The sequence below is a fragment of the Janthinobacterium sp. SUN026 genome (genome assembly GCF_030397625.1).
GTDB classification, from domain to species: Bacteria; Pseudomonadota; Gammaproteobacteria; order Burkholderiales; family Burkholderiaceae_D; genus Janthinobacterium; species Janthinobacterium kumbetense.
The window spans coordinates 1,642,905-1,698,743 of the sequence record NZ_JAPQNU010000001.1; the positions used below are offsets into that span (position 1 = coordinate 1,642,905).

Consider the following 55,839-nt stretch of genomic DNA (forward strand, 5'->3'; position numbering starts at 1 on the left):
GTGAAACCGCCGTCGACGAAGGCACGCTTGGCCACGTCGTATTCGCGCACCACCTTGGCGTCGCCGCCGCCGCGCGACAGGGAAATGAGGCAGCGTTCGCCCTTCGGATACAGGCAGGAAGCGCCGCCCCAGACCCAGTTTTCACTCTCGCCGGCGGCCAGCTGGTCGAGGTCGATCACGGTTTCCCACGCGGGTTCGGCCTGCTGGTACTGCGCCAGCGTGGTACGGCGCCAGATGCCGCGCACGTGCTGGGCGTCGCGCCAGAAGTTGTAGTAATACTCGCCTTCCTTGCTGACGTAGGGAATGCGTTCCTTGGAATTGAGGATGGTTTTCAGGCGCGCCTGCAGGGCCGAAAAGCCGGGCTGGGCTTCCAGTTCCTTGGTGGTGACGGCATTGTGCTGCTTGACCCAGGCCAGCGGCTTGTCGCCGAGGACTTCTTCCAGCCACAGGTGGGGATCGGTGTTGGCGGCGGCGGGCGCGGGGGCTTGTGCATGGGCGATGCCCGCTGCGGCCAGGCCGAGCAGCATGCTGCTGGCGAGAATGCGATATGACGACATGTAGGGTTCCTGGTTGGTCCGATGGAGGCCGCGTTGCAGGCAAAACGGCGCATCCATGGTGCCATGGATTGCTGTAAGGAACCAGTGTCTATGGGCGACTACTTAAAAAATAGCATGCTTTTCCAATATTGTTTGCTGGAATGGACGCAGGCCGCAGAATCTGCGGCGTGTCGCGCCTTTCAGCATATGCCAGGCCCGATCAGCGAGGTCAAGGTGAGCTGCGTCGGTTCAACATCGCCGCCGTCGCAGTGATAGATCCACAGTGCATCGTTGTCGCGGCTGTCGATGAACAGGATGCGCGTATTTTCCTCGCCGATGGCCAGGCAATCCGCCAGTTCGGCAAGGCTGAACGGTGCTGCCTGCTTCGACCCCGTTCCCGCCGCTTGCGCCAGGGCCTGCGCAAAGCCGGCCAGTTGCCGGACTGCCAGGTACCTGGTTCCATCCACATCAACGTCCTGGCACAGCGCGTCCAGGCTGTACAGCGTGAAGGGCTCTTCGTCCTTGAAAATCGCCACGCCGGGTAGTGACTTTGCGCTGCGGAGGTGCGCGAGATAGGCCGGGGGCACGATTACTTGTTCCCTGGCCAGCAATTTTTCCAGCTGCTTGCCGTTTTTCTTCGCGACCCTGGCAGCCTTGGGTGCGGCGGCTTCGCAAGCCTGCGCTATCCAGGCGACCGGATTGAACTGGAACATCCTTGCACATGCGGGACAGTGCAGGAACATGAACGTCATTTTCTTGCCGATAGCCGTGTTTAAAAACGCAGCATCGGGGGCATCCATGGCGCTGCTGTCGAAGCGGCGCCCGCAGTCGCCGTCGTAGGGACAAGTAATCTCGGTCATGGCGTAGCGTGTTTAGGCATTGAAGTATTTCTCCATCCGTAAAGCGATTGCTTCTTTTTCTTCGGGAAAAGAGGCACCGGGATTTTTCTTCCAATAGGCAAGGCCCTCGTTCAGTGCCCACAGGGCTTTTTCCTGCTGGCCCGCCATCAGATAAAAATCGCAGGCCCTGGCATGCGCGTCTTGCGCTTCGACCAGGCTCAGGGCGGCATTTTCCCAATTGGACAGGCGCTCACAAGCCAGGGCAGGGCCAATGCTTGCAGATTATGCCGCAGGCAGTGCATGACTGTCGCACTCTGGGCCGGATCGACGAGCTGGTGATGCGCTTCGCCGTCCACGCTCGCGCATTGCCAGTTCGGAATATTCCAGTCAGCCACGGCGCCAACGATGTGATTGGCAGGTTCGTGACCGTAACGCGTCTTGTGCCATGAGGTGTAGGATCTGGATGAAACCTGATAGTGGCTCCAGAATGCCACACAGACATGCTCTTCATTATGGCGGTTGGCCTGGAAATGGATGGCCTGGACGAATTCGTTCCGCGCGCGTTTGAAGGTCAGCTGGCCTGGCGAGAACTTGAAGCCCGCTGTGGTCAGCGGTTCCAGCAGGAACGCTTCAATATTGGCGATGATCAGCGCTTTTGGCTTCATTCCGTTTCCTGGTATTCGTCGGTTGCGCCGCCTGCGGTCAAAACGGCGCTGCCATGTTGCCATAGATCAGCGCCAGCGCACCTTGCGGCGGGCAATCGTGCGAGGGAAAACCTGCCGCTATTTTTCCTGCACGCTTCCTGGGGCTGTGTGCTGGCCAGGCAGCCTGGCCACCACCTTGATCTCGAACTGGAAACCATACAGCCACGTCACGCCAACGGCCGTGACGGTGGGGTGGGGAGCTTCGCCCCAGTAACCGGCTTGCACGATATCCCAGATGCGCTGGAAGTTGGCCTGCGGGTCGACGATAAAGATGGTCACGTCCTGCACGTCGTCGAACGAGCAGCCGGCCGCTTGCAAGATGGCATTCAGGTTGTCGAAGGCGCGCCGGACCTGGGCTTCGAGCCCGGGTTCGGGCGAACCGTCTTCGCGGCTGCCGACCTGTCCCGACACGAACAGCAGGCCGTTGGCGCGCACGGCGGGCGAATAGCGGTTCTGCTCATACAGGGCTTGGCGGCCCGGAGGGAATACGACGTCGCGTTTCATCAGCTTTCCTTTGTCGATGCAGCGAAGTTGCTGCCTGGAGAACACTTTATCTGCTGCCAGCCTGCTGATAAAGCGGCCAGAATCGCCTGCACTGTTTGTATAATCCAAACAATCGGGTGGCGGAGGTGTGGATGGACAAGTTGGATACGATGCGGGCATTCGTGCGGGTGGTCGAGACGGGCAGTTTTACGCGGGCGGCCGCGACCTTGCATATGAGCCGCACCACGGTGACGCAGCTGGTGCAGCAGCTCGAGGCGCGGCTGCGCCTGAAGTTGCTGAACCGCACCACGCGCAAGGTCAATGTGACGGCCGATGGCGCCGTCTACTACGAGCGCATCGTGCAGGTGCTCGACACCCTGGAAGAAATCGAAACGAGCTTGCCGCATGCCGCTGCCTTGCCGCGGGGCCAGTTGCGCGTGGACGTGCCCAGTCCGCTCGCCGCTTTGCTGCTGGTGCCGGCGCTGCCCGGGTTTCATGCGCGGTATCCCGATATCGTGCTCGACATGGGCGCCAGCGACCGCATGGTCGACGTGATCGGCGACAATGTCGATTGCGTGATACGCGGCGGTGACATCACCGACCAGTCGCTGATGGCGCGCAAGCTGGCCGACTTGCCGCTGGGCGTGTATGCGGCGCCTGCCTACCTGCAACGGGTGGGCACGCCCTTGCATCCGCTGGACTTGCAGGACAGCGCGCACCGCATCGTGCGCTTTCGCTGGGGACGCGGCGGCAACGGCTTTCCGTACGTGATGCACCGCGAGGGCAAGAGCGTGAAGATCCATGGCCAGTACGTGCTGTCGATCGACGATGGCAACGCCTACCTGGCGGCCGGGGTGGCGGGGCTGGGCGTGCTGTGGCTGCCCGATTATATGGCGCGGCCGCACGTGTCCAGGGGCGAGCTGCTGCCGCTGTTCCCCGCATGGACGGTCGACGCCATGCCGCTCTATCTCGCCTACCCGCCGAACCGTCATGTCAGCAAGAAACTGCGCGTCTTCATCGACTGGGTGGCCGAACTGATGGCCCGGCATGCCGCCCCCGCTGTCACCGTCACGGCAACTGATTGACCCACACGGGCGCCGACCAGACGATATTGCCGTCGTCCTGCGTCAGCCGCGCGTAATAGAAGTGGGGGCCGGGCGCGGGCGTGAGGGTGAGTTCGGCCTGGTCCGATACCTGTGTGACGGAGCCATTGCTTCCCGGCACGCCGTGGAAGATGGCGATGACGGCCGCTTGCCGCCCCGCGCTGTTGCTGAAGCTGACGGCCAGGTGCAAGGGACCGTGGTTGTCGAAGCGCTCGCCCATCAGCTTGCCGTTGGCCGTGAACAGCAGTTGCGCGTGCTTGTCCATGGTGGCAAACACGCGGCGCGCGCGCAGCGCGTCGAGGAAGCCGTCGCGTGACACGGGCATGCCGGCGGCGGCCGGGCTGGCCACCAGCACGGCCGTGCGGTTGCCGTAAGCCGCACCCCAGTTGGCGCAGTGGTTGTCCTGGTTGCTGCTGAAGGCCACGTGGTAGCCGGCCGCCAGAGCCCGGTTGCAGGCCGCCTCGTAGTTGCTGCGCCGCGTTTCCGTTTCCTCGTCGTTGGTGGAAAAAGCGGACGTGTTCATGACTTCGCACAACACCATGGCCGCGTCGCCATCCGGCGTGTAGCCCAGCGGCTGCCCATCGACGAGAAACTGTCCCGCATAGGCTGGGTGGTTGAACTGCCCGATCCAGCCCCGTTCGCGCATCAGCGCGTACAGGCCAGCGTAATCGCTTTTCGGCGTTTCCACGTCGGCCAGCAGCTCGCCCAGGGCATTCCTTTCCCAGCCCAGCAGCTGGTCGCTATTGAAGATGTTCAGGTGGCCGCCCTTGTTGATGACGCCCCATTCCATGCCGTACAGGGCCAGGAAGCCGGGATGGGCGGCCGTATACGCGGCCGCTTCGGCCAGTCCCGTCTGGTACAGGGCTGTCGCTTCGGCCGGGATGGCAGCGGCGTTGGTGCCATCGGAACCGTCATACATATGGTTGTGTTCGGATGTCAGCAGGGCGTCGAGCCCATGTTGCTGCGCATATTTGTAGGCATCGATGGGGCCGAAGGGCGCCGTTTGCGGTTCCTGCGCGCCATGGCAGGCATCGAGCGCCGCGCCGCCGTCGCTGTGGCGCGTCTGGCTGTGCAGATTGGCGTAGACGATGCGGTACGCAAGCTGGCCATCCAGGCTGGGCAGCTGCTGCAAGCCGGCCTGGAAGGCGGGCACCCTGGGCGGCGCGCCGGCCCCCCGCTGCACCTGGATGTGCCATTGCTGTTCCATCTGCGCTTCCTGCGGCGTGCCCGCATCGGCCACGGCCAGCAGGCGCAGTTCATATAAACCGTCCGGGACCGGCACGCGCCGTGCGCGCGCATCGGCGTCGGCGCGGCCATCCCAGGGCAAGGTGACGCTCTGGACGCCGGCCCCCACCTGTTCCGTGCCCGACCAGTGCCGCAGCACGGCGCCTTGCGGCCCCGGGCCGGACAAGGTCAAGGTCCAGCGCACCGCATGCGCGCGCCCCGCGTCAGGATAGGCTAGGCGGATCAGAAAGGTGCGCGCCTGCGTTGTCCGTGCACCGAGCGCGGCGCGGAAGGGCGCGACGACAGTGGCGTCGAGTTCGCTGTGCTCCTTCGGCTCTTGCGCGGCGACACTGTTGCTCCACGTTATGAGCAACACGCCGGCACACACGCAAGCGAGCCATGGCGGCCAAGGCGGCCGCCAGCGGCGCAGTGTCTTGAGCATCGTGGCCTCCCGCAACTGATTCAGATGGTAAGTTAGACAAGAGTTGCCACGTGCCGGTTCCCGCATGCACCAGCAAGTGGCGCGCTTGCACCGTGATTGGCCATGATCTGGCGCAAAGCCAGTGCAAATGGTGCCGCGTACCCCTGAAAAAGCTGGCACGGCGCTTGCTACACAAGAGATACGGATCAACGGCGATCCCCTGAATAAACGCACAACGGTCCAACGACGGACCACATGGACAACGGCGTCCGCCCAGGCTGATTTTTTTGATCGGCGGGGGCGGGCGCCGTTTTGTTTTATCAACGGGATACTTCGGGAACCATCATGGCCAGCCAAAAAGCAACGCGCATCGCGCTCTTCTCCCTCGCCACGCCGCCCATGCGCGCATTCCACCTGACGTGGATGGCATTTTTCGTGTGTTTCTTCGCCTGGTTCGCCTGCGCACCCCTGATGCCTGTCATCAAGGGCGAGTTCGGCCTTTCCTTGGCGCAAGTGGCAAATATCAATATCGCGGCCGTCGCCATCACCATCCTCGTGCGCCTGATCGTGGGGCCCTTGTGCGACCGCTACGGCCCGCGCAAGACCTACACGGGTTTGCTGCTGCTGGGCGCCATACCCGTGCTGGGCGTGGCCGCGTCGCAAAGCTATGAAAGCTTCCTGTTCTTTCGCCTGGGCATCGGCGCCGTCGGCGCCAGCTTTGTCATTACGCAATATCACACCTCCGTGATGTTTGCGCCCCGCGTGGTCGGCACAGCGAATGCGGCTGCCGCCGGCTGGGGCAATGCGGGCGGCGGCGCGGCGCAGGCGCTGATGCCCTTGCTGCTGGGCGCCGTGCTGATGCTGGGCGTGTCCGAATCGCTGGGCTGGCGCATCGCGCTGCTGGTGCCGGGCGTGCTGATGCTGGTGATGGCTGCCCTCTACTGGCGCTATACGCAGGATTGCCCGGAAGGTAATTACGCGGACTTGCGCGCCGCTGGCGTGGCTATCGAGGGTGGAAAGAAAGGTGGCTGGGACAGCTTCAAGGCCGCCAGCAGCAATTATCGCGTGTGGCTGCTGTTCGTCACCTACGGCGCCTGCTTCGGCATCGAGATTTTCATCCACAACATCGCCGCCGTGTACTACGTCGACCATTTCGGCCTGTCCTTGAAATCGGCGGGACTGGCCGCCGGCAGCTTCGGCTTGCTGGCCCTGTTTGCCCGCGCTTTGGGTGGCTGGATGTCGGATAAATTGGCCCTGCGCGGCAATTTGAACAGCCGCGTGACCCTGCTGTTCATGCTGATGATAGGCGAAGGCGTGGGCCTGCTGTGGTTTGCCAAGGTCGACAGCGTCACGTATGCCGTCATCGCCATGCTGGTCTTCGGCCTGTTCACCCACATGGCGTGCGGCGCGACCTATGCGCTGGTGCCCTTTATCGACAGCCGCGCGCTGGGCGGCGTGGCCGGCATCATCGGCGCGGGCGGCAACGTGGGCGCCGTGGCGGCCGGTTTCCTGATGAAGGGCACGGGCGACATCCGCCAGACCTTGATCATCCTCAGCGCGCTGGTGGTGATCTCGGCCCTGTGCGCCATCGCCGTGCGCTTTACCCGCGAAGCGGCCGAACCGAATATGGCCGCGGCCTGAGGAGACAGCAATGAACCACCCCTTGAACATCGTCGTCCTTGGCCATGGCATGGTCGGGCATAAATTCCTCGAACGCCTGGCCCTGGAAAACGCGCCGCACCTGCACGTCACCGTGCTGTGCGAAGAGCCGCGCCCCGCCTATGACAGGGTGCACCTGTCGGAATTTTTCAGCGGCAAATCGGCCGAGGACCTGTCGCTGGTGGCGCCCGGCTTCTTCGACAAGGGCAACGTCGTGCTGAAGCTCAATGCGCGGGCCGTGTCCATCGACCGCGCGGCGAAAACCGTCACGGCCAGCACGGGCGAAGTCTTGATCTACGACAAACTCGTGTTCGCCACCGGCTCGACGCCGTTCGTGCCGCCGCTGCCGGGCAAGGAGCGCGACGGCTGCTTCGTCTACCGCACCATCGAAGACCTGGAAGCCATGCTGGCCTGGGGCGGCAAGTCCCGCACGGGCGTGGTGATCGGCGGCGGGCTCTTGGGCCTCGAATGCGCGAAGGCCTTGCGCGATTTGAAGCTGGACACCCACGTGGTGGAATTCGCGCCGCGCCTGATGGCCGTGCAGGTCGATGAAGGCGGCGCGCGCGTCCTGCGCCGCAAGATCGAGGAACTGGGCGTGACCGTGCACACGCAAAAGAATACCTTGGCCATCGTCGACGGCGAAGCGGCCACGCACCGCATGCAGTTCGCCGACGGCAGCCACCTGGAAGCGGACATGATCGTCTTCTCGGCCGGCATCCGCCCCCGCGACGAGCTGGCGCGCGCCTGCGGCCTGGAGGTGGGGCCACGGGGCGGCATCGCCATCGACGACAGCTGCGTCACCTCCGACCCGGACATCTACGCGATCGGCGAATGCGCGCTGTGGGGCGGCCTGGTGTTCGGCCTGGTGGCGCCCGGCTATGAAATGGCACGCATCGCGGCGCGCCATGTACTGCAGGAGGAGGAAGGAGAAGCGGGCGAAGCGTCGTTCAAGGGCGCCGACATGAGCACCAAGCTCAAATTGATGGGCGTGGACGTGGCCAGCCTGGGCGACCCGCACGGCAATGCGCCGGGCAGCCGCTCCTACCAGTTCATGGACGAGCGCAAGCAGATCTACAAGAAAATCGTCGTTTCCGACTGCGGCAAGTACCTGCTGGGCGGCGTGATGGTGGGCGACGCCAGCGAATACGGCACCTTGCTGCAGATGATGCTCAACAAGATAGAGCTGCCGGCATCGCCCGAATTCCTGATCCTGCCGCAGGCGGACGGCCAGCAAAAGATCGGCCTGGGCGTGGATGCCTTGCCCGAATCGGCGCAGATCTGCTCGTGCAACGACGTGTCGAAGGGCGCGCTGTGCGCGGCCGTCGCCGGGGGCGCCACCACCATAGCCGCGCTGAAAAGCTGCACGAAAGCGGGGACGGCCTGCGGCGGCTGCGTGCCGCTCGTGACGCAGATCATGAAGGCGGAAATGCAGAAGCAGGGCCTGGCAGTCAACAACCACGTGTGCGAACACTTTGCGTACTCGCGCCAGGAGCTGCACCACTTGGTGCGCGTGGGCAAGATCCGCAGCTTCGGCGCACTCCTGGGCGCGCATGGCCAGGGTTTGGGTTGCGACGTGTGCAAGCCCGTGGCGGCAAACATCCTGGCATCGTGCTGGAACGATTTCGTCCTGTCTCCCGTGCACGCCAGCTTGCAGGACAGTAATGATTATTTCCTTGGCAATATTCAGAAGGATGGTACCTACTCCGTCGTACCGCGCATGCCGGGCGGCGAAGTGACGGCCGACGGCTTGATCGCCGTGGGCATGGTGGCGAAAAAATACGGTCTCTACACGAAAATCACGGGTGGCCAGCGGGTCGACCTGTTCGGCGCACGCGTCGACCAGTTGCCAGCCATCTGGGAAGAACTGATCGCGGCCGGCTTCGAGTCGGGTCACGCCTACGGCAAATCCTTGCGCACGGTCAAATCTTGCGTCGGCTCTACCTGGTGCCGCTACGGCGTGGCCGACAGCCTGGGCTTTGCCATCCAGCTGGAAAACCGCTACAAGGGCTTGCGCACGCCGCACAAGATCAAGTTCGGCGTTTCCGGCTGCACGCGCGAATGCGCCGAGGCGCAAGGCAAGGATATCGGCCTGATCGCCACGGAAAAGGGCTGGAATCTGTACGTGTGCGGCAATGGCGGCATGAAACCGCGCCATGCGGAATTGCTGGCGTCTGATCTCGACGAAGCCACCCTGGTGCGCTACGTCGACCGCTTCCTGATGTTTTACGTGCGCACGGCCGACCGCCTGCAGCGCACCAGCGTGTGGCGCGACAACCTGGAAGGGGGCCTCGATTATCTGAAGTCCGTCGTCGTGGCCGACCGCCTGGGCATCGCCCACGAACTGGAGGCGGACATGCAGCACGTGGTCGACACCTATGCGTGCGAATGGAAAGCGGCCGTCACGGACCCCGCCGTGCGCCAGCGTTTCCGCCATTTCGTCAACAGCGAAAAGAACGATGAAAACGTGGTGTTCGTCGAAGAGCGGGGCCAGATCCGGCCCGCCACGCTTGACGAACGCCGCGGCACCGTGATCCCCATCCTTGCCGTGGAGGCTTGAGCCATGAATGCGATGAATGAACTTTCCGGCGCCACCGCCGACAACTGGGTGGCCATCTGCCCCTTGACCGACATCGTGCCCGACACTGGCGTGTGCGCCTTGCTCAATGGGCGCCACGTGGCCGTGTTCCGCGTCGGCGATGCCGCGCCGCGCGTGTACGCCATCGACAATATCGACCCGAACGCGGGCGCTTCCGTGCTGTCGCGGGGCCTCGTGGGCAGTATCGGCGAGCGCGTCGTCGTCGCCTCGCCCATCTACAAGCAGCATTTCGACCTGGCCAGCGGCGAGTGCATCGAAGCGCCGGAACACTCGGTCGCCGCCTGGCCGGCGCGCGTGTTTGCGGACATGGTGTGGGTGGCCCTGTGAATCCGCCAGTCAGGGCCACTGCGCGTCCCTCGCTGGTCGTCGTCGGCAACGGCATGGCCGGCATGCGCACGGTCGAGGAACTCTTGAAACTCGCGCCGGACCTGTACGACATCACCGTGTTCGGCGCCGAGCCGCACGGCAATTACAACCGCATCCTGCTGTCTCCCGTGCTGGCCGGCGAAAAAACGGTGGACGATATCATGCTGCATACGCGCGACTGGTATGCGCACAACGACATCACCCTGCACGCGGGCGACCCCGTCGTGCGCATCGACCGCCAGGCGCGCACGGTACAAGCGCTGTCCGGCATCACGGTTGCCTATGACCGCCTGCTGCTGGCCACCGGTTCCACGCCCTTCATCGTGCCCGTGCCGGGCCACGCGCTGCCCGGCGTGATCGGTTTTCGCGATATCAGCGACGTCGACACCATGCTGCAGGCGGCGCGCACGCACCGCCACGCGGTGGTCATCGGCGGCGGCTTGCTGGGGCTGGAAGCGGCCAACGGCTTGCAGCGCCAGGGCATGGACGTCACGGTGGTGCACATGAGCGGCGCCCTGATGAACCAGCAGCTGGACGCACCCGCCTCGATGCTGCTGAAAACGGCGCTGGAAGCGCGCGGCCTGCGTTTCCTGATGCAGGCGCAAACATCCTCCATTCTGGGCAGCACCCGCGTGGAAGGCGTGCAGTTTGCGGACGGCAGCAGCATTCCCGCCGACCTGGTGGTGATGACGGCCGGCGTGCGTCCTAACATCGCCCTGGCGCAAGCGGCCGGCCTGCACTGCGAGCGGGCCATCGTCGTCGACGATTGCCTGCAAAGCTATGACCCGCGCGTGTACGCCGTGGGCGAATGCGTGCAGCACCGGCGCGCCACCTTCGGCCTGGTGGCGCCCATCTGGGAACAGGCGCGCGTGTGCGGCGCGCACCTGGCCGGCGCGGGCCACCGCCGCTACGTGCAGCAGGCCAGCGCCACCAAATTGAAAGTGACGGGCATCGACCTGTATTCGGCCGGCGACATCATCGGCGGCGAAGGCAGCGAAGACCTGGTGCTGCGCGATCCGCGCCGCGGCGTCTACAAGCGCCTGGTGGTGCAGGGCAGCCGCCTGGCCGGCGCCGTGCTGTATGGCGACGTGCAGGACGGTCCCTGGTATTTCGACCTGATCCAGCAGCGCCGCGACATCAGCAAGCTGCGCGCCCATTTATTGTTTGGCCAGGCGCTGTGCGCCCTGGCCGCCTGACAGCGACCAACAGGATACTTTCATGACTAGCTGCACGCCCGTGAAAACCACTTGCCCGTACTGCGGCGTCGGCTGCGGCGTGGAAGCGACACGCCTGCCCGACGGCGCCATCCGCATCGCCGGCGACACGGCCCACCCGGCCAACCAGGGCCGCCTGTGCGTGAAAGGCTCGGCGCTGGGCGACACCCTGGACCTGGACCAGCGCCTGCTGCAGCCGCAGGTGCGCGTCGACGGCGTGCTGCGGCGCGCTTCCTGGGACGCTGCGCTGGACCAGGTGGCCGGCGGCTTGCGCGCCATCATCGCCGAGCACGGCTCCGACGCCGTGGCCCTGTATGTCTCGGGCCAGCTGCTGACGGAAGATTATTATGTTGCCAACAAATTCATGAAGGGTTACGTGGGCAGCGCGAATATCGACACCAATTCTCGTCTTTGCATGTCGTCGGCCGTGGCGGGCCACAAGCGCGCGTTCGGCGAGGATATCGTGCCCGGCTGCTATGACGACCTGGAACTGGCCGACATGGTGGTGCTGGTGGGCTCGAACACGGCCTGGTGCCACCCGATCCTGTTCCAGCGCATCGCCCGCATCCGCGAAAACCGGCCGCACATGAAACTGGTGGTGATCGACCCGCGCCGCACGGCCACCTGCGAGCTGGCCGACCTGCACCTGCCCGTGAAACCGGGCACCGACGTGTGGCTGTTCAACGGCTTGCTGTGCTATCTGGCGCGGGAAGGCGCGATCGACGACGCTTTCGTCACGCAGCACAGTGCGGGCCTCGACGACGCGCTGGCGGCCGCCCACGTGGATTGCCGCGACCCCTTGCAGGTGGCGGCCATCTGCAAGGTCGACCCGCACGCCTTGCTGGCGTTTTACCAGGCGTTTGCCGCCACGCGCAAGGTCGTCACCGCGTTTTCCCAGGGCGTGAACCAGTCATCGAGCGGCACGGACAAGGTCAACAGCATCATCAACTGCCATCTGGCGACGGGACGCATCGGCCAGCCCGGCATGGGGCCGTTTTCCCTCACGGGCCAGCCGAATGCCATGGGCGGGCGCGAAGTGGGCGGCCTGGCCAACATGCTGGCCGCGCACCTGGAGCTGGACAAGCCGCTGCACCGCGAGGTCGTACAAACCTTCTGGGACTCGCCGCGCATGGCAAGCAAGCCTGGCCTGAAGGCCGTGGAACTGTTCCACGCGATCGAATCCGGGAAGGTCAAGGCCGTGTGGATCATCGCCACCAATCCGCTGGTCAGCATGCCGGACGCGGACCAGGTGCGCCGCGCGCTGGCCAAGTGCGAACTGGTGGTGGTGTCGGACATCAGCGCCGGCTCGGACACGAACGTCCATGCCGACGTGCTGCTGCCGGCCCTGGGCTGGGGCGAAAAGGATGGCACGGTGACCAATTCCGAGCGCCGCATCTCGCGCCAGCGGGCGTTTCTGCCGGCGCCCGGCGAAGCGCGCGCCGACTGGGACGTGCTGTGCGACGTGGCGCGACGCATGGGTTATGCCGGCTTCTATTTCGCGTCGCCGCAGGCCATTTTCGACGAACACGCGCGCCTGTCCGCCTTCCGTAACGAAGGGGCCACACAGCGCCTGTTCAATCTGTCGCACCTGGCGGCGCTGAGCGCCACGCAATACGACACCCTGGCGCCGCAGCAGTGGCCGCAGGGCCAGGCGCGCCTGTTCGGCGACGGGCGCTTCGCGCATGCGGACGGGCGCGCGCGTTTCGTGCCCACGGCGCCGCGCGCGCCGCGCAACATGCCCGACGAAGATTATCCGCTGATCCTGAATACGGGCCGGGTGCGCGACCAGTGGCATACGATGACGCGCACGGGCAAGGCGGCGAAACTGTCGGGGCATATTGCCGAGGCCTTCATCGACCTCCACCCGCAGGATGCGCTGCTGTACAGCGTGCGCGAAGGCGAACTGGCGCGCATTTCCAGCGCCTGGGGCGCGATGGTGGCGCGCGTCGTGCATGGCGGCGGCATCGCGCGTGGCCAGGTCTTCGTGCCCATCCACTGGAGCGACGCGAATGCGTCCGACGCGCGCGTGGGCGCCGTCGTCAATCCGGTCGTCGACCCCGTCTCGGGCGAACCGGAATTCAAGCACACGCCCGTGCGCATCGAGCAATTCCGCGTGCACTGGCATGCGTTTGTCCTGAGCCGCACGCCCTTGAACCTGGACGGCGTGGCGCACTGGACGCGCATCCAGGGCGAGCAATTCCTGCGCTACGAACTGGCCGGCCGCCAGCGCATCGAGGACCTGGGCGCCTGGGCGCGCGCGCTGCTGGGCGTGACGGACGAGAATGCCGACTGGCTCGATTATGCGGATGCCAGCGCGGGCGTGTACCGCGCCGTGCACCTGGACGAGGGGCGCATCGCGCAATGCGTGTATGTGTCGCCCCGTCCCGATCTGCCGTCGCGCAGCTGGCTGGCTGGCCTGTTTGCGCACGCGCAGCTCGATGCGGCCGACCGCGCCGGCGTGCTGCTGGGCCAGCCCATCGGCAAGGGCATGGACGCCGGTCCCACCGTGTGTTCGTGCTTCGGCGTGGGGCGCAACACCATATGCGCGGCCATCGTGGAGCAGAAGCTGACGACGACGGCGCAGGTGACGGCCTGCGTCAAGGCGGGCGGCAATTGCGGCTCCTGCGTACCGGAGATACGACAGTTGCTGCTTGAGGCGCGCAGCGCGGCCTGAAAATCTGTCCTTTCCGGCACGGCTTTGTTATATTGCCAGCTCTATAACAGAGAGGCAGTGTGATGACAGCAGTACACCACCCGACGGTCTGGCTGACGGGCTTGAGCGGCGCCGGCAAGACCAGTATCGCCCTGTCGCTGGCGCAGGCGCTGAAGGCGCAGGGCCGCGCCGTGGCGGTGCTCGACGGCGACCAGCTGCGCCATGGCTTGAACCGCGACCTGGGTTTTACGCCCGAAGACCGGCATGAAAACATCCGCCGCGTGGCCGAAGTGGCGCGTCTGATGAACGGCGCGGACTTGACCGTCATCGCCGCCTTCATTTCGCCCAGCCGCGCCGACCGGGCCATGGCCGCCGCCATCATCGGCATGGCGCATTTCATCGAAGTCCACGTCAGCACCCCGCTGGCCGTGTGCGAGGCGCGCGACGTCAAGGGCTTGTACGCGAAGGCGCGCGCGGGGCAGATCGCCGAATTCACGGGCGTGTCCGCCCCCTACGAAGCGCCGCTGGCGGCCGCGCTGACCCTCGACACGGGCGCCCTGGCGCTGGAAGAGTCGGTCGGGCGTCTGTGCCGGCATTTGCAGCAGCGGCCGTGACGACCTGGCGCAAATGGCTGCGCCGGCACTTGCCCGCCAGCCTGAAGGCGCGCATGAGCGTGGTCGTCTTCCTGCTCGTGCTGGGCGCGGTCGCCTCGCTGGCGCTGGCCACCCTGGCCGTGGCCGAGCGCGGTATGCGCGACGTGACGGGGCGCCAGCAGTACGTATCGCTGTCCAGCGCCGCCGTCTTCATCGATGAAGAACTCGACGCGAAGCGCAATGTGCTGCGCGCGATGGCGGACAGCCTGGCGGCCAGCGGCGCGCACGACGGCGCCAGCCTGCAGCGCTTCCTGGCCGCGCAAACGGTGCTGAGCAAGGAGTTTTATTCGGCCGGCGTGGTCGGCATCGACGGCGTTGTCCTGGCCAGCGTGAGTCCCTTCAAGCCGCAGGCGGGGTTGAACGTCAAGGGCCGTCCATACTTCGAACAGACGCTGGCGACGCGGCGCTCGGTGATTTCGGCGCCGCTCAACGGCAGCATTTCCGGCATGCCCATCGTCGTGGTGACCCAGCCCGTGTTCGACGCGCAGGGCGGCGTGCGCTATGTGCTGGCGGCCAGCGTGAACCTGCGCAAGCCCGATTTCCTGGGGCGCCTGGGCGCGCTCAAGCCGGGTCCGGGCGGCTACCTGTACATCATGACCAGCGCAGGCGTGATCGTCGAGCATCCCGACAAGTCGCGCATCATGCAGCATATCGAAGCGCATGGCCCGATCAGCATACCGACGCGGCGCGCCATGCAGGGTTTCGAGGGCTGGCTGACGGGCACCACCTCGCAAGGCGTCGATGCCCTGTTTGCCTACCACCGCATCGCCTCGACGGACTGGATACTGGCTTCCGTCTATCCCATGAGCGACGCGTTCGCGCCGCTGCACGCCATCCGCAGCAAGATCCTGCTGGCCGCCGTGCTGCTGGCAGCGTTGGCGGGCCTGGCCGGCTGGCGCGTGGTGCTGCGACTGTTGCAGCCTTTGGCGCGCTTGCGCCACCAGGTGCATGAGATCCGCCGTCATCGCCTGGGCATCGATGTGCTGCAAATCGAGCGGCGCGACGAGATCGGCGACTTGAGCCGCGACTTTTACTCGCTGGTGGCCGAGCGCGAAATCGCCGAGGCGCAGACGCGCGGCAGCGAGCGGCGCCTGAAACTGCTGACGGACCATGTGCCCGTGGTGATCGTGTATATCGACCGCGAGCACCGCTACCAGTTCATCAACGCCACGTTTGAAAAATGGTTCGGCAGGTCGCAGCGGGAAAGCCTGATGCAGTCGATCCGCGACGTGCTCGGCGAAGAGGCGTATCAATTGCGCGAAGCCTACCTGCGGCGCGCTTTCGCGGGCGAGGAGGTTGAATATGAATTTACCATCGGCGGCGAAGGGGAGGCCGGCCCGCGCGCCTTCCAGACCAGTTACGTGCCGGACGTGGGCGAGAGCGGCGCGGTGGAAGGCGTGTATGGCCTGATCCACGAAATCACCAAGACCAAGGCGGTGCATACGGCGCTGCAGTTTGCCGCCGCCACCGATACCCTGACGGGCATCGCCAACCGGCGCCGCTTCGACGAGCAGCTGGCGCAAAGCATGCAGCGCACGCGGGCCGCGCGCGCGCCGATGGCGCTGGCCTATCTCGATATCGACCGTTTCAAGGCCATCAACGACAGCCTGGGACACAAGGCGGGTGACGAAGTGCTGAAGGAATTCGCCGCGCGCCTGGTGCGCAGCGTGCGCGCCAGCGATCTGGTGGCGCGCCTGGCCGGCGATGAATTCGTGATCATACTCGAAGGCGTGAACGGCGCGGCGGAAGTGCGCCAGGTCGGAGCCAAGATCATCGACGCCATCCGCCAGCCCTTCGAGCTGGCCAGCGGCCCGCTGCCGGTGACGACCAGCATCGGCATCGCCATCTTCCGCGAAGGCGCGCTGACGCCGGCGCAGTTGCTGGACCTGGCCGACCAGGCCCTGTATGCCGCCAAGGGGCAGGGCCGCGACGGCGTGGCGCTGCTCGAGGCGGCGCCGTAGGTTTTACTTACAGGGTGGCAGTCCAGTGGTCGAGCTGCTGCGTGGTGGCCGTCACGCCGCCGCAGACGATGACGAGCACCTTGCGGTAGGGCGCCAGTTCCGGCGCCTTGCCGTAGACGGCCGCCAGCGCCGCGCCGCAGGCCGGCTCCACCACCAGGCGCTGGTCGGTGATGAAGCGCTGGCAGGCGTCGACGGCGGCCCGGTCCGACACCATCACGCTGTGCAGCAGGCGCGTCTGGCTGATGGCAAACGCCTGCGCGCAGACCTGGCGCGCGGCCAGCGACGTGGCGATGCTGCTCACGGCCGGCAGGGCCACGTGTTCGTGCGCGGCCACGGCCGCCGCCAGCGACGCGGCGCCTTGCGTTTCCACGGCCACCAGGGCCACGTCATCCCAGCCATTGCGTTGCAATCCTTCGGCCACGCCGGCCAGCAGGCCGCCGCCGCCCACCGACAGCACCACGGCGTCCGGCTTCAGGCCCGCGCGAGCCACTTCATCGATCATGCCGGCGTGGCCCTGCCACAGCAGCGGGTCGTCGAACGGATGCAAAAAGGCGTCTTGCGGCGTGAGCATCGACTGCGCCAGCGCATTCGCTTCCTGCCACGCGGCGCCGTGCACGATGACTTCGGCGCCTTCCTGCGCGATCAGGGCCCTGGCCCGTTCGCTGGTCGTTTCCGGCACGACGACGATGACGGGGATGCCCAGCTGGCGTCCCGCATAGGCGACGGCGATGCCGGCATTGCCGCCGGAAGAGGATATGAAACGGCTGGCGCCGCGCCGCGCGTATTCTTCGCAGGCGAGGCCGATGCCGCGGATCTTGAAGGAGCCGGGCGGCTGCAAGGCTTCGAGCTTGAGCCAGATGGCGCGTTCGCTGTGCAGGCTCAGGGCGCGCGAGTTGAGCAAGGGAGTTTCGATGTGCAGGGCCATGCGGGTTCCTGGTAAACGGTCAGGCCAGCATCATAGCCGAAGCGCCCGCGCCACCGCGTCACCCTTGCTGATACATGACTGCTGCTAGTTCAGCGGGGCGTTCTTGAGCTGGTGCGTGCGCGCCACTTCCTTCATCGCTTCGAGCAGGTCGTCGCGCAGCTGGCGCGGCAGCTTGCCGAAGAATTCCTCGTCGTTCTGGTCGGCCATCCCGGCCAGCACGGGCACCAGCGCCTCGCCTTCCGTGGTCAGTTCGATCGAATGCTGGCGGCGGTCGGCCAGCAGGATCGACTTGCTGACCATGCCCTTGCTTTCCAGGCGGTCGATCAGTTTCGATACGGCGCCCTTGCTCATGCCGGACACTTGCGCCAGCACCGTGGGCGAGGTGCAGCCCAGGCGGAACATTTCGCGCAGCACCACCCATTCGGAGACCGTCACGCCATTGGCCTCGGCTTTTTTCTGGAAGCTGTGGGAAACGTGGTTGGAGACGAAACGCAGCCAGTAACCGAGATGGGCTTCCAGCTCGCTGACGGGGACGCTGTTCGGGTGGGCGGCTTGCGGCATGGCGGCCGTTTCAAAATTATGGCTCATTTCTTTTCCTTCACTGGGCGGCGTTGCCGGCATGGTTAAGGCCTTCACGCTTGCTGTCGAGTGGTTTGTTTGGGAACAATCATCGTGCTTGAGGTATTTCTAACACTGTTTTCACAGGAAATCACTTACCGGCAAAAGAGTTTTTCCTTTTTTCTTGCTCTGGATGTATAAAAAACAATATCAAGCGAATAATCGTATTGCCAGAGAGGAAGATTAAAAAAATAACTCATGTTGCATCAATGGTAACAGGATTTTTGCCGAATTGATAAATATTTCATATCATTCCGTGTGCTTGCCCACATACGACGTATTGCCCACGCGACAGTGCGAGGTTTTGATGCAGAAATGCGGTCCGCTCAGGCCAGCACCACCTTCACGCCCGCTTCGCGCAGTACTTCGGCAAAGCGGGGCGGCGGCGGCGCATCCGTAAACAGGATATCGACTTGCGCCAGGTCGGCCAGCCGCACCAGCGCCTTGCGGCCGAATTTGTGCTGGTCGGCCACCAGCCACACTTCGCGCGACTGCTCGATGATGGCTTGCGCCACCTTCACTTCGCGCGCGTCGAAGTCGCGCAGGCTGCCATCCTCGTCGATGCTGGAAATGCCGATGATGCCGATGTCGACCTTGAACTGGCGGATGAAGTCGATGGTGGCTTCGCCGACGATGCCGCGGTCGCGCCCGCGCACCACGCCGCCGGCCACGATGACTTCGCAGGCGGCGTTGTCGGCCAGGATGGCGGCCACGTTCAGGTTGTTCGTCACCACGTGCAAGCCCGTGTGCCGGCCCAGCGCGCGCGCCACCTCCTCGGTCGTCGTGCCGATATTGATCAGGAGCGAGCAGCCGTGCGGCACTTGCGCGGCGACGGCGGCGGCGATGCGCCGCTTGGCCTCGCTGTTGAACACTTGCCGCTGGCTGTAATCGATGTTTTCCACGGACGAGGGCAAGCCGACCCCGCCGTGGTAGCGGGCCAGCAGGCGCGCTTCTTCCATCTGCTTGACGTCGCGGCGCACGGTTTGCGGCGTCACGCCCAACTGCTGGGCCAGCTCTTCGACGGACATGGTGACCTTCTGGCGCACCACTTCGAGCAGGCGGCGCTGGCGGGGATTCAAAATCATGGGCTTGTCTCTTTAAAAATCAAAAACGAACAGAAACGAACAAATAGTGATGAAAATATGTTGCTATGAGTTCGCATTCTGGCGTATCTTATTCATATTGCATGCGTATTATTAGATGGTGATCTTAACGACAGTCGCCGGCGATGCCTAGTCTTTCCTCGCCGCCCTTTCCCCGACAGACACGGAGTCCCGATGGCCGCAGCACAGCAAGGTGTGGAGACAGCGATGGCATACGACGTGCTGGTGGTCGGCGGCGGCATCAATGGCGCCGGCATCGCGCGCGACGCGGCCGGACGGGGCCTGTCCGTGCTGCTGTGCGAAAAGGACGACCTGGCCGCGCACACCTCGTCCGCGTCCACCAAGCTGATACACGGCGGCCTGCGCTACCTCGAATACTATGAATTCGGCCTCGTGCGCAAGGCGCTGATCGAGCGCGAAGTGCTGCTGCGTTCGGCGCCGCACATCATGTGGCCGCTGCGCTTCGTCATGCCGCACGCCAAGGGCCAGCGCCCGGCCTGGCTGATACGCGCCGGCCTGTTCCTTTACGACATGCTGGCGAAGCGGGAAATCCTGCCTGCCTCCAGCGGCATCGACCTGACGCGTCACGCGGCCGGCACACCGTTAAAACCCGAGTTCAAGCGGGGCTTCGTGTATTCCGATGGCTGGGTCGACGATGCGCGCCTGGTGGTCTTGAACGCCATCGACGCGGCGGACAAGGGCGCGCAGGTGCTGACGCAGACGCGCTGCACGGCGCTGTCACGCGATGGTGCGGGCGGGGACGCTGCCTGGCTGGCCACCTTGCAGCACGCCAGCGGGCGGCAGAGCACGGTGCGTGCGCGCAGCATCGTCAACGCGGCCGGGCCGTGGACGGCCGAGTTCCTGCAGCAAGCCGCGCCCGGTGGACAGGGCCGGCATTTGCGCCTGATCAAGGGGAGCCATATCGTCGTCAAGCGCCTGTTCGAGCATGATCATGCCTACATCTTCCAGCATCCGGACGGGCGCATCGTGTTTGCCATTCCGTACGAGCACGATTTCACCCTGATCGGCACTACTGACCTCGACTATCACGGCGACACGGGCAAGGTGGAAATCGATGACGAGGAAATTCGTTACTTGTGCGAGCTTTCCAGTTACTATTTCAGCAAGCCAATCTCGCCGGCCGACGTGGTCTGGACGTATGCGGGCGTGCGCCCGCTGGTGGAAGATGCGGCGGCCGACGCCAAGGCCGTCACGCGCGATTACCGCTTCGAGCTGGACCAGGAAGGTGCGCCGCTGCTCAGTGTTTTTGGCGGCAAGATCACCACCTTCCGCAAGCTGGCCGAGGAAGCCATGGACATGCTGGCGCCCTTGCTGGGCAATACACTGCCGGCCTGGACAGCCAGCGCCTGCCTGCCCGGCGGCGACGTGTTCGGCAGCACGCCGCAGAACCGGTCCGTGCGCGAGTTCGGCCAGTTCGTGCAAGGCTTGCAGCGCGAGTACGCGTGGCTGCCGGCGGCGCTGGTGGCGCGCTATGCACGCGCCTACGGCACGCGCATCCACGTGCTGCTCGCCGGGCGCAGGGATGTGGCGGCCATGGGCGAGGAAATCGCCGCCGGCCTGTACGCGGCGGAAGTCGATTATGTGCGGCGCCATGAATGGGCCGTCAGCGCGGCCGACATCCTGTGGCGGCGCTCCAAGCTGGGCCTGCACCTGCCGCGCGATACAGCGGACACGCTCGACGCCTGGCTGTTGCAGCACCCGTTGTCATAAGCAGCAGCCGTAAGCAGCACACGTTGGCGACCGCGCTCCGCAGAGGGTGCGGCGAAGAACAAGAAACCATCACTGGAGGAGAAGCGCGTGCAACTGGTACTGGACAAGATCAGCAGGAAGCAGGGGGCTGACGACTTTTTATATCCGATGTCGCTGGCCCTCGTGCCGGGCGCCATCAACGTCTTGCTGGGCACCACGCGTGCCGGCAAGACGACCCTGATGCGCGTGATGGCGGGCCTGGACAAGCCCAGCGGGGGCACCGTGACGGCCGATGGCATCGACGTGACGGGCGTGCCCGTCAGCAAACGCAACCTGGCCATGGTGTACCAGCAATTCATCAACTATCCGGCCTTCACCGTCTACGACAATATCGCTTCGCCTTTGCGCTTGCGCAAGGAACCCGAGGAACAGATCCGCACGAAAGTGCTCGCGCTGGCCGAGCGCCTGCACATCACGCCGTATCTGCAGCGCACGCCCGGAGAATTGTCGGGCGGCCAGCAGCAGCGCACGGCGCTGGGGCGCGCGCTGATCAAGGATGCGTCGCTGCTGCTGCTCGACGAACCGCTCGTCAACCTCGACTATAAATTGCGCGAGGAATTGCGCCGCGAATTGACGGAACTGTTTTCCGGCGGCAGCACGACGGTCGTGTACGCCACCACGGAACCGCTGGAAGCGCTGCAGCTGGGCGGCCACGTAGCCGTGCTGCACGAGGGCCGCCTGCTGCAGCAGGGACCGACCCTGGATGTGTTCAACGCCCCCAATTCCATCGATGTGGCGCGCACCTTCAGCGATCCGCCCATCAACCTGATCCCCGCGCGCGTGGATGCGCACGGCGTGGCGCAGGCGGCCGACGGCCTGGCCATCCACCTGAGCGGCGCACAGCGCGCCCGCCTGGGCGACAGCACGGAGGTGATCCTCGGCGTGCGCGCGCACAGCCTGCATCTGTCGCCCCAGTCCGATGGCGACGTGCCCATCGCGGCGCAGGTGGACCTGGCGGAAATCAGCGGCTCGGAAACCTATGTGCATGCGCGCCGCGGCGAGCTGGCCCTGGTGGCGCAGCTGGGCGGCGTGCACAACCTGGAGATCGGCAGCGCCTGCACCGTGTATTGCCAGCCGCACGCCTTGCTGATCTTCGCGCAAGACGGCGGGCTGCTGTTTGCTCCAGAACAAGGAGGAGCTTGACATGGCGCGCATCGAACTGGTCGACCTGGCCCACGCCTATAAACCGAACCCGACGGCGCCAAGCGATTATGCGCTGCGGCCCATGAGCATGGAATGGCATGACGGCGGCGCGTATGCCTTGCTGGGGCCGTCCGGCTGCGGCAAGACGACCTTGCTCAACATTATTTCCGGTCTGGTGAAACCGTCGCATGGCAAGGTGCTGTTCGACGGCAAGGATGTGACGCAGCTGCCGACCGAGGCGAGAAATATCGCGCAAGTGTTCCAGTTTCCCGTCATCTACGACACCATGACCGTGCACGACAATCTGGCCTTTCCGTTGCGTAATCGCGGCTGGAAAGAGATGGAAGTCAAAAAGCGCGTGCAGCAGGTGGCGCAGATGCTGGAATTGACGGGCGACTTGAAATTGCGCGCCAGCGGCTTGTCCGTGGACGCCAAGCAAAAGATTTCGCTGGGCCGCGGCCTCGTGCGCCCGGACGTGGCGGCCGTGCTGTTCGACGAACCGCTGACGGTGATCGACCCGCACCTGAAATGGCTGCTGCGCCGAAAACTCAAGGAAATCCACCACGAACTGAAATTGTCCCTGATCTACGTCACGCACGACCAGGTGGAAGCGCTGACCTTTGCCGACCAGGTGGTCGTCATGACGCAGGGCGAGGTAGTGCAGACGGGCAGCGCGCAAGCGCTGTTCGAGGAACCGGAACACACGTTTGTCGGCTATTTCATCGGCAATCCGGGCATGAATTTGCTCGATTGCACCCTGGACGATGGCGGCTTGCGCGTGGCGGGGCAGGCGCTGGCCGTGTCCGCCGCCGCCCGCGCGGCGCTTTCCGGGGCGCAAGGGAAAATCACGGTGGGCGTGCGGCCCGAATTCGTCGAGTGCGTCAAGGCGTATCCGGGAGAAGAGGGGGGCGACCATTGCCTGGAAGCCACGGTCACGGCCGTGCGCAACATGGGTACGCATTACCTGGCGGAATTCCAGCTGGGCGGCGCGACGGTGGCGGCCAAGCTGCGCACCATCGACGCGGTGGCCGGGAATGCCGTGCGGCTGCGCTTCCCGCCGCAACGTACCTTGTTCTATGTCAACGATAAGCGGGTGGCCTGATGATACATAACGGTAAAACCGATAACAACCGCCGCGCCTGGCTTTTGATCTTGCCCGTGCTGCTGTGCGTGGCCTTTTCCGCCATCCTGCCGCTGATGACGGTGGTGAACTATTCCGTGCAGGATATTCTGAGCCCTACGCAAAAGGTTTTCGTGGGCACGGAGTGGTTCCGCATGGTCATGCTGGACGGCGACTTGCACAGCGCCTTGCTGCGCCAGCTGCTGTTTTCCGGCTCCGTGCTGGCGATCCAGATTCCGCTGGGCATCTTGATCGCCCTGTGCATGCCGGCCGATGGCTGGAAGGCGTCGCTGGCGCTGGTGCTGATCGCGCTGCCCTTGCTGATTCCCTGGAACGTGGTGGGCACCATCTGGCAAATCTTTGGCCGCGGCGACATCGGCCTGATGGGCTACACCTTGAATCAATTGGGCTTTGACTACAATTACAACGGCAACTCGCTCGACGCGTGGCTGACGGTGATGGTGATGGATATCTGGCACTGGACGCCGCTGGTCGTGCTGCTGTGCTATGCGGGCTTGCGCGCCATTCCCGACGCGTATTACCAGGCGGCGCGCATCGACGGCGCCTCGCGCCTGGCCGTGTTCCGCTACATCCAGCTGCCGAAACTGCGCAATGTGCTGATGATCGCCGTGTTGCTGCGCTTCATGGACAGTTTCATGATCTACACGGAACCGTTCGTGCTGACGGGCGGCGGTCCCGGCAATGCGACCACCTTTTTGTCGCAATACCTGACGCAGAAGGCCGTGGGCCAGTTCGACCTGGGGCCGGCGTCCGCGTTTTCCCTGATCTATTTCCTCATCATCCTGCTGTTCTGCTTTGTGTTGTACACGTGGATGCAGCGCGTCGGCACGGGAGACCAGAAATGATGCACAAGAAAATGAGCAGCGCCATCCTGACCGTCTTCCTGCTGGGCTCCTTGCTGCCCATCTACTGGATGCTCAATATGTCGCTCAAGACCAACGAGGAAATCGTCGGCGTACTGAGCCTGTGGCCCCAGCAACTGACGTTCGCCAACTACCACACGATTTTTACGGACCGGTCCTGGTACAGCGGCTACATCAATTCCATGATTTACGTGGCCTTGAACATGGTGATGTCTGTCACCGTCGCCTTGCCGGCAGCGTATGCCTTTTCGCGCTACAACTTTGTGGGCGACAAGCATCTGTTCTTCTGGCTCTTGACCAACCGCATGACGCCGCCCGCCGTCTTCCTCGTGCCGTTCTTCCAGCTGTACTCGACGGTGGGTTTGATGGATACGCATCTGGCCGTGGCGCTGGCGCACATGGTCTTCAATGTGCCGCTGGCCGTGTGGATTTTGGAAGGCTTCATGTCCGGCGTGCCGAAGGAAATCGACGAGACGGCGTATATCGACGGCTACAGCTTCCCCCGTTTCTTCATCCGCATCTTCTTGCCGATGATCAAGTCGGGCGTGGGCGTGACGGCGTTCTTTTGCTTCATGTTCAGCTGGGTGGAACTGTTATTGGCGCGCACCTTGACGTCCGTCAATGCCAAACCCATTGCCGCCACCATGACGCGCACCGTGTCGGCGGCCGGCATGGACTGGGGCGTGCTGGCGGCGGCCGGCGTGCTGACCATCGTGCCTGGCGCGCTGGTGATCTGGTTCGTGCGGCATTACATTGCCAAGGGTTTTGCGATGGGGAGGGTGTGACATGGAAAATACTAGCGATAGCACTGCCAGCCTGTTCGGCTGGATGGCGTGGACGCCGGAAGTGGCCATCTTCTTCATTTGCATCGGCTTGATGCTGGCCGGCATGACGGTGTGGCAAATCCGTTCGCCCAGCATCGAACGAAAAGGTTTCCTGCCGATGCCGACGACGCGCGGCGACCGCCTGTTCATCGGGCTGTTGACGGCCGCCTACGTGAACCTGGCGTGGGCGGGGTTCACGGAAATGCAGCAGGCCATCGGGGCTGGCATCAGTTTTGTAGTGTTGTTGGTGGTAATGCGTTGGGGATAAGTCGTAGATGAGAATACCGGCCCGCCACCGCAGGCCGGATGACAACTAAAAAGGAGATTCACGATGAAATTGAAGTTCACGGTCTTCGCGGCTGCGGCCATGCTCGTGTCGAATGCGGCCCTGGCGGACGCCAAGCAGGCGCAAACCTGGATCGACAAGGAATTCCAGCCATCCAGCCTGAGCAAGCAGCAACAGCTTGCTGAAATGAAATGGTTCATCGATGCGGCGGCCAAGCTGAAAGCCAAGGGCATCAAGGAAATTTCCGTGGTCTCGGAAACCATCGACACCCACGTCTACGAATCGAAGACCCTGGCCAAGGCCTTCGAGGAAATCACGGGCATCAAGGTGCGCCACGACATCATCCAGGAAGGCGACGTGGTGGAAAAGCTGCAAACCTCCATGCAGTCCGGCAAGAGCATCTATGACGGCTGGATTTCCGATTCCGACCTGATCGGCACCCACTACCGCTATGGCGCTGTGGAACCCCTGTCCGACTACATGGCCGCCAAGGGCAAGGAATTCACGAATCCGGGCCTGGACTTGAAAGATTTTATCGGCATCAGTTTTACGACGGCGCCGGACGGCAAGGTGTATCAATTGCCCGACCAGCAATTCGCCAACCTGTACTGGTTCCGCGCCGACTGGTTCGCACGCAAGGATTTGCAAGCCAAGTTCAAGGCCAAGTATGGCTACGAGCTGGGCGTGCCGCAGAACTGGTCCGCGTATGAAGACATCGCCGATTTCTTCACGAATGACGTGAAGGAGCTGGATGGCAAGAAAGTCTATGGCCACATGGATTACGGCAAGAAAGATCCTTCGCTGGGCTGGCGCTTCACCGATGCGTGGCTGTCGATGGCTGGCGCGGCCGACAAGGGCATTCCGAACGGCATGCCTGTCGACGAGTGGGGTATCAAGGTAGCGGCCGACAAGTGCACGCCCGTGGGCGCCTCGATGTCGCGCGGCGGCGCCACCAATTCGCCGGCGGCCGTGTTTGCGCTGACGAAATACATCGACTGGATGAAGAAATACGCGCCGCCGCAGGCGAACGGCATGAATTTCTCGGAATCGGGCCCCGTGCCGGCGCAGGGCGAAATCGCCCAGCAAATCTTCTGGTACACGGCATTTACGGCCGGCATGACGAAACCGGGCTTGCCAGTGGTCAACAAGGACGGCACGCCGAAATGGCGCATGGCGCCGTCGCCGCACGGTCCGTACTGGAAAGAGGGCATGCAGAACGGCTACCAGGACGTCGGTTCCTGGTTCCTGTTCAAGTCCACGCCGGACGACCGCAAGGCCGCCGCCTGGCTGTACGCGCAATTCGTTACCTCGAAAACCGTGTCGCTGAAGAAATCCATCGTCGGTCTGACTTTTATTCGCGACTCCGACATCCGCCACGATTATTTTACGAAGCACGCGAACGAGTACGGCGGCTTGATCGAGTTCTACCGCAGCCCCGCCCGCGTGGCGTGGACGCCGACCGGCAACAACGTGCCCGACTATCCGAAGCTGGCCCAGTTGTGGTGGAAGAACGTGGCCACGGCGATTACGGCGGAAAAAACGCCGCAAGCCGCCATGGATAACCTGGCCGAGGAAATGGATCAGGTCATGGCGCGATTGCAGCGGGCCGGCATGAAGGCGTGCGCACCCAAGCTCAATCCGAAGGTTGATCCGAACCAGTATCTGTCAGACCAGCATGCCCCATGGAAAAAGCTGGCGAATGAAAAGCCGAAGGGTGAAACGATTGCCTACGATAAATTATTGCAGGCTTGGAAAGAAGGCAAGGTAAGGTAGTCGTGTAAGCTTCTGCCGGGGCTGTCCCGAGGGCACGGAGCGAATCAGCTCCGTGCCTGTTTTTACCCGATTTTCGCACCACCAGACAATGACCAAATACATACTTGCTTTAGATCAGGGCACCACCAGTTCGCGCGCCATTTTGTTCGACCATGCGGGCCGGCCGCACGCCAGCGCGCAGCGCGAGTTTCGCCAGATTTTTCCCCAGCCGGGCTGGGTCGAGCATGACGCGAACGACATCTGGGCCTCGCAAGAGGCCGTACTGCAGCAGGTGTTGCGCGACAGCGGCGTGGCCGCATCCGACGTGGCCGCCATCGGCGTGACCAACCAGCGCGAAACGACGGTGCTGTGGGAACGCGCCACGGGCGCGCCCGTCGCCAACGCCATCGTCTGGCAAGACCGCAGAAACGCCGCTTACTGCGAGCAACTGGTCGAGCAGGGCCAGGCGGACGTGATCCAGCGCAAGACGGGTCTCGTGCTGGACGCCTACTTTTCCGCCACCAAACTGAAATGGCTGCTCGACAACGTTCCCGGCGCCCGCGCGCGCGCCGAACGGGGCGAGCTGGCCTTCGGCACCGTCGACAGCTGGCTGATCTACAAGATGAGCGGCGCCCACTTGACGGACACGAGCAACGCGGCGCGCACCATGCTGTTCAATATCCATACCTTGCAGTGGGATACGGACTTGCTGGCGCTGCTCGACATTCCCGCCTCCCTGCTGCCCGACGTCGTGCCATCGAGCGGCGTGGCGGCGCACACGCATGCCAACTTGCTGGGCGTGTCCGTGCCGATTGCCGGCATCGCGGGCGACCAGCAGGCGGCCACGTTCGGCCAAGCCTGCCTGAAACCGGGCATGGCAAAGAATACCTACGGCACCGGTTGCTTCATGCTGATGAACGTGGGCAAGCGCCCCTTGCCTTCGAAAAACCGGCTGTTGACGACGGTGGGCTGGAGCCTGGGTCCAGGATCGGATAAAACCGACTATTTGCTCGAAGGCAGCGCCTTTATCGCTGGCGCGGCCGTGCAATGGATGCGCGACGGCATCGGCATCATCCGCGACTCGTCCGAAGTGGAAGCCTTGGCCACCAGCGTGCCCGATTCGGGCGGCCTCGTCTTCGTGCCTGCGTTCGCGGGCCTGGGCGCGCCGTACTGGGACCCGTATGCGCGCGGCACCCTGATCGGCATCACGCGCGGCACGGGCAAGGCGCACATCGCGCGCGCGGCATTGGAGGGTGTGGCGTACCAGAACGTGGATGTGCTGTCCGCGATGCAGGACGACGCGGGCATCGCGCTATCCGAGCTGCGTGTGGACGGTGGCGCGGCCCGCAACGACATGCTGATGCAGTTCCAGGCAGACATATTAAATGTGCCCGTGGTGCGTCCCGTGGTGACGGAAACGACGGCCCTGGGCGCCGCCTACCTGGCGGGACTGGCCGTGGGTTTCTGGGACTCGCAGGAAGAAATCGCCGCCCAGTGGCAGGTGGGACGCCGCTTCGAACCGGCCATGGCGGCCGACGAGCGCCTGACGCGCTTGCATAAATGGCAGCGTGCCGTCGAACGGTCGCGCGACTGGGGCGAGTGAGCCAGGGAATCAGCCGGGATCAGGGCCGCACGAAATAAACGGCGTAGCCCACCGTTTCGCGCGGCACCGAATACAGGTCGCGCAGCTCGAAATAGGACGCATGCACGTTGGCGCTGACGGCGATGCCGCTGCGCTCCAAAGCCAGCCGGAAGCGGGGCACGTGGAAATATTGCGTGGCCACCATGGCCGTGCTCCAGCCGTGCTCGCGCATTAGCGTAGTCGTATTGCGGGCCGTGGCCTCCGTGGTCCAGCCTTGATTATCCTCAATGATGGCGTTGGCCGGCACGCCGCGCGACTGCAGGTAGCGGGCCATCGATGCGGCCTCATCAAAACCTTCCTTGCCCGTTGCCCCGCTGACGAGGATGCGCGGCGCCCGGTGTGCCTGGAATTGCTGGAGCGCCACGTCGAGCCGTGCCTGCAGGCGGGGGCTGGGCGTGCCGTCGGGCAGGATCGTGTTGCCGGGCACGACGATCACGTCGGCGGGTGCCAGCTTGTCGTTGAGTCCGGCCAGCACCAGGGCGGCGGTGGCCAGCAGGAAAGTGATCAGCGCCAGCAGGGCGGTCCATCGTATTGTTCGCATCGCTATGCATCCAGCAGGTTTTTCGTGAGCGCGACTGTAGCAGATGGCGGATGACTTGCGCGTTCTCAAGCCGGCGCAGGGGGATATTCGTCCATGCTAAGCTTGGTGATATGGCAACCCGGTGTGCCACCCCTCTGCATTGGAGAACCCGCATGACAGCCGTATCCAGCATCCTGATCGCCATGGCCTTCGCCGCGCAGGCGGGGCAGTCCGACCCTTCGAACCAGTATGACCGCTCCGGATCCGCCGGGCGCGGCGACGATATCCAGCTCGTTTGCTATGGCGAGGCGGAAAAGATCACCATGGAAAACCGTTCCGGCATGGAGTGGGACAACGACAGGCACAAGTATGTGCAGAAATCCACGCTGGAGACGGGCAAGAGCAATTTCGATACGGCCGTGAATGTTTCCATTCACGGCAGCGCGGCGCAAATCCGCTTGACGAAGCAGCTGATTCCACCGATTCATGCCGACAGCAACGATGGCTGGTGGGACGTGATGGATCTGGTCGTCGGTCACGATGAAATCCGCGGTCGTTTCCAGCTGAACGCCTTGAATCGTCCTACCCTCGTGATCAACCGCCGCAGCGGCGTGATCACGGTCGATGGCTTGATCAAGTTCAGCGGCCGCTGCGACGCCGATGACGGGCACCGGCGCTTTTAATCTCCGTACTTAGGCGGCGCTGGCCGCCTTGCGCGCGCGCTGGTTCGACAGGTAGATATTGTCCTTTTCCAGCGGCTTGCCTTCGCGCACGGCAGCGAGCCAGTCCTGCGTGCTGACGACGGCGGCGAAATTCGAGTGGAACACGGCGCTGAACACGCGGTGGATTTCCTCGGCGCTGGCCGTGCCGCCCGCGTTGCTATACGGCAGGGTACCCGTGGCGTCCTGCAGGAATTCGACTTGCAAGCCGTCGTGGGCGGCGTGGAAGATCGTGGCGGCGTCGCAATTGTGCGTCATGTAGCCGACCACCGTCAGGGTGTCGATGCCGTGGCTGCCCAGCCAGGCCCGCAAGTCCGTGCCCGCGAAGGCGCTGCCCATGACCTTGTTGATGCGGTGGTCGGCGGCAAAGGCGGCCACTTGCGGATGCAGCTGCCAGCCGTCGCTGCCCTTGGCAAAGATGGGGGAGGCTTCCGGCGCATCGTGCTGGACGACGATGACGGGCACGCTGGCGGCACGCGCGGCAGCCATGGCGGTGACGATGTTGGGCAGGGAAATATCGACGGATGGATATTCGATGGGCATGTCGCCCGTAAAGTATTCATTTTGCACGTCGATGACGAGCAGGGCGCGGCGTGGGGCGGTGGAAGCGTGGGTGGACATGGTTTCTCCTGGAACGGTTGAAAGAGGATGGACTTCCTCGATACCGCCATTCTCAGGCCGGACCTTGCAAACAAAAAGTGGCCTGAAGGCCTATGTGCGATAAAATCGGGCCATGCCTATTCTCTCTTCCACTCCCCTGACCATTGCCGTGATTGCCTTCGACGGCATGACGCCCTTCCACTTGTCCGTGCCTTGCCTCGTGTTTGGCGCCCAGACGGACGAGACCGACTTGCCGCCTTTCCACGTGCGCGTGTGCGCCGCCGATCCCGCGCCCTTGCGCACGGCGGCCGGCTTCGGCATCACGCCCGAGTTCGGCCTGGAAGGGCTGGATGGGGCCGATATCGTCATCATGCCGGCCTGGCACGACGATTGCCGCGATGCGCCGCCGCCCCTGGTCGCGGCGTTGCAGGCGGCCAGCCGGCGCGGCGCGCGCATGGTGGGGCTGTGCCTGGGCGCGTTTCCCCTGGCGCAGGCGGGCTTGTTGGATGGCAAGTGCGCGGCCACGCACTGGGGCATGGCGGAGCGGCTGGCGGCCCGCTATCCCAGAGTCAGGGTGGACCGGGAAGTGCTGTACGTGGACGATGGCGGCGTGCTGACGTCGGCCGGCGTGGCGGCCGGCCTCGACTGTTGCCTGTATCTGCTGCGCCAGCTGGCTGGCGCCGAGGTGGCCAACCGGGTGGCGCGCCGGCTGCTGGTGGCGCCGCACCGCCAGGGCGGGCAGGCGCAATTCATCGAGCGCCCGCTGCCCGTGTCCGGCAGTGAAGGGCGCTTCGCCGAGGTGCTGGCTTGCGTGACGGCCAATCTGGGCATACCCCACAGCATCGACGCGCTGGCCGAACGGGCCGCCATGAGCCGGCGCAACTTCACGCGCCATTTCCGCCAGGCGACGGGCACGTCGTTCAAGCAGTGGCTGCTGAACCAGCGTCTTGCGCATGCGCAAGGCTTGCTGGAAAAGAGCGGGGCCTCGATCGACCTCGTGGCGCAGGAGGCCGGCTTCGGCACGGCCCTGTCCTTGCGCCAGCACTTTCGGGCGAACCTGCAGACGTCGCCATCGGCGTACCGCAAGCTGTTCCGGCAGCAGCTAGGCCAGCTCGCTTGACCAGAGCAGCGCCGGGTCCCGGCTGCCCTGGGGCAGCAGTGCGCTGACGGCGATTTGCCGCGCGATGAAGGCGGCCGGGTCGAAGGCATGGCGTTCCTGGAAGGAAACGGTTTCCGCGCTCATCAGTTCGGCATAGGTTTGCATCAAGGTCGAGGCGCAGCGGTAATCGCCTTGCTCAAGATACGTGTCGATGGCGGCCAGCAGCACGGGGTAATCCGCATTGTCCTTGCTGCCGCCGAAGTTGAACGACAGTTGCCCGCAGGCACGCCAGATTGGGTCGATTTCCCCTTCCGGCACCGGCTGCGTGCGCAGCCATTGCAAGGCTCTCAAGGGCGGGCCGCCGAACGAGGGGGGCGAGATGATGGCCTGGATCGCCACCTTGACGGCCTCATCGATTCTTCCCGCGCGCACATATTGGCCGTGCAGCAGCGCCAGCGCATCCGTGTATTCGGGCAGGAGGGCCAGCGCCGCTTCCAGCAGCGCGATGGCCGCGTCCGGGTTGCGCTGGGCGATCAATTCCTTGGCTGCCAGGAAGGCGGCGCGCGGTGAGGCGGGGTCGTCGGCCAAGGTGGGCAGCGCCACGTAGCCGTCTTCGTCTTCGTCTTCAGCGTCGCCGGCTGCCGCATGGGCGCGCAGGAAAGCGGCCAGGCTGGAAAAATTCGGCTGCAAGCGCCATTCGTCATGCCACGTTTCGACGACGATCGGTTCGGATGCTTCGCGGCCGATGGGCCAGTACAGGCCGAACGTGTCGCCATTGCCCAGCGCGCCTTCGAAGAAGGGATTGAAGCCGAGCGGCGGGTAGGGTGCGCTGTGTTGCCAGTCTTGTTCCACCGAGATGTGGGCGAGTTGTGCAGGTAGTAGCATGGAAGTGGCAGAGGAAAAAACGCCAGTGTAGAGCAAGCGGGCGCTACTGGCGCGCACCGTCGGAGCGTGTGGCGGCACGCCAGGCCTGGGGCATTGCCGTGCTGATAATCGCCGTGCTGATAAAATAATTGCTTCTTCGCCCAGGCCGGCCCCCATGTCCAGCACCCCCCATCCTGCCATCGACCTCAGCTTTCGTAGCTACGCGGAAATCGGCGCGCCGAACCGGCATGACTTCGTGCAGCTGGTGCTGCCCCTGCACGGCCAGTTGCTGCTGGATATCGACGGCAAGCAGGGCAAGGTGGATGCGCAGCAGGGCGTGGTGATCCCGGCCAGTACCTGGCACGCCCAGCATAGCCGGGTGGCCAACCACTCGATCATTCTCGACGTGGATGCGGCGGCCGTGGAGCAGGGCAGCTGGGGCCGCCTGCTGGAGCGGCCGTATGCGGCGCTGGGGCCGGGGGCCCGCAAGCTGATCGAATACCTGGGCATCATGGCGGGGCAGCAGGCGCTGACGCCGGCCGTCATCCAGGGCTGGACACCGCTGCTGCTGGACACCTTGCTGCAGACCGCGCCGCAGGCCCGCTCGCGGCTGGCCGCGCTGCTGGCGCGCGTGCAGGCCGAGCCTGGCTTGCCCTGGTCGACGGCATCGATGGCGCGCTTTGCCAATCTCAGCGTCAGTCGCCTGCATGCACTGTTCCGCGAAGAAATGGATACCAGTCCGCATGCCTGGCTACAGCAGCAGCGGATAGGGCGGGCCTGCGACTTGCTCACCGCCAGCGACGCCAGCATTGCCGAGATCGCGCTGGCGGCCGGCTTTTCCGAGCAAAGCGCGCTGACGCGGGCCATGCGCGACAGCATCGACGCCACGCCAGCCGCTTACCGGCGCCAACGTCGCGAGAACCGGTCAAAAACGCAGTAGATGGCGCCAAGAACGGGCGCGCCGCAGCGGCCACAATCTCCTTTTCGGGAGATTGACTATGTTGCAAAAAAATAAGACCCGCCTGGGCATGCTGGCCGGTATCGCTGCGGGCGCGCTGTGGGGCCTGGTGTTCCTGGCGCCGGCGCTGCTGCCCGCGTTCCAGCCGCTGGAATTGTCGGTGGGCCGCTACCTGGCCTACGGCCTGATCGCGGCCGTGCTGGTCGCGCCGTCGTGGCGGCGCCTGCTGCGCAGCCTGGGCTGGCGCGAATGGCGGGGCTTGATCTGGCTCAGCCTGACCGGCAACATCATCTATTACGTGCTGCTGGCCAGCGCCGTGCAGACGGGCGGGGTGGCCATGACGTCGATGGTGATCGGCCTGTTGCCGCTGGTCGTCACCGTGGTCGGCAGCCGCGACCACGATGCCGTGCCGCTGCGCAAGCTGCTCCCTTCGTTGCTGCTCAGCGGTGCCGGCTTGTTGTGCATCAGCTGGCAGTCGCTCGCGCATCCCGGCCATGCATCGCTGCTGGGACTGTTGTGCGCGCTGGCGGCGCTGCTGTCGTGGACGGTGTATGCCGTCGGCAACAGCCGCTGGCTGGGGCGCTTGCGCGCGGTGTCGGCACAGGAGTGGAATCTGTTGACGGGCGTGGTGACGGGCGCCGCCGCATTGCTGCTGGCGATTCCCGTCGCGCTTGCGGCACCGGCCGCGCATGGCGGCACGGCATGGCTGCAGTTTGCCGGCCTCGTGACGGGCGTGGCGCTGTTGTGTTCAGTCGTCGGCAACGGCTTGTGGAACTACGCCAGCCGCGTGCTGCCGCTGACCTTGACGGGGCAGATGATCGTCTTTGAATTCCTGTTTGCCCTGTTGTACGGCTATGCGTGGGAGCGGCGCTGGCCCACCGCGGCGGAATCTGCGGCGACGGCGCTGCTGCTGGCGGGTGTGCTGGCTTGCGCGGTGGCGCACCGGCCGCAGCGGGCGGCCAGCGCGGCGACGGCCCGGGCGGCATAAGGCGCGGCGCGGGCCAGGCCCTTCAGTCGCGTTCCGGCACCGGCACGTTGAAGCCGTTCAGCGTCGTCGATACCAGTGCGTACAGGCCCACGAGGTAGATCAGCTCGTTGATGCCATGCTGGCCGAAGGTGGCCAGCGCCAGGCGGTACAGCGGCTCCGGCAGCGTGCTGCCACGGCTGAGCGCGTAGGCCAGGTCGTAGGCCACGCTTTCCTGCTTGTCCAGGTCGAGCGGCTTGACGTCCGCTACCAGCGTGGCGAGGCGCTCGGCAGGCATGCCTTCGCGCTCCGCGACGGCGATGTGGGCGTAGATTTCATAGGCGGCGTTGTAGCGCGCGCCAACCACCAGGATGGCAATCTGGCGCACCTTGTCGGGCAGCGTGGCGTTGGCCGTCATGGCCAGGGTCAGGTTCCAGATCGCCTTGCCGATGGCCGGTTCGTGCAGCCACGGATTCCACGGCCCCATCAGGGCGCCATCTTCGCGCACGGCGATGAAATCGTTGAAATTGCTGGTGATGCCTTTGCGCATATCGTCGTACAGCGGCTTTTGTTCGGGCGTCAGGTCTTTCGGAGCGATCAGGGGCAGGCGCATGGAAACTCCTTGCAGGGTAGGTGGCGGTGGGCGGCGGGAGCCAGCAGCCAGTATAGCCATCTGGCTGGCGGCTGCCTTACGCTGTCGCACACGTGCGCGGCCTGCGCCTACCTGCGCGGCTCGTGGATGCGGAACTTCTTGACGATGCCAGCCTGGTCGAACATGACGGCCACTTCGCGCGTGCCTTTTTCGCCCAGCAGGGGGATCAGCCGCGTCACGCTGGGCGTTTTCAGCTGGTTCTTGTAAACCCAGACTTCATAGCCGGGATCGAAGCTGACGACGGTGGCGTTTCCCAGGGCCGCGTCGAGGTCGAGGCGGGTGGTCTTGCCGACCTTGATGTTTTGATAGATGGCGCCATTGTCCGGCGCGCGGTTGACCTTGTATTCACTGGCGGTGCACATGGCCACGGCCAGGCCCGCGAGGCAGGAAGCTGCCAGTTTTATCAATGTGTTCATATGGACTCCCAGTGTGCATCACTGCTTCCAATCTCAGAGGGGACGGGCGTGATGTCAGGAGGGAGTGTGCTTGTGTCGCCGCGAATGTGCTACAAGATTATACAAAGGTGCAAAATTTGATGCTGTCGGTACCGGCAGGCGGTACCTTCAGCGATTTTGCAGCACGTCGGTCGACAGCGCCAGGGTTTCCTTGATTTCTTCCATCACCACATAGCTCTTCGATTGCGCGGCGCCCGGCAACTGCAGCAGCATGTCGCCCAGCAACTTGCGGTACTCGGCCATTTCATGGATGCGCGCCTTGATCAGGTAATCGAAGTCGCCCGACACCAGGTGGCATTCCTGCACTTCGGGAATCTGCAGCACTTCGCGGCGGAACTGCTCGAAGGCGGACGCGGATTTTTGATTCAGCGTAATCTCTACAAAGACGAGCAGCTTGGCGCCCAGCGCGGCCGGGTTCACCTTGGCGTGGTAGCCCGTGATGACGCCGTCGCGCTCCATGCGCTTGACCCGCTCGATGCAGGGCGTGATGGACAATCCCACCTGTTCGCCCAGGTCTTTCATCGAGATGCGGCCATCCTGTTGCAGGATGCGCAGGATGTGGCGATCCAGCTTGTCGAGGCCACGTGCCGATTCTTTAAGGATTCTCATGATTTATTGCTGAATATCTCGATTTATACGTGAACAAATACTGGCTCTTTCCCAATATGATAGCGGTTAATCTGGCGTCAGCCTAAAAAAATATAATGAGGAAACTATGCGTATTGTGATTCTGGGTAGCGGCGTCATCGGCGTCACCAGTGCTTACTATCTGGCCAAGGCAGGACATGAGGTGACCGTCATCGACCGCCAGCCGGGCCCGGCACTGGAAACCAGCTTCGCGAATGCGGGGCAAATCTCGCCCGGCTACGCTTCGCCATGGGCTGCGCCCGGCATTCCCCTGAAGGCCGTGAAGTGGATGATGCAGCGCCACGCGCCCCTGGCCATCTCGCTCGACGGCAGCGCCGCCCAGCTCAAATGGATGTGGCAGATGTTGCGTAATTGCACACCGGAAGCGTATGCCGTAAACAAGGAACGCATGGTGCGCCTGGCTGAATACAGCCGCGACTGCTTCAAGGTGCTGCGCGCCGAGGCCGGCATCACGTATGAAGGCCGCCAGCAAGGCACGATGCAATTGTTCCGCACCGAAAAACAATACAACGACGCCGCCAAGGATATCGAAGTATTGAAAGACGCGGGCGTGCCGTACGAAGTGCTGCAGCGCAACGAACTGTCGCGCGCCGAGCCGGCCCTGGAAGCGGTCAAGGATAAACTGTTCGGCGGCTTGCGCCTGCCCAACGATGAAACGGGCGATTGCCAGCTGTTTACCACCCGCCTGTCCGAGATGGCCGAGGCGCTGGGCGTGAAGTTCCGTTATGGCGTGTCCATCGATGCCTTGCTGACACAGGGCGACGAAATTGCTGGCGTGCAATGCGGCGCGGAAATCGTCAAGGCCGATTCCTATGTCGTGGCGCTCGGTTCCTACTCGACGGGCTTCATGAAGCCGCTGCTGGACATTCCCGTGTATCCATTGAAGGGCTATTCGATCACCGTGCCTATCGTTAACGCGGCCAAGGCGCCCGTGTCGACCATCCTCGATGAAACCTACAAGATCGCCGTCACGCGTTTCGACGACCGCATCCGCGTGGGCGGCATGGCGGAAATCGCCGGCTACAACCTGAACCTGAACCCGCGCCGCCGCGAAACCCTGGAAATGGTCGTCAACGACCTGTTCCCCGGCGGCGGCAACACGGCCGAGGCTACTTTCTGGACGGGCTTGCGCCCGATGACGCCGGACGGCACGCCGATCGTCGGCCGTACGCCGCTGCGCAACCTGTTCCTGAACACGGGCCACGGCACTCTGGGCTGGACCATGTCCTGCGGTTCGGCGCAATTGCTGGCCGACCTGATGTCGTCGAAAAAGCCGGCCATCCTGGCCGACGACCTGTCCGTCAGCCGCTACAGCGGCGCGCAGGGCAATGGCAAACTGCAACACGCGGTGGCTTGAGATGGGGGCCAGCATGCCTCCCAAGGAACGTAGCGGCGCCATCCTGACGGTGGACCTCGATGCCGTGCGCGCCAACTACCGCTTGCTGCGCGACAAGGCGCACCCGGCCGCCTGTTCGGCCGTCGTCAAATCCGACGCCTATGGCCTGGGCGCCGCACAAGTGGGCGCGGCCCTGTATGAAGAAGGTTGCCGCCACTTTTTCGTGGCGCACCTGGAAGAGGGCATCAGCCTGCGCCCGCACGTGGCGCCGGACGCGTCCATCTTCGTGCTGCACGGCCCGCCCGTCGGCACGGAAGGCGAATTCACGGCCCATGGCTTGACGCCCGTGCTCAACAGCGAGCCGCAGGTGGCGGGCTGGCGCGCGCATGCAAAAGCGCTGGGCAGCACCCTGGACGCCATCGTGCAAGTCGATACGGGCATGTCGCGCATGGGCTTGTCGCCGCAGGAAATCGACGCCTGGCTGCTGGATCCGCACTTTCTTGACGGCATCAAGGTGCGTTACCTGATGAGCCACCTGGCGTGCGCCGACGAGCGGAGCAACCCCATGAATGGCGAGCAGCTGGCCCGTTTCATCGCCATCCGCGCCCGTTTGCCGCAGTACCGCGCCAGCCTGGCCAATTCCTCGGGCATCTTTTTGTCGCCCGATTACCACTTCGACCTGGTGCGCCCGGGCGCGGCCCTGTACGGCATCGGGCCGCAGGGCGGCGAGCCGAATCCCCTGCGCTCGGTCGTGCGCCTGCAAGGCAAGGTCTTGCAGACGCGCACGATTGCCGCCGGCGACCACGTGGGCTACAGCCGCCGCTACACGGCCAGCGAGCCGCGCCAGGTGGCGACGGTGTCCGTTGGCTACGCCGATGGCTGGCTGCGCAGCATGAGCAACCAGGGCCTGGCCATCGTCGACGGCGTGAAAGTGCCGCAGATCGGCGCCATCTCGATGGATTCCATCACCCTCGACGTGAGCGCCATCGCCGGCGACCGCGTTGCGCCGGGCAGCCTGGTCGACCTGATCTGCGCCGAACACCCGGTCGACGCCGTGGCGGCCATGGCCAATACCATCGGCTACGAGGTGCTGACGAACCTGGGTGGGCGCTATTACCGCGAGTACCAGGGCCTGGCTGGCGGCGCACGCTAAGCAGCGCAAACCCCATGATTGTGTGGCAAGATAGTCCTGCAGTGAAGTTCACTCCAGGGCTATTTTTTCACCATCATCGGGGATATATATGAGTCAATATAACGTTGCTATCATTGTCGGCAGCTTGCGCAAGGATTCCTTCAACCGCAAGCTGGCCGACGCCATCATCAAGCTGGCGCCGCCCGAGTTTTCCTTCAAGCACATCGAAATCGGCGACTTGCCGCTGTACGACCAGGATGACGACGGTGCGCAGTCCGAGCAGGTGCTGCGCCTGAAATCCGAAATTTCCGCATCGCAAGCCTTGCTGTTTCTCACCCCCGAATACAACCGCTCGATTCCCGGCGTGCTGAAAAACGCCCTCGACCAGGGCTCGCGCCCGTACGGCCAGAGCGTGTGGGGCGGCAAGCCGGGCGCCGTGCTCGGCGTTTCCGTCGGCGCCACGGGCACGGCCCTGGCGCAGCAGCATTTGCGCAATGTGCTGGCCTACCTGGACGTGCCGCTGCTGGGGCAGCCAGAAATGTTTATCCAGGCCAAGGAAGGCCTGTTCGACGAGCATGGCGGCATCGGCCCGGCCAGCCTGGGTTTCTTCCAGGGCTGGATGCAGCGCTACGTGGACTGGGTCCGCAAGCACGCCATCCACGCTTGATGCATGTCAAGGCGGCAACGCTCGGCGTTGCCGCTTGTACACATTCTTTGACCATTGATGCCAAGATTTCAATATTGGCACGGGTGTCTCGGTATAATGCGCCCTTTCTTTAGCGCAATACTTCTTCTTGTCGACCCCATGTGGACTAAACCTGTTCTGCGCATGAATTTGCGCCGCTTGATCGTGCTCGTGGCCTTTACCAGCGCCCTGGTGTCCCTGGCCAATACCTTCTACGCCAGCTACAGCGTGCAGCGCCAGCTGCTGATCGATACCACCCTGGAAGCGAACCACGCGTATGCGAGCAAGCTGGCCAGCACGGCCGAGGATTTCCTGCAGTCGGCGCGACAGCAGCTGGCCTACAGCGCGGGCGGCCTGCCTTCGCGCATGGGCGACGAGCAATGGCTGACGGACGAGGCGCAACGCCTGCGCCTGCAAACGAACAGTTTCAATTCCGTGCTCATCGTCGACGCCCAGGGCAAGGTGCTGGGCGTGTCGCCGGAAACCCTGGCCCTGAAAAACCGCACGCTCGATTCGGTCGGCGCCATCCAGGCGCTGCGCGAGCGGCGTCCGCTGGTGACGCAGCCGTACGTGTCGTCGGCCGGCAACCTGGTCGTGTTCATTTCGCATCCCATCCTGGGCAAGGATGGCCGCTACCTGGGCTACGTGGGCGGCAGCATTTACCTGAAACAGAAAAACATCCTGTACACCATGCTGGGCCAGCATTACTACCGCGACGGCTCCTACCTGTACGTGGTCGACCAGAACCGGCGCCTGCTGTACCACCCGGACCCCGACCGCCTGGGTGACGTGGCCGGCAGCAATGACGTCATCGACGCCATCATCGCGCAGCAGGGCGGCGGCAACCGGCGCATGAACAACAGCCTGGGCGTGGACATGCTGGCCGGCTACGCCATCATGCCGTCGACGGGCTGGGGCATCGTGGCGCAGCGCCCGACGGCCATGACCCTGGCTCCGCTGAACCAGCTGATGGCGAACACGGTATGGCATTCCTTGCCCATCGCCTTGCTGAGCCTGCCATTCATCTGGTGGCTGGCCAGCCTGATTTCGCGCCCCCTGGTGCAGCTGGCCGAAGGCGCGAGGCGCATGGATGCGCCCGGAACGGCCGAGCACATCGCCGCCATCCGCTCGTGGTATGTGGAGGCGGCGCAAATCAAGAAAGCCTTGCTGAAAGGCTTGGCATTGTTGCAGAACAAGATCGGCAAGTTGAAGACCGATGTGCAGACGGACCCGCTGACGGGCCTGTCGAACCGGCGCGGCATGGCGGCGGCGCTGGAAGCGTGGCAGGCGCAGGCGCGGCCGTTTTCCGTCATCGCCATCGACATCGACCATTTCAAGCAAGTCAACGACCGTTGGGGCCATGCCGTAGGCGACGAAGTCATCCTGCGACTGGCGCAGCTGATGCGCGCCTGTTCGCGCGATGCCGACGTGCTGTGCCGCAATGGCGGCGATGAATTCATCATGCTGCTGCCCGATGCCGACCTCGACGTGGCCATGCAGGTGGCCGAGCGCCTGCGCGCCAAGGTGGCCGCCGCCGTGATTCCTGGCGCGGGCCTGGTCACGATATCGCTGGGCGTCGTGTCGTCGGAACAGGAAGCGGGCAGTACGGACGCCGTGCTGCGCGCCGCCGATGCGGCCCTGTACGTGGCCAAGGAAAACGGCCGCAATTGCGTGGGCATCACGGAGCCCGCCTGAGGCGGTTTTCCGTTGGACCGGTTTGATCTTGTCATTCGGCAAACGTCAAACTGATCCTATGTTTTCTCCCGTTTCTGAGTCTGTTATGTTTTACCCGGAAAGCCTAGAGTGGAGGCCTGGGTAAAACAGACGTCACACGTCGGGAAGGCAACACATGTTAGGGCTTACGGCACTGGAACTGGCGCGCGTCCAGTTCGGCTTCACCATCTCGTTCCACATCATTTTTCCTGCAATCACGATCGGCCTGGCCAGTTACCTGACGGTGCTGGAAGCGGCGTGGCTGCGCACGCAGGACGGCGTGTACCGCGACCTGTACCATTTCTGGTCGAAGATTTTCGCCGTCAACTTCGGCATGGGCGTCGTTTCCGGCCTCGTCATGGCGTACCAGTTCGGCACCAACTGGAGTTTCTTTTCCGATTACGCGGGCAGCATCACGGGGCCGCTGCTGGCCTATGAAGTGCTGACGGCCTTCTTCCTGGAAGCGGGCTTCCTCGGCGTGATGCTGTTCGGCTGGCACCGCGTGGGGCCCGGCCTGCACATGTTCGCCACGGCCATGGTGGCGCTGGGTACCCTGATCTCGGCCACGTGGATCATCGCCTCGAACAGCTGGATGCAGACGCCGCAGGGCCATGAAATCATCGACGGGCGCGTCGTGCCCGTGGACTGGCTGGCCGTCATCTTCAATCCCTCGTTCCCGTACCGGCTGCTGCACATGAGCGTGGCCGCCTTCCTCGCCACGGCCTTGCTGGTGGTGGCGTCGGCCGCCTGGCATTTGCTGCGCGGCAACGACAATGCGGCCATCCGCAAGATGATGACCATGGGCTTGTCCATGCTGCTGGTCGTCGCGCCCATCCAGGCCGTCATCGGCGACGTGCACGGCTTGAATACCCTCGAGCACCAGCCGGCCAAGCTGGCCGCCATGGAAGGCCACTGGGAAAACACGGGCAACGAAGGCACGCCGCTGATCCTGTTCGGCTGGCCCGACATGGCGCGCGAAGAAACCCTGTACAAGGTGGAAATCCCCCGCTTGGGCGGCCTGATCCTCGCACACGACTGGAATGGCACGATTCCCGCCCTGAAGGAATTCGCGCCGCGCGACCGGCCCCCTTCCGCCGTCGTATTCTGGTCGTTCCGCCTGATGGCGGGGCTGGGCATGCTGATGATTGCGCTGGGCATCTGGAGCGCATGGTTGCGCTGGCGCAATACCTTGTGGCGTTCGCGCCTGTTCCTGCGTTGCGCCCTGTGGATGGGGCCGAGCGGACTAGTGGCCATGCTGGCCGGCTGGTACACGACGGAAATCGGCCGCCAGCCGTGGACCGTGTACGGCTTGCTGCGCACGGAAGACGCCGTCTCGGCCCACGGCGCCACGCAGCTGGGCATCACCTTGCTGTTGTTCATCGTCATCTATTTTGCCGTGTTCGGCACGGGCATCGGTTACCTGCTGCGCCTGATCCGGGTGGGGCCGCAGCCGCACGAAGGGGAGAGCGTCGAGCATGGCGGCCCCGGCCAGGAACGTACGCCTGCACGGCCGATGTCGGCCGCGCATCTGGAAGAGCAAGCGCAAGGAGGACATTCGCATGGGCATTGATCTGCCGCTACTGTGGGCCATTATTATCCTGTTCAGCATCATGATGTACGTGGTGATGGATGGCTTCGACCTGGGCATCGGTATCCTGTATCCGTTTTTCCAGGACAAGAGCGAGCGCGACGTGATGATGAATACGGTGGCGCCCGTCTGGGATGGCAATGAAACCTGGCTGGTGCTGGGCGGCGCCGGCATGCTGGCGGCCTTTCCGCTCGCGTATTCCGTCGTGCTCAGCGCCTGCTATCTGCCGCTCAGCTTCATGCTGATGGGCCTGATCTTCCGCGGCGTGGCCTTCGAATTCCGCTTCAAGGCGCGCGAGCACGAGCGCCACGTGTGGGACAAGGCCTTTATCGCCGGCTCGGTGGCGGCCGCCTTCTTCCAGGGCGTGACCCTGGGCGCCTATATCCAGGGCATGCCGGTGCTCAACCGCAGCTATGCGGGCGGCGCGCTGGACTGGCTCACGCCGTTTTCCCTGTTCACGGGCGCCGGGCTGGTGGCGGCGTATGCCTTGCTGGGCAGCACCTGGCTGATCATGAAGACGCAGGGCGGCCTGCAGGCGCGCGCCGTACGCCTCACGCGCGTGCTCGTCTGGCTGCTGCTGGGCGTGATCGCCGTCATCAGCGTCTGGACGCCGCTGGTCGACCCGGCCATCGCCGCGCGCTGGTTTGCGCTGCCGCAATTGTTCTGGTTTCTGCCCGTGCCGCTGCTGGTGCTGGGCGCGGGCTGGCTGCTGCTGCGCTCCCTGCGGCAGGGGCGGCAGGCGGCGCCGTTCCTGTGCACGCTGGCGCTCGTCTTCCTCGGCTACACGGGCCTGGGCATCAGCGTGTGGCCGCACATCATCCCGCCATCGGTCTCGATCTGGGAAGCGTCGTCGCCGCCGCAAAGCCAGGGCTTTACGCTGGTGGGCGCGCTGTTCATCATTCCCGTGATCCTGATGTATACGGTGTGGTCATATTATGTGTTTCGTGGCAAAGTCCTGCCGGAAGATGGGTATCACTGATGCAAGGACAACAGACATGGTGGAAACGACTGGCCTGGATGGCCGGCCTCTGGCTGGCCAGCGCGGCGACGCTGGGCTTGGCGGCTTGGGCGATGCGCCTGCTGATGCGGGTGGCGGGGATGGGCAGCTGATGGCGGACGGCCAAGCATCCGGCATCCGCTGCGAGGTCGGCGGCCGGCGCCATCCGCTGGCCTTCCTCGGCTGTCGCGGACTCAATTACGGCCAGCACAGCGCGCTGCCGCTGCATCCGTTCCGCCTGAGCGTGCCGGAAACGGCGCTGGCGGGCTTGCTCGACGAGCCGTTCAACAGTTTTCTCCAGACTTGCCGCGAAGACGATTTGCAGTACGAGGAAAGCGACTTGCCCGAGCTGATGCATGCCGGCTATCCCGACATCACGGCCATGCTGGCGGGCCACCGGCCGCTGCTGGCCGGGATGCTGCTCGACTTCATGATCGGCGACATGATGGATGCGATCGGGCGCGCCAGCGGCTACCGGCCCCTGCACGCGCGCTACTGGGGCGATGTCGAGGCGGCGGACGCCCGCGCGTACTTCACCGTCAATCAAGTGCAGACCGTGTCGTTTGCCGATGGCCAGGTCATCTTCGAAGGGCAGGGCTACTACGGCGTGTACGTAATCTGGCTGACGCATGGCCGGCGAGCGTGAATAGGGACTTGACCTTCCTCATGTGGGAAGGTTTATAGTTGCGCCATGAACCGTGCCTTTTCCCGCTTTCTCGCCCGCTCGCTGCTCTGGCTGCTGGCCGTCACGCTGCCCATGCAGGGCTTTGCGTCGGCCATGCGCAGCTGCTGCGTGGACGAGCTGGCGGCGGTGGTCACGGTTGCCGTCGAGGCGCTGCCAACGCCCCAGTGCCACAGTATGGCCGACATGACCGACATGCTGGTGGCGGACCAGCCGATGAAAATGGCCATGGACGATGGCGGCGCCATGCACCATGGCCACGATTGCAGCAACCATGGCGCTTGCACCGTGGGCGCCGCGGCGCCGCCCGGCATGCCGCCCCTGCATGCCCTGACCCTGCGCGCGCCGCCCCCGGCGCTGGCGCCCGATTCCCTGTTCGCCGGGCATATCCCGTCCGGTCCCGAACGTCCCCCGAGAAGCACGCGCTCCGCCTGACCGCCCGTTGAACCTGGCGGTGCCGCCGTCGCACGTCCCTGCAGCTTGTATCGTGCACCGTGCTCCGGCCGCGCCAGCGTTCCAGTCGCGCGCCCGCCGCGCCATACCCTGTTCTTCAAGGAATATCATGAAATACCTGTTCAGCTTTGCGCTGGCTGTGCTGCCGCTGGCCGCCGCAGCGCAGTCACAGCCCGCCCCGCAAGAGGCGCAAGCCTCCGTGCCGGCCACCACTTACCGCTCCGCCTTCGCCGGCTACCGTCCCGCCGCCGAGGACGACGCCACGCCCGACCAGGCCTGGCGCGCCGTCAACGACAAGGTCGGCAAGGCCGGCGGCCACATGGGCATGATGAAGATGGACGGCCACAAGATGGAAGGCCATGCTATGAAAGGCCACACGATGCCGATGGATAAGCCCAGCCCCAAGCCCGATGCCCAGCCGGCCCCGCAACATCTGCACGAAGGACACTGACATGCCACGTTTCACCAAATCAACTTGCCTCACGCCGCTGGCGCTGGCGGCCGTCCTGCTGCTCAGCGGCTGCGCCAGCTTCAGCGCCGATGGCGGCATGCAGGCCGTGTCCGCGCTGGCCGACGCCCGCACGGGCGCGCCCGACGCGCTGGCCGACAAGGGCGGCGAGGAAAAACTGGCGGCCTTGCTGGCCCAGCCCCTGGACGCGGACAGCGCCGTGCGCATCGCCCTGATGAACAACCACGGCATGAAGGTGGCGCTGGCCGAACTGGGCGCGTCCGAGGCGGACCTGGTACAAGCGGGGCGCTTGCGCAATCCCGGCCTGTCGTTCGGCCGTTCGCATGGCAGTCACGGCAATGAAATCGACCGCGGCGTCAGCTTCGACCTGGCCGGCTTGCTGACCATGCCGATGCGCGTGAACATCGAACGGGGTCGTTTCGAGCAAGCCAAGCTGCAAGCGGCCGGCAGCGCCGTGCAACTGGCGTCGGATACGCGCCGCGCCTACTTCAATGCGGTGGCTGCCGTGCAGACGGAACAGTTCATGCAGCGGGCGCTGCTGTCGGCCGAGGCGGGCGCCGAACTGGCCACGCGCTTGCAGCAGGCGGGCAACTGGAGCCGCCTCGACCAGGCGCGCCAGCAAGTGTTTTACGCGGACGCCGTCGGCGACCTGGCCCGCGCGCGCCACCAGGCCACGGCCACGCGCGAGCACCTGACGCGCTTGCTGGGCCTGTGGGGCAAGCAGACGGCGTTCACTTTGCCGTCGCGCTTGCCCGATTTGCCGGCCAAGCCAGCCGAGGCGGGCAATATCGAGGCGCAAGCGATGGAGCAGCGCCTCGACGTGCAAAGAGCGAAACTCGACGCGCATGCGACGGCCAGCGCGCTGGGCCTGTCCAAGGTGACGGGTTTCATCAACGTGCTCGACGTGGGCTACACCAACAAGAGCACGAGCGAGGCGCCCCGTGAAAACGGCTACGAAGTGTCGCTGGAGCTGCCCCTGTTCGACTGGGGCTCGGCGCGCAATGCGAAGGCGCAAGCCTTATATGAGCAGTCGCTGCAGCGCACGGCGGGCACGGCAGTACGGGCCCGCTCGGAAGTGCGCGAGGCGTATTCCAGCTACCGCACGGCCTACGACCTGGCGCGCCACTACCGCGATGAAGTCGTGCCGCTGCGCAAGACGATTTCGCATGAAGTATTGCTGCGTTACAACGGCATGCTGGCCAGCGTCTTCGAATTGCTGGCCGATGCGCGCGAGCAAGTTGCCAGCGTCAACGGCGCCATCGACACCCAGCGCGATTTCTGGATTGCGCAAACTGAATTGCAAGGCGCCATCAATGGCAGCGGCCCTGCCAACAAGGAATAATGATGATTACACGTAGAAACTTTTTCATGAATGCGGGCGCGGTCGCCCTGAGTGCGGCAGCGGTGAGCCGTGTCGGCGCGGCATCGTTGCCGGAAGCCGTCAGCATGGCCGGCGCGGAGACGAAGGCGCCGCCACCGCCGCCGAACGGGCGGCCGTACAACCCCGTCGTCACCCTGAATGGCTGGTCCTTGCCCTGGCGCATGAACAACAACGTCAAGGAATTCCACCTCGTGGCCGAACCCGTCGTGCGCGAACTGGCGCCCGGCATGATGGCCAATCTATGGGGCTACAACGGCCAGTCGCCCGGTCCCACCATCGAAGTGGTGGAGGGCGACCGCGTGCGCATTTTCGTCACCAACAAGTTACCGGAACACACGAGCGTGCACTGGCATGGCCAGCGCTTGCCCAACGGCATGGACGGCGTCACGGGCCTGACCCAGCCGGGCATTCCTCCTGGCAAGACCTTCGTCTATGAATTCGTCGCGAAGCGGCCCGGCACCTTCATGTACCACCCGCACGCGGACGAAATGACGCAGATGGCCATGGGCATGATGGGTTTCTGGGTGACGCACCCGAAAGACCCGAATTTCATGAAGGTGGACCGCGACTTCGTCTTCTTGCTGAGCAACTACGACATCGACCCCGGCAGCTACACGCCGAAGATCATGACCATGACGGATTTCAATCTGTTCACCTTCAATAGCCGCGTCTTCCCCGGCATCGACCCGATGGTCGTGCGCCAGGGCGACAAGGTGCGCGTGCGCGTGGGCAATCTGACCATGACGAACCACCCGATCCACATGCATGGCCATGAATTCGAAGTGACGGGCACGGATGGCGGCTGGACGCGCCCCGAATCGCGCTGGCCCGAAGTGACGACGGACGTGGCCGTGGGCCAGATGCGCGCCGTCGAGTTTACTGCCACGGACCTCGGCGACTGGGCTTTCCACTGCCACAAGTCGCACCACACGATGAATGCCATGGGGCACGACGTGCCCACCATGATCGGCGTCGACCACCAGGGCGTGGCGGCGAAGATCAACCAGCTCGTGCCCGGCTACATGGTGATGGGCGAGCGGGGCATGGCCGACATGGGCGAGATGCAGATGCCGATTCCCGACAATACCTTGCCGATGATGGCGGGCGACGGCCCCTTCGGCGCCATCGGCATGGGCGGCATGTTTACCACGGTCAAGGTGCGCAAGGATCAAAAAACCGGCGACTACCGCGATCCGGGCTGGTACAAGCACCCGGCCGGCAGCGTGGCGTATGAATGGACGGGCGCCTTGCCGGAACCCGTGCGCGGCCAGGGTACGGGCAAGCTGCCGGCCAAGGGCAGCATCGAGATGACGGTGCGCAAACCTGGCGCGCACGCCGGCCATTAACGGAGGGGCGCCAAGCCCATGCCCGAACGGCTTGCCTAGCATGGCAAGCCGTTTTGCATGTTGCTATAAATCAAGGAATTATTGTTTGGTGACAATCCGAGCATTTTTTTCCGTGTTTTTTCTTTATATTCAAGCCAGTACGCTCCAGTTGCACCGAGTATCGGCCAGTCTATGGGAGAAATCATGTTGAACCGGATGAAGGTGGGAACGCGCTTGCTGGCGGCATTCTTTTGCGTCGCGCTGATGGGGGCCATCGTGGCCGGCATCGGCATCTTCAACATGGGCAAGATCGATACCATGGCGGGGCAGATGTACAACCATGAACTGTTGGGCTTGTCGTACATCAAGGAAGCCAACATCGCCTTGATCAAGGTGGGCCGCGCGCGCAGCAATTTCTTGCTGGCCACGACCGCCGAGGAGCGCGCCACGCGCCAGGCCGATATCGCCAAATTCCTCGAGTTGAATAAAAGCTATTTGGCCAAGGCGGAACCGCTGTTCGTCACGCCGGCCGCCAAGGAACTGTTTGCCCGCTTCGCCGCCGTCGAAGCGGAATATATTGCCACCATGCAGCAGGCGCTGACCCTGGCGGCAGCCGAACCGCTGGCCCAGCGCAGCGCGCAACTGACCGAACTGCTCAACAAGACGCGCCAGCATGCCGATGAACTCGACGGCGTGCTGGACAAGCTGTCGCAGCAGAAGGAAGAGCGCGCCAAGGCCGCTTCCGAGCAGGCGTCCGGCGTGTATCAGGCCAGCCGCAGCTTCATGATCGCGCTGGTGCTGGGCAGCGTGGCGGCGGGCCTGGCGCTGGGGGCGCTGATCACGCGCGGACTGACGCGCCAGCTCGGTGGCGAACCGGGGTATGCCGTCAAGATCGCCGGCGCCATCGCCGAGGGCGACCTCACCGTCGATATCCGCACGGCCAGCCACGACAGCGCCAGCCTGCTGTTTGCCATGAAAACCATGCGCGACAAGCTGGTGGGCATCGTCAGCCAGGTGCGCTCGGGTACGGACACCATCAACACGGCCTCGGGCGAAATTGCCCAGGGTAACCTTGACTTGTCGTCCCGCACGGAAGAGCAGGCCAGTTCGCTGGAGGAAACGGCGTCGTCGATGGAAGAGCTGACGTCGGCCGTGCGGCAGAATGCGGACAATGCGCGCCAGGCCAATGCGCTGGCCGGCGCCGCGTCCGACGTGGCGGGCAAGGGCGGCGCCGTGGTGGGGCAGGTGGTGCAGACGATGGAATCGATCAACGCATCGTCGCGCAAGATCGTCGACATCATCAGCGTCATCGACAGCATCGCCTTCCAGACGAACATCCTGGCCTTGAACGCGGCCGTGGAAGCGGCCAGGGCGGGCGAGGAGGGGCGCGGATTTGCCGTCGTCGCGTCCGAAGTGCGCAACCTGGCGCAACGCTCGGCCAGTGCCGCCAAGGAAATCAAGATTCTGATCGGCGACTCCGTCGAGCAGGTGGAAATCGGCTCCAGACTCGTGCATGACGCGGGCAAGACGATGGATGAAGTGGTCACCAGCGTGCGCCAGGTGGCCGACATCATGCAGGAAATCACGGCCGCCAGCGCCGAGCAAAGCGCCGGCATCGAGCAAGTCAACCAGGCCGTGCTGCAGATGGACCAGGTGACGCAGCAAAACGCGGCCCTGGTGGAAGAGGCGGCCGCCGCCGCCGAATCGCTGCAGGACCAGGCGCAGACCCTGACGGAACTGGTGGGCGTGTTCCGCCTGCATGCCCAGGCGCAACAGATGGCCGTGCCGGCGTCCAGCAATGTCACGCCGCTGCGCCGGCCGGTGCCGGCCGCCAGGCAGGGCGTGCGGCGCCTGGCCTGAAATGGGGCGGGTCCGGGCGCAATCGGCGCGGCGGTGGTAGGCTGTCGTTATTGCGCGTTTGCCACTTCCGGGTTTCCCATGCCGTCTTCTTCCCTGCCGCTGTTGTGTTTCTCCGTGTTATTGCTCTCCCTGCCGCCGCTGGCGCAGGCGCAGGACGGCGATCCCGTGCTGCCGTACCGGCCTTCCGTGGCCAGTCCCGCCCAGCTGCCCGTGCCGGGCCAGCTGGAATTCGAGGCGGGCGGCCTGCTGTCGAAAACGGACGACACGCGCCGCGCCAGCCTGCCGTACACGTTCAAACTGGCGTTCAGCCCGGAATGGGGTGTATTGCTCGAAGGCGAGGGCTTCGTGCGCGCGCGCGACGACACGGGGCGCCGCGAAACGGGCGTGGGCGACACGACGGTCGTGCTCAAGCGCGCCTTTTTGCTCGACAGCGCCACGGCGCTGGGCCTGGAGCTGGGCTGGAAGTTGCCCACGGCCAAGGACAGCATCGGCAGCGGCAAGAGCGACGTGTCGCTGAACGGCATTTTCAGCCGCGACCTGGGCGCCGTGCACATGGACGCCAACCTGAACGCCACGCGCCTGGGCGCAGCCGACCCGCATACCGGCAGGGTGCAAACGGGCTGGGCGACCTCCTTTTCCACGCCCGTCAGCGAGCGCTGGGGCGCCACGGCGGAAGTGTCGGGCACGCGCTTGCGCGGCGCGCCGGCCACGGCGCAGCTCTTGCTGGCCGCCACCTACAGTCCCACGCCGCGGCTGGCCATCGATATCGGCATGGCGCGCGGCTTGACGGCGGCATCGCCGGACTGGTCGCTGTTCAGCGGCGTGGTCGTGCCTTTAGGCAAGCTGTGGTGAGATTGCCACGGCAATCCTTATGTGTCCTTGCGAACAAACAGTTGGTTGCACAAGGTCTACAATTGAGGCATAACTGATAAAAGGAGTGTCCCCATGAAAACCCTGATTCTTGCCGCCGTCTTGCTGTCGGCCGCTACCGCTGCCGTCGCCCAGGTGGGCGTCTCCGTCACCGTCGGCCAGCCGGGCTTTTACGGACGCATCGACATAGGCGACTATCCAGCGCCGCAATTGATCTATGCCCAGCCCGTCATCGTGCAGCGCCCGCAATACTATTCGGCGCGCCCCATCTATTTGCGCGTGCCGCCCGGCCATGCGAAACACTGGTCCAAGCACTGCCGCAAGTATAATGCCTGTAACCAAGAGGTATATTTCGTCCAAGATAGTTGGTATAACAACCAATATGTGCCCCGTTACCGCCAGCAGCATGGCGACCATGGCCGTCCCGACTACCGGGACCATGACCGTGATCGCGGCCACTATGACAAGCATGATGACAAGCGCGACAAGCATGAAGGCAAGCGCGACAAGCATGATGACAAGCCAGGCAAGGGCCATGGCAACGGTCATGGCAACGGCAACGGCAACGGCAACGGGCACAGGGATTAACAAGCAGGAGGATCTTTGCATAGTAAAATCGTTATCGTAGGGGGAGGTGCAGGCGGCCTGGAGCTGGCCTGTAAACTCAGCCGCAAGCTCGGCGCCGGCCAGGTCACCCTGGTCGACAGCCGCCTGTACCATATCTGGAAGCCGTCGCTGCATGAAGTGGCGGCCGGCACCCTGGACATTCATCAAGAGGGCCTGTCATACCAGATGCTGGCGCATGACAATGGTTTCACCTATGTCTATGGCCCCCTGATCGCACTCGACGCCGCGTCGAACAGCCTTACCGTGGGCGCCATCGCCACGGACAAGGATGAGCAACTCTTGCCGCAGCGTACTGTCAGCTACGACCAGCTGGTGCTGGCCGTGGGCAGCACTTCGAATTACTTCGGCGTGCCCGGCGCCCAGGAAAACACGATTTCCCTGAATGCCACGGAAGATGCCGAACGTTTCCGGCTGACCCTGCTGAAACTGCTGGCCATGGCCGAACAGCGCCAGGGCGATGCGGGCCATCCCGGCGTCGACATCGTCATCATCGGCGGCGGCGCCACGGGTGTGGAACTGGCGGCCGAATTGCGCGAAGCGAGCGGCGTGTATGCCGCGTATGGTTTCCAGAATCTCAACGCCATCAAGGATGTGCGCATCACCCTGCTCGAAGGGGCGCCGCGCATCCTGGCGCCGCTGCCCGAGCGCGTTTCCATCGCCGCTTCGAAATTGCTGCACCAGCACGGCATCACCGTGGTGACCGATACGCGCGTCACCACCATCGAAGCCGACAAGGTGACGGTGGCCAGCGGCACCAGCTATGCGGCCGACATCTGCGTGTGGGCCGCCGGCATCCGCGCGCCGGAATTCCTGTCCACCCTGGGCTTGCCGACCAACCGCGCCGGCCAGCTGGAAGTGACGGGCATGCTCAACGTGCAGGGCCATGCGAATATCTTTGCGCTGGGCGACTGCGCCGCCTGCATGGGGCCGGATGGCAAGCTGGTGCCGCCGCGCGCCCAGGCTGCCCACCAGCAAGCCGATTACCTGCTGAAAACTTTCCTGCTGCAAGCGAAGGGCAAGCCGCCGCAAACCAAGCCGTATGAATACCTGGACTACGGTTCGCTCGTGTCCTTCGGCCGCACCACCTCGGTGGGTACCCTGATGGGTTCGCTGAAGGGCCTGAGCTGGTTCGTCGAAGGCTTTGTTGCGCGCATGATGTATGTGAGCCTGCACCTGATGCACCACAATGCCGTGCTGGGCAGCGTGCGCACGGCCGTCATGGCCATGGGCCGCTTCCTGATCAAGCGCAGCACGCCGCAAGTCAAGCTGCACTGATCGCGCTGCAGTAAACGGTTTGCGCCGGATCAAACAAGGGGCCTTGCGGCCCCTTTTTATTTGCCGCGCGCGACAGGCGCCGCTTCGCAACGGCCCCGCGTCATGGGAAAGTCGATGGTGGTGAATTTGCCCTTCAAGGTGCCGACGATGCTGGCATGCAAGATGCGCTCGCTGTCGCGGCGGTAGATGATGCGGCTCGGAAAGTCATTGTCCAGGTTGGCGAAGATGAATTCGTTCGGCTTGTCCTGGCGCAGCAGGTTGAAGGTGACGGGCGGCTGCCCCGACGGCTGCACGATGTAGGCCAGCTGGCCCGGTTCCGTGAGGCGGATCTGCACGAATTCAAAGGCCGTCGTCTTGCCGCCCTTGACGGTGCGGCTGGTGCCGAGGATGGTGCCGCCGGCGGCCGTGCTCCATTGTTCGCCGGAACCGGGTTCGGCGCCGTCGACATTCCAGCAGCCGGCCAGCCAGGCCAGCTTGTCCACGGTTTCCGGCGGCGGCACGGTATTGTCGGCGGCCTGGGCGGCGCCCATGGCCAGCAGCGCTGCCAGCAAGGTCGTTGCGAGTCGTTGCATGCCATCTCCTGTCGTTGCGATGTTAGCGGTCACTGGGGCACGCCGGCGGCGCGCCTGCCCAGTGTAGCCGATGCTGGGCTGCACACGGCAAACACTTTATACTCGGGAAAGATGCCGACCGTCACCACCATCACGCCAAGGATAATCATGCACGATACTTCCACGCAGCCGCGCGGCGCCGCCAGGCCGGGCCAGTTCGACGACCGCTACATCAGCCTGAAAAGCCTGGGCCTGGACCCGGAGCAGCTCGATTTTTACCAGCTGCTGCTGGCCTGCAGGGCGAAGGGGGACGCCGGGGAAAGCCTGCGGCAGGTCGTGCGTTTCCGCACGGATGGCTATGGCAAGTCCCGCTTCATCAGCGGCCTGGACGCGTTGCCGGCGCCGCTGGCCACGTTTCCCCTGTGGCGGGCCGAGCTTGACGGCTGGCCCGGCGAACTGGCGCGCGAGGACTTGCTGGCGCGGGCCAGTGCAGCGCTGGAGCAGCCGGCCGGCGTCTTTCTCGCCTCGGCCGGCTGGCGCACGGCATTGCCCGACATTTGGCAAACCCTGCTGGCGCTGGGATGGCGGCAGGCGGGTTCCCCGGCCGATGCCGCCCTGGCGGCCCAATTGACGGATGTGTTGCGTGTTGGACATTTCTTGCAGGTGCTGGAAGGCGATCGCGCCAGCCTGGCCGGGCATGGCGCGCGCCGCGATGTGCTGGGGGCGCAACTGCTGTTGCCGGAAGAGGGCATGCCGCTGCCCCGTTGAGGCGGGCAGGGCGCCCGCTGCGGGAAATTATTCTTTTGGCGTAATGCGCGGCAAGACGACGGTCAGGGCCGTGCCGCCTTGCGGATTGGCCGTCAGGCTCAGGGTGCCGCCCAGGTAATGCACGCGCTCGCGCACGGAGCGCAGGCCGTGCTTGCTCATTTCGACGGGTTCGTTGGCCGGCAAGCCGCTGCCGTTATCCTTGACCGTCATCATCAGCGCCTCGTCATTGTCGTCGATGATGATGTCTACCTGCGTGGCGTGGGCGTGGGTGGCGATGTTGCCGAGCGCTTCTTCCAGGGTGCGCAGCAGGGCCACGCCCACGTTGCGCGGGCAAATCAATTCATCTTCGGGCAGGCTGCAGCGCACGGTGATCTTGTGCTGTTCGGCAAATTGCGCGGCCAGCTCGCCGAGCGCGACATTTACGCCGAGAAACTCGAGCTTGTCGTTCCACAGCTTCATCTGCATCTGACGGTTGGTCTCGATCACATTCAGCAGCAATTGCTTCATCGTTGCCGCGCGGTCGAGCAAGGCGGCTTCCTGCGGCATCTTTTGCGTCAGCAGCGACAGGTGCATGGTGAGCGCCGTCAGCGAGGAGCCGAGGCTGTCGTGCAACTGGCGCGACAGGGCGCGCCGTTCATTGTCCCAGCTGGTGTTGACATGGCCGAGCAATTCGCTGAGGTCGGCGGCGCGCTCCGCATCGGCCTGGGCCGCTTCCTTGTTCGGATCTGTTTGTGCGGACATAGCGCCCCGTGAATGGTGAAAGGTGAGGACCAAATTCAAGTTGTGGATCATACATGAGGATTTCATCGCGGGGCGCATGGATGAAAAATTTCTGTCTTTTCGGCAATTTTAATCTCCTTCCATCATTTTTATGTGATAGACAATATTATCGTTTGCGCCAGCGGGCACCGTTCCCGTCGTTACGTACGGCTGCGCACATACCGGGGCGCGGCACGCTGCCATAGTGGGGCTGTCATTACCCCATGCGGCCTGGCGCCAGTGCGGCGCGGGGCGCAGCACTGGCCCGCTTACCGAAACGAAAGGACATGCCATGAATATCGATACCATCGTCGACAAGGAATACCTCGACAAAAGCTTCCGCGACATCGTCAATGCGCCCATCAGCGCCCTGCGCGGCGTCAGCGCAAAAGACGCCAAGGCCTTGCAGCAGGCGTTTGGCGTGACCACCGTGCGCGAATTGTCCAACCTCAACTTCGTCAAATGGGCCAGCGCGCTGGCCATCCTCGCCGATGAAGAGGGCATGAGCGGCGAAGAGCGGGCCAAGGAAGAATTGCTCGACGACGCCGTGGAAATGACCTTCCCCGCCAGCGACCCGATCTCCGTCGATGCGGGCATCACGCGCATCGAAGTGTCGCCCGACACCGTCAATGCGCAAACGGACCACCAGCATGCGGGCCAGCATGAAGTGACGGCTGGCAAGAAATAAAGCCTGCAGGACATGAAAAAACCGGCTGGCCGCGAGGCTCGCCGGTTTTTTTACGCGCCTTTACGCGCCGCGCCGCGTCGCGGTCAGGCGATCGACGGGATGCTGCTTTTCTGCATGTTGACCTGCGCCGCGATCACTTCGTGCGGCGTGCAGCAAAAGCGGTTCTTGCCGGCGCGCTTGGCTTCATACAGGGCCGTGTCCGCCGCGCCGAGCAGGGATTCGACGGTGCTGGCGTCGTCCGGGTAGATGGCGATGCCGATGCTGGTCGACAGGCGCAGGGTCAGGTCGTTGATGAAATACGGCTCGGAAATGACTTCGATCAGCTTGGCGGCCGGTTCGCGCGCGTCGCCCTTGCCGGCCAGGTTGCCCAGCACGATGACGAATTCATCGCCGCCGATGCGCGCCACCGTGTCTTCCTTGCGCGACGCGCCCACCAGGCGGGCCGCCACCATTTTCAGTATCTCGTCGCCATAGCCGTGGCCGTAACTGTCGTTGATGGCCTTGAAGCCGTCCAGGTCCAGGTACAGGATGGCCGACTTGCCGCGGTTGCGGGCCGATTGCTGCAGCGTATGCTCGATGCGGTCTTCCAGCAGGCGCCGGTTCGGCAAGCCCGTCAGCGGATCGTGCAGCGCCAGTTCCTGCTGCTGCTTGCTGTATTGCGCCAGTTCCTTGTACAGCAGGCGCACTTCCAGCATGTTGTGGATGCGCTTGTGCACTTCCAT

Annotated in this window: 56 protein-coding genes (2 of these 56 running past the window's edge); 38 read left to right on the forward strand and 18 right to left on the reverse strand. The window is 64.4% G+C overall.

Annotation, left to right across the window (positions count from 1 at the left end; translation table 11 throughout):
• From OX459_RS07465 to OX459_RS07485, 5 genes are all read right to left on the reverse strand, one after another.
• Positions 1–557: the beginning of a prolyl oligopeptidase family serine peptidase gene (locus tag OX459_RS07465; protein ID WP_289904415.1), read on the reverse strand. The gene continues 1,549 nt to the left of window position 1, outside the view; the window shows 557 of its 2,106 coding nt (coding positions 1–557); its start codon is at positions 555–557; its stop codon lies beyond the left edge, outside the window.
• Positions 558–736: 179 nt separating this feature from the next.
• Positions 737–1,396, reverse strand: coding sequence for a hypothetical protein (locus OX459_RS07470; RefSeq protein ID WP_289904416.1), 660 nt, complete (start codon positions 1,394–1,396; stop codon positions 737–739).
• A 12-nt stretch (positions 1,397–1,408) separates the two neighbouring features.
• Positions 1,409–1,543: a hypothetical protein gene (locus OX459_RS07475; RefSeq protein WP_289904418.1), complete on the reverse strand. Its 135-nt coding sequence runs from the start codon at positions 1,541–1,543 to the stop codon at positions 1,409–1,411.
• 50 nt (positions 1,544–1,593) lie between these two features.
• Positions 1,594–2,040, reverse strand: coding sequence for a DUF4304 domain-containing protein (locus OX459_RS07480; RefSeq protein ID WP_289904420.1), 447 nt, complete (start codon positions 2,038–2,040; stop codon positions 1,594–1,596).
• Between the two features lie 117 nt (positions 2,041–2,157).
• Complete coding sequence (locus tag OX459_RS07485) at positions 2,158–2,586, reverse strand: RidA family protein (RefSeq protein WP_289904829.1); 429 nt, start codon at positions 2,584–2,586, stop codon at positions 2,158–2,160.
• Positions 2,587–2,714: 128 nt separating this feature from the next.
• Here OX459_RS07485 and OX459_RS07490 point away from each other — a divergent pair, with 128 nt between their 5' ends.
• Positions 2,715–3,647 carry a LysR family transcriptional regulator gene (locus OX459_RS07490; RefSeq protein WP_289904421.1) on the forward strand — a complete coding sequence of 311 codons (933 nt, stop codon included), beginning with the start codon at positions 2,715–2,717 and terminating at the stop codon, positions 3,645–3,647.
• Here OX459_RS07490 and OX459_RS07495 read toward each other — a convergent pair.
• Positions 3,631–5,331 carry a CehA/McbA family metallohydrolase gene (locus tag OX459_RS07495; protein ID WP_289904422.1) on the reverse strand — a complete coding sequence of 567 codons (1,701 nt, stop codon included), beginning with the start codon at positions 5,329–5,331 and terminating at the stop codon, positions 3,631–3,633. The two genes, OX459_RS07490 and OX459_RS07495, sit on opposite strands and share 17 nt — an antisense overlap.
• A 324-nt stretch (positions 5,332–5,655) precedes the next feature.
• Here OX459_RS07495 and OX459_RS07500 point away from each other — a divergent pair, with 324 nt between their 5' ends.
• The 7 genes from OX459_RS07500 to OX459_RS07530 all read left to right on the forward strand — a co-directional run bounded on the left by OX459_RS07500 (position 5,656) and on the right by OX459_RS07530 (position 16,412).
• Entirely contained in the window at positions 5,656–6,951 is a 1,296-nt protein-coding gene (locus tag OX459_RS07500; RefSeq protein WP_289904423.1) for an MFS transporter, read from the forward strand.
• Positions 6,952–6,961: 10 nt separating this feature from the next.
• A complete protein-coding gene (nirB, locus tag OX459_RS07505) occupies positions 6,962–9,526 on the forward strand; it encodes a nitrite reductase large subunit NirB (protein WP_289904424.1) in 2,565 nt (854 codons plus the stop codon).
• Between the two features lie 12 nt (positions 9,527–9,538).
• Positions 9,539–9,892 carry a nitrite reductase small subunit NirD gene (gene nirD / locus OX459_RS07510; RefSeq protein WP_099667321.1) on the forward strand — a complete coding sequence of 118 codons (354 nt, stop codon included), beginning with the start codon at positions 9,539–9,541 and terminating at the stop codon, positions 9,890–9,892.
• Positions 9,889–11,127 carry an FAD-dependent oxidoreductase gene (locus tag OX459_RS07515; protein WP_289904425.1) on the forward strand — a complete coding sequence of 413 codons (1,239 nt, stop codon included), beginning with the start codon at positions 9,889–9,891 and terminating at the stop codon, positions 11,125–11,127. The genes nirD and OX459_RS07515 overlap by 4 nt, the downstream gene beginning before the upstream one ends.
• A gap of 22 nt (positions 11,128–11,149) precedes the next feature.
• Positions 11,150–13,819 carry a nitrate reductase gene (locus OX459_RS07520; protein WP_289904426.1) on the forward strand — a complete coding sequence of 890 codons (2,670 nt, stop codon included), beginning with the start codon at positions 11,150–11,152 and terminating at the stop codon, positions 13,817–13,819.
• 62 nt (positions 13,820–13,881) lie between these two features.
• The gene (gene cysC / locus OX459_RS07525) at positions 13,882–14,412 is read left to right on the forward strand and encodes an adenylyl-sulfate kinase (RefSeq protein ID WP_289904427.1); all 531 of its coding nucleotides are present in this window, start codon (positions 13,882–13,884) and stop codon (positions 14,410–14,412) included.
• Positions 14,409–16,412: a diguanylate cyclase gene (locus OX459_RS07530; protein ID WP_289904428.1), complete on the forward strand. Its 2,004-nt coding sequence runs from the start codon at positions 14,409–14,411 to the stop codon at positions 16,410–16,412. Before cysC ends, OX459_RS07530 begins: the two co-directional genes overlap by 4 nt.
• A 7-nt stretch (positions 16,413–16,419) precedes the next feature.
• Here the strand turns inward: OX459_RS07530 and OX459_RS07535 are convergent, their stop codons facing one another.
• The 3 genes from OX459_RS07535 to OX459_RS07545 form a co-directional block, all read right to left on the reverse strand.
• Positions 16,420–17,337 (reverse strand): pyridoxal-phosphate dependent enzyme, encoded by a 918-nt coding sequence (locus OX459_RS07535; protein ID WP_289904429.1) that lies wholly within the window; start codon positions 17,335–17,337, stop codon positions 16,420–16,422.
• A gap of 84 nt (positions 17,338–17,421) precedes the next feature.
• Positions 17,422–17,925, reverse strand: coding sequence for a MarR family transcriptional regulator (locus OX459_RS07540; protein ID WP_077406479.1), 504 nt, complete (start codon positions 17,923–17,925; stop codon positions 17,422–17,424).
• A 356-nt stretch (positions 17,926–18,281) separates the two neighbouring features.
• Positions 18,282–19,040 carry a DeoR/GlpR family DNA-binding transcription regulator gene (locus OX459_RS07545; RefSeq protein ID WP_180278743.1) on the reverse strand — a complete coding sequence of 253 codons (759 nt, stop codon included), beginning with the start codon at positions 19,038–19,040 and terminating at the stop codon, positions 18,282–18,284.
• 225 nt (positions 19,041–19,265) lie between these two features.
• Here OX459_RS07545 and glpD point away from each other — a divergent pair, with 225 nt between their 5' ends.
• The 8 genes from glpD to glpK all read left to right on the forward strand — a co-directional run bounded on the left by glpD (position 19,266) and on the right by glpK (position 28,440).
• A complete protein-coding gene (gene glpD, locus OX459_RS07550; RefSeq protein WP_289904430.1) occupies positions 19,266–20,789 on the forward strand; it encodes a glycerol-3-phosphate dehydrogenase in 1,524 nt (507 codons plus the stop codon).
• 87 nt (positions 20,790–20,876) lie between these two features.
• A complete protein-coding gene (locus OX459_RS07555) occupies positions 20,877–21,971 on the forward strand; it encodes an ABC transporter ATP-binding protein (RefSeq protein WP_289904431.1) in 1,095 nt (364 codons plus the stop codon).
• Position 21,972: 1 nt separating this feature from the next.
• Positions 21,973–23,073 carry an ABC transporter ATP-binding protein gene (locus OX459_RS07560; RefSeq protein ID WP_289904432.1) on the forward strand — a complete coding sequence of 367 codons (1,101 nt, stop codon included), beginning with the start codon at positions 21,973–21,975 and terminating at the stop codon, positions 23,071–23,073.
• Positions 23,073–23,957 (forward strand): sugar ABC transporter permease, encoded by an 885-nt coding sequence (locus OX459_RS07565; RefSeq protein WP_034754965.1) that lies wholly within the window; start codon positions 23,073–23,075, stop codon positions 23,955–23,957. Before OX459_RS07560 ends, OX459_RS07565 begins: the two co-directional genes overlap by 1 nt.
• Entirely contained in the window at positions 23,957–24,760 is an 804-nt protein-coding gene (locus tag OX459_RS07570; RefSeq protein WP_215409883.1) for a carbohydrate ABC transporter permease, read from the forward strand. The genes OX459_RS07565 and OX459_RS07570 overlap by 1 nt, the downstream gene beginning before the upstream one ends.
• Positions 24,761–24,791: 31 nt before the next feature.
• Positions 24,792–25,067 (forward strand): DUF2160 domain-containing protein, encoded by a 276-nt coding sequence (locus OX459_RS07575; RefSeq protein WP_099378823.1) that lies wholly within the window; start codon positions 24,792–24,794, stop codon positions 25,065–25,067.
• A gap of 63 nt (positions 25,068–25,130) precedes the next feature.
• Positions 25,131–26,858: an extracellular solute-binding protein gene (locus OX459_RS07580; protein ID WP_034779106.1), complete on the forward strand. Its 1,728-nt coding sequence runs from the start codon at positions 25,131–25,133 to the stop codon at positions 26,856–26,858.
• An 88-nt stretch (positions 26,859–26,946) separates the two neighbouring features.
• The gene (gene glpK / locus OX459_RS07585; RefSeq protein WP_289904435.1) at positions 26,947–28,440 is read left to right on the forward strand and encodes a glycerol kinase GlpK; all 1,494 of its coding nucleotides are present in this window, start codon (positions 26,947–26,949) and stop codon (positions 28,438–28,440) included.
• Positions 28,441–28,459: 19 nt separating this feature from the next.
• Here glpK and OX459_RS07590 read toward each other — a convergent pair whose 3' ends face one another.
• Positions 28,460–29,020 carry a YdcF family protein gene (locus OX459_RS07590; RefSeq protein ID WP_289904437.1) on the reverse strand — a complete coding sequence of 187 codons (561 nt, stop codon included), beginning with the start codon at positions 29,018–29,020 and terminating at the stop codon, positions 28,460–28,462.
• A 152-nt stretch (positions 29,021–29,172) separates the two neighbouring features.
• Here OX459_RS07590 and OX459_RS07595 point away from each other — a divergent pair, with 152 nt between their 5' ends.
• Positions 29,173–29,682: a hypothetical protein gene (locus tag OX459_RS07595; protein WP_289904439.1), complete on the forward strand. Its 510-nt coding sequence runs from the start codon at positions 29,173–29,175 to the stop codon at positions 29,680–29,682.
• A gap of 9 nt (positions 29,683–29,691) precedes the next feature.
• On the opposite strand, the gene OX459_RS07600 is transcribed toward OX459_RS07595, so the two are convergent.
• Positions 29,692–30,339 carry a cysteine hydrolase family protein gene (locus tag OX459_RS07600; protein WP_289904440.1) on the reverse strand — a complete coding sequence of 216 codons (648 nt, stop codon included), beginning with the start codon at positions 30,337–30,339 and terminating at the stop codon, positions 29,692–29,694.
• A 112-nt stretch (positions 30,340–30,451) separates the two neighbouring features.
• Between OX459_RS07600 and OX459_RS07605 the strand changes: the two genes are divergently transcribed.
• Positions 30,452–31,438: a helix-turn-helix domain-containing protein gene (locus OX459_RS07605; RefSeq protein ID WP_289904441.1), complete on the forward strand. Its 987-nt coding sequence runs from the start codon at positions 30,452–30,454 to the stop codon at positions 31,436–31,438.
• Here OX459_RS07605 and OX459_RS07610 read toward each other — a convergent pair.
• Positions 31,421–32,302: a tetratricopeptide repeat protein gene (locus tag OX459_RS07610; RefSeq protein WP_289904442.1), complete on the reverse strand. Its 882-nt coding sequence runs from the start codon at positions 32,300–32,302 to the stop codon at positions 31,421–31,423. The genes OX459_RS07605 and OX459_RS07610 overlap by 18 nt on opposite strands.
• A 154-nt stretch (positions 32,303–32,456) precedes the next feature.
• On the opposite strand from OX459_RS07610, the gene OX459_RS07615 reads away from it, so the two are divergent.
• Both OX459_RS07615 and OX459_RS07620 read left to right on the forward strand, forming a co-directional pair.
• Positions 32,457–33,221 (forward strand): AraC family transcriptional regulator, encoded by a 765-nt coding sequence (locus OX459_RS07615; protein ID WP_289904443.1) that lies wholly within the window; start codon positions 32,457–32,459, stop codon positions 33,219–33,221.
• 58 nt (positions 33,222–33,279) lie between these two features.
• The gene (locus OX459_RS07620) at positions 33,280–34,227 is read left to right on the forward strand and encodes a DMT family transporter (protein WP_289904444.1); all 948 of its coding nucleotides are present in this window, start codon (positions 33,280–33,282) and stop codon (positions 34,225–34,227) included.
• Positions 34,228–34,249: 22 nt separating this feature from the next.
• On the opposite strand, the gene OX459_RS07625 is transcribed toward OX459_RS07620, so the two are convergent.
• The 3 genes from OX459_RS07625 to OX459_RS07635 form a co-directional block, all read right to left on the reverse strand.
• Positions 34,250–34,816: a carboxymuconolactone decarboxylase family protein gene (locus tag OX459_RS07625; protein ID WP_289904445.1), complete on the reverse strand. Its 567-nt coding sequence runs from the start codon at positions 34,814–34,816 to the stop codon at positions 34,250–34,252.
• A 107-nt stretch (positions 34,817–34,923) separates the two neighbouring features.
• A complete protein-coding gene (locus OX459_RS07630) occupies positions 34,924–35,271 on the reverse strand; it encodes a hypothetical protein (protein WP_099667338.1) in 348 nt (115 codons plus the stop codon).
• Positions 35,272–35,418: 147 nt separating this feature from the next.
• Positions 35,419–35,919, reverse strand: a complete 501-nt coding sequence (locus tag OX459_RS07635) for an Lrp/AsnC ligand binding domain-containing protein (protein WP_070222192.1) — start codon at positions 35,917–35,919, stop codon at positions 35,419–35,421.
• Positions 35,920–36,025: 106 nt separating this feature from the next.
• Here OX459_RS07635 and OX459_RS07640 point away from each other — a divergent pair, with 106 nt between their 5' ends.
• The 16 genes from OX459_RS07640 to OX459_RS07715 all read left to right on the forward strand — a co-directional run bounded on the left by OX459_RS07640 (position 36,026) and on the right by OX459_RS07715 (position 52,351).
• Positions 36,026–37,315: a D-amino acid dehydrogenase gene (locus tag OX459_RS07640; RefSeq protein WP_099667339.1), complete on the forward strand. Its 1,290-nt coding sequence runs from the start codon at positions 36,026–36,028 to the stop codon at positions 37,313–37,315.
• A gap of 13 nt (positions 37,316–37,328) precedes the next feature.
• Positions 37,329–38,447, forward strand: a complete 1,119-nt coding sequence (gene alr, locus OX459_RS07645; protein WP_251348138.1) for an alanine racemase — start codon at positions 37,329–37,331, stop codon at positions 38,445–38,447.
• A gap of 88 nt (positions 38,448–38,535) precedes the next feature.
• Entirely contained in the window at positions 38,536–39,093 is a 558-nt protein-coding gene (locus tag OX459_RS07650) for an NAD(P)H-dependent oxidoreductase (RefSeq protein WP_099667341.1), read from the forward strand.
• Positions 39,094–39,255: 162 nt separating this feature from the next.
• Complete coding sequence (locus tag OX459_RS07655; protein WP_289904446.1) at positions 39,256–40,806, forward strand: sensor domain-containing diguanylate cyclase; 1,551 nt, start codon at positions 39,256–39,258, stop codon at positions 40,804–40,806.
• Positions 40,807–40,960: 154 nt separating this feature from the next.
• Complete coding sequence (locus OX459_RS07660; protein WP_099667343.1) at positions 40,961–42,394, forward strand: cytochrome ubiquinol oxidase subunit I; 1,434 nt, start codon at positions 40,961–40,963, stop codon at positions 42,392–42,394.
• Positions 42,384–43,391 (forward strand): cytochrome d ubiquinol oxidase subunit II, encoded by a 1,008-nt coding sequence (gene cydB / locus OX459_RS07665; RefSeq protein ID WP_289904447.1) that lies wholly within the window; start codon positions 42,384–42,386, stop codon positions 43,389–43,391. The genes OX459_RS07660 and cydB overlap by 11 nt, the downstream gene beginning before the upstream one ends.
• 38 nt (positions 43,392–43,429) lie before the next feature.
• The gene (locus OX459_RS07670; RefSeq protein WP_289904830.1) at positions 43,430–43,522 is read left to right on the forward strand and encodes a DUF2474 family protein; all 93 of its coding nucleotides are present in this window, start codon (positions 43,430–43,432) and stop codon (positions 43,520–43,522) included.
• On the forward strand, positions 43,522–44,055 hold the full coding sequence (locus OX459_RS07675; protein ID WP_289904448.1) for a hypothetical protein: 534 nt from the start codon (positions 43,522–43,524) through the stop codon (positions 44,053–44,055). Before OX459_RS07670 ends, OX459_RS07675 begins: the two co-directional genes overlap by 1 nt.
• Before the next feature lie 45 nt (positions 44,056–44,100).
• The gene (locus tag OX459_RS07680) at positions 44,101–44,526 is read left to right on the forward strand and encodes a hypothetical protein (protein WP_289904450.1); all 426 of its coding nucleotides are present in this window, start codon (positions 44,101–44,103) and stop codon (positions 44,524–44,526) included.
• A gap of 127 nt (positions 44,527–44,653) precedes the next feature.
• Complete coding sequence (locus tag OX459_RS07685) at positions 44,654–44,995, forward strand: hypothetical protein (protein WP_289904451.1); 342 nt, start codon at positions 44,654–44,656, stop codon at positions 44,993–44,995.
• 1 nt (position 44,996) lies between these two features.
• Positions 44,997–46,355, forward strand: coding sequence for a TolC family protein (locus tag OX459_RS07690; RefSeq protein ID WP_289904452.1), 1,359 nt, complete (start codon positions 44,997–44,999; stop codon positions 46,353–46,355).
• Between the two features lie 2 nt (positions 46,356–46,357).
• The gene (locus OX459_RS07695) at positions 46,358–47,740 is read left to right on the forward strand and encodes a copper oxidase (protein ID WP_289904453.1); all 1,383 of its coding nucleotides are present in this window, start codon (positions 46,358–46,360) and stop codon (positions 47,738–47,740) included.
• Positions 47,741–47,923: 183 nt separating this feature from the next.
• Entirely contained in the window at positions 47,924–49,579 is a 1,656-nt protein-coding gene (locus OX459_RS07700) for a methyl-accepting chemotaxis protein (protein WP_285816999.1), read from the forward strand.
• A gap of 78 nt (positions 49,580–49,657) precedes the next feature.
• Positions 49,658–50,431, forward strand: a complete 774-nt coding sequence (locus OX459_RS07705; RefSeq protein ID WP_289904454.1) for a transporter — start codon at positions 49,658–49,660, stop codon at positions 50,429–50,431.
• A gap of 93 nt (positions 50,432–50,524) precedes the next feature.
• On the forward strand, positions 50,525–51,037 hold the full coding sequence (locus OX459_RS07710) for a hypothetical protein (RefSeq protein ID WP_289904455.1): 513 nt from the start codon (positions 50,525–50,527) through the stop codon (positions 51,035–51,037).
• Positions 51,038–51,052: 15 nt separating this feature from the next.
• On the forward strand, positions 51,053–52,351 hold the full coding sequence (locus OX459_RS07715; protein WP_251348150.1) for an NAD(P)/FAD-dependent oxidoreductase: 1,299 nt from the start codon (positions 51,053–51,055) through the stop codon (positions 52,349–52,351).
• Between the two features lie 56 nt (positions 52,352–52,407).
• On the opposite strand, the gene OX459_RS07720 is transcribed toward OX459_RS07715, so the two are convergent.
• Positions 52,408–52,923 (reverse strand): DUF6265 family protein, encoded by a 516-nt coding sequence (locus tag OX459_RS07720; protein ID WP_289904457.1) that lies wholly within the window; start codon positions 52,921–52,923, stop codon positions 52,408–52,410.
• 147 nt (positions 52,924–53,070) lie between these two features.
• On the opposite strand from OX459_RS07720, the gene OX459_RS07725 reads away from it, so the two are divergent.
• Positions 53,071–53,670, forward strand: a complete 600-nt coding sequence (locus tag OX459_RS07725; protein ID WP_289904459.1) for a hypothetical protein — start codon at positions 53,071–53,073, stop codon at positions 53,668–53,670.
• A 27-nt stretch (positions 53,671–53,697) separates the two neighbouring features.
• Here OX459_RS07725 and OX459_RS07730 read toward each other — a convergent pair whose 3' ends face one another.
• The gene (locus OX459_RS07730; RefSeq protein WP_289904460.1) at positions 53,698–54,411 is read right to left on the reverse strand and encodes an ATP-binding protein; all 714 of its coding nucleotides are present in this window, start codon (positions 54,409–54,411) and stop codon (positions 53,698–53,700) included.
• 310 nt (positions 54,412–54,721) lie between these two features.
• Here OX459_RS07730 and OX459_RS07735 point away from each other — a divergent pair, with 310 nt between their 5' ends.
• Positions 54,722–55,117: a hypothetical protein gene (locus OX459_RS07735; protein WP_077406391.1), complete on the forward strand. Its 396-nt coding sequence runs from the start codon at positions 54,722–54,724 to the stop codon at positions 55,115–55,117.
• A gap of 83 nt (positions 55,118–55,200) precedes the next feature.
• Here the strand turns inward: OX459_RS07735 and OX459_RS07740 are convergent, their stop codons facing one another.
• Positions 55,201–55,839 carry the 3' portion of a diguanylate cyclase gene (locus tag OX459_RS07740; protein WP_099667358.1) on the reverse strand. The gene runs 345 nt beyond the window's last position, so the window shows 639 of its 984 coding nt (coding positions 346–984); the start codon falls outside the window, past its right edge — the gene reads right to left on this strand; the stop codon is at positions 55,201–55,203.

Bases quoted from the DNA above. Each gene is read 5' to 3' on its own strand.
- OX459_RS07470 (WP_289904416.1), bottom strand. From the start codon at position 1,396: ATGACCGAGATTACTTGTCCCTACGACGGCGACTGCGGGCGCCGCTTC.
- OX459_RS07475 (WP_289904418.1), bottom strand. From the start codon at position 1,543: ATGGCGGGCCAGCAGGAAAAAGCCCTGTGGGCACTGAACGAGGGCCTT.
- OX459_RS07480 (WP_289904420.1), bottom strand. From the start codon at position 2,040: ATGAAGCCAAAAGCGCTGATCATCGCCAATATTGAAGCGTTCCTGCTG.
- OX459_RS07490 (WP_289904421.1), top strand. From the start codon at position 2,715: ATGGACAAGTTGGATACGATGCGGGCATTCGTGCGGGTGGTCGAGACG.
- OX459_RS07495 (WP_289904422.1), bottom strand. From the start codon at position 5,331: ATGCTCAAGACACTGCGCCGCTGGCGGCCGCCTTGGCCGCCATGGCTC.
- OX459_RS07500 (WP_289904423.1), top strand. From the start codon at position 5,656: ATGGCCAGCCAAAAAGCAACGCGCATCGCGCTCTTCTCCCTCGCCACG.
- nirB (WP_289904424.1), top strand. From the start codon at position 6,962: ATGAACCACCCCTTGAACATCGTCGTCCTTGGCCATGGCATGGTCGGG.
- nirD (WP_099667321.1), top strand. From the start codon at position 9,539: ATGAATGAACTTTCCGGCGCCACCGCCGACAACTGGGTGGCCATCTGC.
- OX459_RS07520 (WP_289904426.1), top strand. From the start codon at position 11,150: ATGACTAGCTGCACGCCCGTGAAAACCACTTGCCCGTACTGCGGCGTC.
- cysC (WP_289904427.1), top strand. From the start codon at position 13,882: ATGACAGCAGTACACCACCCGACGGTCTGGCTGACGGGCTTGAGCGGC.
- OX459_RS07535 (WP_289904429.1), bottom strand. From the start codon at position 17,337: ATGGCCCTGCACATCGAAACTCCCTTGCTCAACTCGCGCGCCCTGAGC.
- OX459_RS07540 (WP_077406479.1), bottom strand. From the start codon at position 17,925: ATGAGCCATAATTTTGAAACGGCCGCCATGCCGCAAGCCGCCCACCCG.
- OX459_RS07545 (WP_180278743.1), bottom strand. From the start codon at position 19,040: ATGATTTTGAATCCCCGCCAGCGCCGCCTGCTCGAAGTGGTGCGCCAG.
- glpD (WP_289904430.1), top strand. From the start codon at position 19,266: ATGGCATACGACGTGCTGGTGGTCGGCGGCGGCATCAATGGCGCCGGC.
- OX459_RS07560 (WP_289904432.1), top strand. From the start codon at position 21,973: ATGGCGCGCATCGAACTGGTCGACCTGGCCCACGCCTATAAACCGAAC.
- OX459_RS07565 (WP_034754965.1), top strand. From the start codon at position 23,073: ATGATACATAACGGTAAAACCGATAACAACCGCCGCGCCTGGCTTTTG.
- OX459_RS07570 (WP_215409883.1), top strand. From the start codon at position 23,957: ATGCACAAGAAAATGAGCAGCGCCATCCTGACCGTCTTCCTGCTGGGC.
- OX459_RS07580 (WP_034779106.1), top strand. From the start codon at position 25,131: ATGAAATTGAAGTTCACGGTCTTCGCGGCTGCGGCCATGCTCGTGTCG.
- glpK (WP_289904435.1), top strand. From the start codon at position 26,947: ATGACCAAATACATACTTGCTTTAGATCAGGGCACCACCAGTTCGCGC.
- OX459_RS07590 (WP_289904437.1), bottom strand. From the start codon at position 29,020: ATGCGAACAATACGATGGACCGCCCTGCTGGCGCTGATCACTTTCCTG.
- OX459_RS07595 (WP_289904439.1), top strand. From the start codon at position 29,173: ATGACAGCCGTATCCAGCATCCTGATCGCCATGGCCTTCGCCGCGCAG.
- OX459_RS07600 (WP_289904440.1), bottom strand. From the start codon at position 30,339: ATGTCCACCCACGCTTCCACCGCCCCACGCCGCGCCCTGCTCGTCATC.
- OX459_RS07605 (WP_289904441.1), top strand. From the start codon at position 30,452: ATGCCTATTCTCTCTTCCACTCCCCTGACCATTGCCGTGATTGCCTTC.
- OX459_RS07610 (WP_289904442.1), bottom strand. From the start codon at position 32,302: ATGCTACTACCTGCACAACTCGCCCACATCTCGGTGGAACAAGACTGG.
- OX459_RS07615 (WP_289904443.1), top strand. From the start codon at position 32,457: ATGTCCAGCACCCCCCATCCTGCCATCGACCTCAGCTTTCGTAGCTAC.
- OX459_RS07620 (WP_289904444.1), top strand. From the start codon at position 33,280: ATGTTGCAAAAAAATAAGACCCGCCTGGGCATGCTGGCCGGTATCGCT.
- OX459_RS07625 (WP_289904445.1), bottom strand. From the start codon at position 34,816: ATGCGCCTGCCCCTGATCGCTCCGAAAGACCTGACGCCCGAACAAAAG.
- OX459_RS07630 (WP_099667338.1), bottom strand. From the start codon at position 35,271: ATGAACACATTGATAAAACTGGCAGCTTCCTGCCTCGCGGGCCTGGCC.
- OX459_RS07635 (WP_070222192.1), bottom strand. From the start codon at position 35,919: ATGAGAATCCTTAAAGAATCGGCACGTGGCCTCGACAAGCTGGATCGC.
- OX459_RS07640 (WP_099667339.1), top strand. From the start codon at position 36,026: ATGCGTATTGTGATTCTGGGTAGCGGCGTCATCGGCGTCACCAGTGCT.
- alr (WP_251348138.1), top strand. From the start codon at position 37,329: ATGCCTCCCAAGGAACGTAGCGGCGCCATCCTGACGGTGGACCTCGAT.
- OX459_RS07650 (WP_099667341.1), top strand. From the start codon at position 38,536: ATGAGTCAATATAACGTTGCTATCATTGTCGGCAGCTTGCGCAAGGAT.
- OX459_RS07655 (WP_289904446.1), top strand. From the start codon at position 39,256: ATGAATTTGCGCCGCTTGATCGTGCTCGTGGCCTTTACCAGCGCCCTG.
- OX459_RS07660 (WP_099667343.1), top strand. From the start codon at position 40,961: ATGTTAGGGCTTACGGCACTGGAACTGGCGCGCGTCCAGTTCGGCTTC.
- cydB (WP_289904447.1), top strand. From the start codon at position 42,384: ATGGGCATTGATCTGCCGCTACTGTGGGCCATTATTATCCTGTTCAGC.
- OX459_RS07670 (WP_289904830.1), top strand. From the start codon at position 43,430: ATGGCCGGCCTCTGGCTGGCCAGCGCGGCGACGCTGGGCTTGGCGGCT.
- OX459_RS07675 (WP_289904448.1), top strand. From the start codon at position 43,522: ATGGCGGACGGCCAAGCATCCGGCATCCGCTGCGAGGTCGGCGGCCGG.
- OX459_RS07680 (WP_289904450.1), top strand. From the start codon at position 44,101: ATGAACCGTGCCTTTTCCCGCTTTCTCGCCCGCTCGCTGCTCTGGCTG.
- OX459_RS07685 (WP_289904451.1), top strand. From the start codon at position 44,654: ATGAAATACCTGTTCAGCTTTGCGCTGGCTGTGCTGCCGCTGGCCGCC.
- OX459_RS07690 (WP_289904452.1), top strand. From the start codon at position 44,997: ATGCCACGTTTCACCAAATCAACTTGCCTCACGCCGCTGGCGCTGGCG.
- OX459_RS07695 (WP_289904453.1), top strand. From the start codon at position 46,358: ATGATTACACGTAGAAACTTTTTCATGAATGCGGGCGCGGTCGCCCTG.
- OX459_RS07700 (WP_285816999.1), top strand. From the start codon at position 47,924: ATGTTGAACCGGATGAAGGTGGGAACGCGCTTGCTGGCGGCATTCTTT.
- OX459_RS07705 (WP_289904454.1), top strand. From the start codon at position 49,658: ATGCCGTCTTCTTCCCTGCCGCTGTTGTGTTTCTCCGTGTTATTGCTC.
- OX459_RS07710 (WP_289904455.1), top strand. From the start codon at position 50,525: ATGAAAACCCTGATTCTTGCCGCCGTCTTGCTGTCGGCCGCTACCGCT.
- OX459_RS07720 (WP_289904457.1), bottom strand. From the start codon at position 52,923: ATGCAACGACTCGCAACGACCTTGCTGGCAGCGCTGCTGGCCATGGGC.
- OX459_RS07725 (WP_289904459.1), top strand. From the start codon at position 53,071: ATGCACGATACTTCCACGCAGCCGCGCGGCGCCGCCAGGCCGGGCCAG.
- OX459_RS07730 (WP_289904460.1), bottom strand. From the start codon at position 54,411: ATGTCCGCACAAACAGATCCGAACAAGGAAGCGGCCCAGGCCGATGCG.
- OX459_RS07735 (WP_077406391.1), top strand. From the start codon at position 54,722: ATGAATATCGATACCATCGTCGACAAGGAATACCTCGACAAAAGCTTC.